The organism is Streptomyces sp. NPDC045695 (assembly GCF_056432025.1).
Map to the genome: position 1 here is coordinate 110,234 of NZ_JBWKJU010000005.1, position 56,967 is coordinate 167,200.

Genomic DNA, 56,967 nt, shown 5'->3' on the forward strand with positions numbered 1-56,967 from the left:
CGGCGTCGCGGAGCTCGGTGAGCAGCGCGTACACCTCCTCCACGACGCGCGGGGCCAGACCGAGCGAGGGCTCGTCGGCGATCAGCACGTCGGGCGGCCGCTGCAACAGCGGGGCCAGGGCCAGCATCTGCTGCTCCCCGCCGGACAGCGCCCCGGCGGCCACCGCGCGCCGCTCCGCCAGCCGGGGGAACCGCGCGTACACGGCGGCCCGGGCGTCGGCGTCCTTGAGGTACAGGGCCAGGTTCTCCTCGATCGTGAGCGCGGGGAAGATCCCGCGCCCCTCGGGGGCGAGCAGCACCCCGGCCCGCGCCCGCCGCACGGCGCCCTCCCGCGTCACGTCCCGCCCGTCGATGCGCACCGACCCGCCCACGACGGGCAGCAGCCCGGCGGCCACCCGGCAGGCGGTGCTCTTCCCGGCGCCGTTGGGCCCGAGCACGGCGAGGATCTCCCCGCGCCGCACGACCAGATCGACCCCGTGCAGCACGAGCCCCCCGTCGTACCCGGCGCTGACGCCGCGCAGCTCCAACGCCTCGATCGCCGGCGAGGCTGATCTTCCAGCCCCTCCGGCGTTTGAGGAGCGGGGTCTGGCGCGGAGCCCCAGTTCGGCAAGGGGCGGGGTGGGGGACGAGCCGCCCGCAGGGCACGCCGCGCGCCGCTTCGCCCACCGCACCGGCAGGGCCGCGCAGTACCCGTCCGGATCGTTGGCCAAGGCCAGCCCCGCCAGGCCGAAGAGGATCACCGGCAGGTGTGCGGACGAGGTCACGTAGTCGGCCAGCAGCCGCGGAGCCACCGCGAACACCAGCCCCGCCACCACCGCGTACTGCGGCCGCCGCACCCCAGCGGCCACCACCACCGCCAGCCACACCAGACCCGTCATCGCCGTGAAGTCCGTCGCGGTGATCCGGGTGTTGTACGAGGCGTACATCACGCCCCCGAAGCCGGCCAGCCCCGCCGACAACGTGAACAGCAGCAGCTTCGTCCGCAGCACCGACACCCCAGAGGCCACCGCCGCCGCGGGCGCCGACCGTACGGCCAGCATCGCCCGCCCCGAAGGGGAGCCGCGCAGCGCGCTGAGCCCGGCTGCCACCAGGGCGACCAGCACCACCAGGGCCACCCCCAGCGCCCGGTCGTCGGACAGGTCCACCGGCCCGAACACCGGCCGCGGGACCGGCCATCCGGAATCGCCGTTCCGCAGCCACCTCAGCTGGAACAGCACCTGGTCGGCGAGGAACGCCAGCGCGAGCGTGGCCAGCGCCAGCGACCTGCCGCCCAGCCGCAGCGCGGGCAGCGCCACCAGCGCTCCGAGCAGGGCCGCCACGCACGTGCCCACCGCCAGCGCCGCCACGAACGGCAAGCCCCGGCTCATGAGCAGCCCGGCCACCAGAGCGGCCCCGGTCACGAAGGTGCCCTGCGCCAGCGACACCATCGCCCCCAGCCCGGTCACCACGGTGAAGGACATGAACACCAGCGCGATGGCCAGCCCCTGTGCCAGCAGCCCGCTCCAGAACGGCGTGGTCACCGTGTAGAACGCCACGCACAACAGCCCGGCGCCCGCTGCCCACGCCCCCCACCGCCGCCCCCACGACGCGCCCGCCAGATGGTCCACCGGCGGCGGGTCCACGGCCGCGACACCCGCCGCGCGCGCCGTGCGGGTCAAGACCAGCAGTCCGCCGAACAGGATCAGGAACGGCACCGCCGTGCGGAAGCCGGTGATCCGCTCGGCGAAGGAGGCGTATCCGGCCACCAGGTTCTGCAGCACCCCGAGCCCCAGTCCGCCCGCGAAGGCGAGCGGCACGGACGCGAACCGCCCGATGACCGCCGCCGTCGCCGAGACGAACAGGAACAGCGTGAAGTCGTGCGCCGACAGCCCCAGGAGCGGAGTCGCCAGCACACCCGCCAGCCCGGCCAGCCCCGATGCGATCATCCACGCCACCGACGACAGCCGGTCGGCGCTGATCCCGCGCAGTTCGGTCAGCGAGCGGTTGTCGACGGCGGCCCGCAGCAGCAGCCCCAGCCGGGTGCGCCGCATCAGCACCCACAGGGCCACCGCCACGAGCGCGGTCACCACCCAGGTGATCAGCTGGTCGGAGTCGACGCCGACGCCGTCCGTGAGCTGCCAGGACTTCGCCGGGCTGGGCCCCACTCCCGGCAGCCCGAACTGGTTCTCGGCCGGCTTCACGGGCGCGCCCGCGTCGGCCAGGAGCTCCACCGCCCACAGTCCGCCGGCCGGCAGCGCCACCAGCAGCCCGATGGTCGCCACGATCTGCGCCGTCTCACCGACACGCGCCAGACGCCGGAACATCAGCCGGTCCAGCCCCCAGCCGAGCCCGGGGGCCAGGACGCACACCACCAGCAGCGCCGCCGGGACGGCCGGCCAGCCCAGCCCCGAGTGCACCTCGTAGAAGGTGAGCGCGCACAGGTAGGCGGTGGCCCCGTGCGCGAAGTTGAACAGTCCGGACGCCGAGTACGACAGCACAAGCCCGGTGGCGAGCAGTGCGTACAGGGCGCCGGAGACCAGACCGCTCAGCACGAAGACGAGCAGATCTCCCATGCCGCGGCCCTACGTGAAGGGGATGGGTTCGTAGCACTTGAACGGGACGGAGACCTCGTACGCGCCGCCCTTCAGCTGCACGAGGGCCCCGCAGCCGAAGCTCTCCTTCTGCCCCTTGGGCTCCGCCCGGTCACCGACGAGCGTGCCGGTGTCGGAGAAGCCCTGCGCGGCGGCCTGGAAGGATGCGACGCTCAGGTCCTTGCCCGCCTTCTGCGCGATGGACACGAACAGGTCGGCCGACATGTACCCGGTCAGCGTGTGCATGCTCAAAGGGACGTCCTGACCGCCCGCGGCCGCCTTGATGTCGGCCTTGAACTGCGCCATCTTCGGGTCCGCCGACTCGAAGGGCTGGAACTGCAGCAGGACGTGCACCCCGTCGAGCGCCTGCCGGGTGGCGTCCTTGGCGAGCAGCCCCGGGTCGTAGTCGGTCGGGTCGGAGAGCAGTCCCTTGTAGCCGCTGCGCTTGAGCGCGGTGAAGAGCCCGATGTTGTTGGGGGTCTGCATGACGGAGACGACGGCGTCCGGGGTCTTGCCCCCGTTGCTGGAGAGGATCTCCTTCACGTACGCGGACCAGTCGTTCGGCACGGCGGTGGCGGGGACGGAGGCCTTGGCGTAGGAGACCGCGAACCCGGCGCTGGCGAAGCCCTGTTGGAAGGTGCGGATGCCGAACTTGCCGGCGTCGCTGTCGTTGGCGATGATCGCGACGGACTTGCCGCGGGCGCCGCCGAGGAGCTGGCCGATGCCCTCGGGCCACGTCTGGTTGAGGGTGCCGCCGGGGCTGGGCACCAGGCAGCCGTTGAAGCCGTACATGTGCGCCGGCCCGCAGAAGGAGGGCAGCGTGCCCCAGCCGAAGGTGGGGACCTTCTCCTGCTCCAGGAAGTCGGCGCCGGAGAACGTCACCGAGCTCATGGGGGCGACGGCGAAGACCTCGTCCTGCTGGACGAGCTTGCGCGCGGCCGCGAGGTTCTTCGCCGGGTCCTGGCCGTCGTCCTGCGCGCCGAGGTAGTCGATCCTGCGGCCGTGGACGCCGCCCTCGGCGTTGGCGCGCAGGTAGCGCGCCTTGGCGCCGAGATCGGTGTCCTTCTTGCTGTAGCCGCTGGCGCTGGTCATCGACACGATGCCGCCGACCTTGATGGAGTCGGCGCTCACCCCGCGGGAGTTCGCGGAGGCATCGTCGGCCCCGCCCTTGGCGTCGCCGTTCGTGGAGGCGGAGTTGCAGGCGGAGACGAGCGCGAGGACGGCCGCGGCGGCGGCCAGGGTGCGGATCGGACGCAACATGTCTGAGATCCCCTCCGGTCTGAATCCCCGCATTCTGTGGGTGACCTGACGGATCGTCAATATCAATGACCAGCAGAAGTGACACCACGTCAGATGAGCTCGCCGGATCTCAGGACCGCGACTCGTAGAGTGCCGCGACCTCCGCCGCGTACGCCTTCTCGATCGCCCGTCGCTTGAGCTTCAGCGAGGGGGTCAGCAGCCCCCGCTCCTCCGTGAACTGGTCGGCCAGCACCCTGAAGGTGCGGATCGCCTCCGCCTGCGACACCAGGGTGTTTGCGGCCACCACCGCCCGGCGCACCTCGGCCGTGAGCTCGGGGTCGTTCACCAGGTCCGCCGCCGGCAGCTGCGGCCGGCCGCGCATCGACAGCCAGTGCGCTATCCCCTCCATGTCCAGGGTCAGCAGGGCCGCGATGTACGGCCGGTCGTTGCCCACGAGCACGCACTGCGACACCAGCGGATGCGAACGGACCCGCTCCTCCAGCGCGGCCGGCGCCACGCTCTTGCCGTTGGAGGTCACCAGGATGTCCTTCTTCCGCCCGGTGATGGTGAGGTAGCCGTCCTCGTCCAGCCGCCCCAGGTCCCCGGTCGCCAGCCAGCCGCCGTGCAGCACCGCCTCCGTGGCGCGCGGGTCGCCCAGGTACCCGGAGAAGATGTGGCCGCCGGACAACCAGACCTCTCCGTCGTCCGCGATGTGCACCGTGCTGCCCGGGATCGGCCGGCCCACCGTCCCGTACTTCGTCGCCCCCGGCGGGTTCGCGGTGGCCGCCGCACACGACTCCGTCAGGCCGTAGCCCTCGAACACGGTGATCCCGGCGCCGTCGAAGAACAGCCCGAGGCGGCGCGACATCGCGGACCCGCCCGACATGGCGTGCCGCACCCGGCCGCCCATCGCCTCGCGGACCTTCCCGTAGACGAGCTTCTCGAAGAACTGGTGCTCCATCCGCAGGGCCGCCGAAGGCCCCGGCCCGAGCCCGAAGGCCTTCTGCTCGCGCGCCTCCGCGTACCGCACTGCCGTCTCCACCGCCCGGTCGAAGGGACCCGTGCGCCCCTCGGCCTCCGCCTTGCGGCGCGCGCTCGCGAAGACCTTCTCGAAGACGTACGGCACCCCCAGCACGAACGTCGGGCGGAAAGCGGCGAGGTCCGGCAGCAACTCGGCCGCCGCCAGTACGGGCTGGTGCCCCAGCTTGACCCGCGCGCGGACGGCCGCCACCTCCACCATCCGTCCGAACACGTGCGCCAGTGGCAGGAAGAGCAGGGTGGAGGGCTGCTCACCCTGCCGTGCCTGGAACACGGACTCCCAGTGGGTCACGAGGGTGTCGGCCTCGTACATGAAGTTGCCGTGCGTGAGCACGCACCCCTTGGGGCGGCCGGTGGTCCCGGAGGTGTAGATGACGGTGGCGACCGCATCGGGCGTCACGGCCCGGCGATGGCGGTGCACGACGTCCTCGGCGACCCCGCGCCCGTCGGCGACGAGCGCGTCCACCGCGCCGGCGTCGAGCTGCCACAGCAGCCGCAGCGCGGGGAGGCGGTCGATGACCGAGCCCACCGTCATGGCCTGGTCCTCGTTCTCCACGACGCAGGCCGTGCAGCCGGTGTCGTACAGGATCCAGTGCACCTGTTCGGCCGCGGACGTCGGATAGACGGGGACGGGCTGCGCGCCGATCGCCCACAGGGCGAAGTCGAAGAGGGTCCACTCGTACCGCGTGCGGGACATGACGGCGACCCGGTCCCCGAAGCGCACCCCCTGGGCGAGCAGGCCCTTGGCGAGCGCGAGCACCTCGGCGGCCAGTTCCCCGGACGTCACGTCCTGCCAGACGCCGTCCGTCTTCCGGCCGAGCACCACCCGGTCCGGCTCCTGCCGGGCGTGCTGGAAGACGGTGTCGGCCAGCCCGCCGACCGGCGCCGCCGTGACCACGGGTGGGACGCTGAACTCGTACGGCATCCCGCTCCTCTCCGTGCTGGGGCCGTGACGCTACCCCACGGGCCCCCGGGCCCGGCACCCTTGAGGAAACCTCCACAAGATCCCCTCGGCCCCCAAGGCCTGCACGGCCCGCCCGCTGGGCAGGGGGCGACTCGTCGCCCTGCACTCGGTCCCTGGGTGGGCGCGGGGTTCGGGTGTGCCGGCTCGGGTACGGCGGCTCGGGTACGGCGGCTCAGGCGCGGCGGCTCGGGTACGGCGGCTCAGGCGCGGCGGCTCAGGCGGTCGCCGCCGGCGAGCACGGCGGCTGCCAGGGCCTCGGACGCCGGCGTCGGGCGACGGCCTTGGAGCAGGGCGAACTCCACCGGCCCCAGCTCGGGCAGCCCGCCCACGCGGACCAGGCCCGGCGGGATCAGCCCCCGGGTGTGCGCCATGACGCCCAGCCCGGCCCGGGCCGCCGCGATCAGGCCGCTCAGACTGCCGCTCGTGCAGGCGATCCGCCACGCCCGGCCGTCCCGCTCCAGCACCTCCAGCGCCCGGGCCCGGGTGATCCCCGGCGGCGGGAACACGATCAGCGGCACCGGGCGCTCCGGGTCCACCCGGAGCCCCTCCGCACCGATCCACACCATCCGGTCCCGCCACACCAGGCGCCCCCGTACGTCCCCGGGCCCGCGCCGCTTCGCGAGCACCAGGTCGAGGCGGCCCGCGTCCAGCCGCTCGTGCAGCGTGCCGGAGAGCTCCACCGACAGCTCCAGGTCCACCTCGGGATGCTCGTGCCGGAAGCCTTCGAGGATCTCCGGCAGCCGCGTCAGCACGAAGTCCTCCGACGCGCCGAACCGCAGCCGCCCCCGCAGCCGGGTCCCGGTGAAGAAGGCCGCCGCCCGCTCGTGCGCCTCCAGGATCGTCCGCGCGAAGCCGAGCAGCGCCTCGCCGTCCTCCGTGAGGTCCACGCTGTGCGTGTCCCGCACGAACAGGGGCCGTCCCGTCGCCTCCTCCAGCCGCCGCACGTGCTGGCTGACCGTGGACTGCCGCACGCCGAGCCGCCCCGCGGCCTGCGTGAAGCTCAGCGTCTGGGCCACCGTGAGGAACGTACGCAGCTGGACCGGGTCGTACACACCCTCCAGGCTAGCGCCGCCCATCGCGGATCGTGATGACAGTGAGTGCGGCGTGCGGGTTTCCCGATGACCACGCGACGGCGACGATGAGGGAAGCCCCACGGGCCCGCAGGCCCGCTAGCCCGCAAGCCCCGAGCGGGCCCCCTCCACCCCCCACCAAGTGAGCACCCGCACATGCGCCGCCCCCGCCTCCCCGCCCGCCCCGCCCGGCTGCCCCTGGACCCGTACGTCCTGGCCCTGCTCGGGACCGTCGGCCTGGCCGCCCTGCTGCCCGCCCGCGGCCCCGCCGCGACCCTCGCCGACGGCGCCTCCACCGCGGCCGTGGCGCTGCTCTTCTTCCTCTACGGAGCCCGGCTCTCCACCCGCGAGGCACTCGACGGCCTGCGCCACTGGCGGCTCCACCTCACCGTGCTCGCCAGCACCTTCCTCCTCTTCCCTCTCTTCGGCCTCGCCGCCCTCGGCCTCGTCCCCGGCCTCCTCACCCCCTCCCTCCACCAGGGCCTCCTCTTCCTCTGCCTGGTCCCCTCGACCGTCCAGTCCTCCATAGCCTTCACCTCGATCGCCCGCGGCAACGTCCCGGCCGCGATCTGCGCCGGTTCCTTCTCCAGCCTGGCCGGCATCGTGATCACCCCCCTCCTCGCCGCCGCCCTGCTCGGCAACGGCTCCGGCGGCTTCTCCCCGGACTCGCTCCTCAAGATCGCCTTTCAGCTCCTGCTGCCGTTCCTCCTCGGACAGGCCCTGCGCCGCTGGATCGGCGGCTTCCTCCTCCGCCACCGGCAGGCACTCGGCCGCGTCGACCGCGGCTCGATCCTGCTCGTCGTCTACACCGCCTTCAGCGCGGGCATGGTCGCGGGCATCTGGCACCAGGTGAGCGTCCCGCGTCTGGCCGCCCTGCTCCTGGTGGAGGCCGTACTCCTCGCCGTCATGCTCCTCGCCACCTGGTACGGCGCCCAGCGCCTCGGCTTCGGGCGGGCGGACCGCATCGCCATCCAGTTCGCGGGGTCGAAGAAGAGCCTGGCCGCCGGACTCCCCATGGCGAGCGTGCTGTTCGGGGCCCAGGCCGGCCTCGCCGTCCTCCCGCTGATGCTCTTCCACCAGATGCAGCTGATGGTCTGCGCCGTCATCGCCCGCCGCCGCGCCCGCGACCCGGAGCCCGAACGCGCCGCCGGACGTGTGGCGGAGGTCTCGCCGCCGCCCCAACAGCCCATGCGCCAGGCCCGATAACGTGCGGTGGTGACCTGGATACGCCCCCTCGCCGCCCACGCCGAACGTCCCTGCACCCTGGTGGTGTGCCGCGGTTGCTGCTGCGGCGACCCCCGCAAGAATCCCGGCTCCGACCACGCCGGACAGCTCGCCCGGCTGCGCGAGGCCGCCGCCGCGTCCGGCGGCCGCCTGGCCGTGCGTACGAGCGACTGCCTCGGCCCGTGCGCCCAGGCCAACGTCATCGTGGTCCAGCCCACCACCGAAGCCCGCCGCCGCGGTGCCCGCGCGGCCTGGTTCGGCTGGGCCCTGGACGACACCGCCACCGACGAGATCATCGCCTGGGCCGAGTCCGGGGGCCCGGGCGCCACCCCGGTCCCGCCCACCCTGGACCTCCACCGCATCGACCCGCCGGCACCGACGCCCAAGCCGGCCGGGAACGCCTCGCGCCGCGGCCGGCGGGGGCGCTGACGCGAGGCGGGGGGGTATCGGTGTACCGCTACCCCGTGATGACCCGCTCCTCGCCCGCGTAGATGTTCATGTCCGGCCCCCTCAGGAAGCCGACCAGCGTCATGCCCGACTCCAGCGCCAGGTCCACGGCCAGCGAGGACGGTGCGGAGACGGCCGCCAGCACCGGGACGCCCGCCATCACGGCCTTCTGCACGAGCTCGAAGGAGGCCCGGCCCGACACCAGCAGGACCGCGCCCGTCAGGGGGAGCCGGCCGGCCTGGAACGCCCGGCCGATGATCTTGTCCACCGCGTTGTGCCGGCCCACGTCCTCCCGCAGGTCGAGCAACTCGCCCGCGGCCGTGAACAGGCCCGCCGCGTGCAGGCCGCCCGTACGGTCGAAGACCTTCTGCGCCGCGCGCAGCCGGTCCGGGAGCTCGCTGAGGACCTCTACGGGAACCCGTACCGGATCTGCGGCGATCCCGGGGAAGCGGGTCGCCGTACGGACCGCGTCCAGGCTGGCCTTGCCGCACAGGCCGCAGGAGGAGGTGGTGTAGACGTTCCGTTCCAGCGTGATGTCCGGGACCGGCACTCCGGCGGCCAGCTGCACGTTGACCACGTTGTAGGTGTTCGAGCCGTCCTCGGTGGCGCCCTCGCAGTAGGTCACGGCCTGTACGTCGCCGGCCGAGCCCAGCACGCCCTCGCTCACCAGGAAACCCACCGCCAGCGCGAAATCGTCGCCCGGTGTGCGCATCGTGATGGCCAGCGGCTTGCCGTTCAGCCGGATCTCCAGTGGCTCCTCGGCCACCAGCGTGTCCGGGCGCACGCCCACCCCGCCGCTGCGGATCCGCACGACGCGACGGCGCTCGGTGACCCGTCCCATGGTGATCAGCCCATCCTTCTTCTCGTCCGTCCCGCCCGCATCCGACCTGCTCATTGTCCCGGTTGCGGCTCCGGCGGGGCTCCCGGCAGCCGGTCCCTCGGAAATCTCCAAATTCCGGACCCCGAATCCTGTCGGGTCACGCGCACACGTACCCACCGGTAGCAGGCAAAGCTGGGTGATCCTGACTTCCGTACGAGGGGGGACCCCGCCCATGACCGGTTCACGCGTGGTGGCGCTAGGGCACTACCAGCCCGCGAAAGTGCTCACCAACGAGGACCTCTCGGCCATGGTGGACACCACCGACGAGTGGATCCGGTCCCGGGTCGGCATCCGCACCCGCCACATCGCGGGCCCGGACGAGCCCGTGGACGAGCTGGCCTTCCAGGCGGCCGGCAAGGCACTGGCCGGCGCCGGCCTGACCCCGGACGACATCGACCTCGTCCTCGTCGCCACGTCCACCGCGATCGACCGTTCGCCCAACATGGCCGCGCGCGTCGCCGCGAAGCTCGGCATGGGCAGCGGCCCCGCGGTCATGGACCTCAACGTCGTCTGCTCGGGCTTCACCCACGCCCTGGCCACCGCCGACCACGCGATCCGGGCCGGCTCCGCCACCCGCGCCCTGGTCATCGGCGCCGACAAGATGACCGAGATCACCGACTGGAGCGACCGCACCACCTGCGTGCTCACCGGCGACGGGGCCGGCGCGGCCGTCGTCGAGGCCAGCGCGGAGCCGGGCATCGGCCCCGTGCTCTGGGGCTCGGTCCCGGAGATGGGCAACGCGGTCCGCATCGAGGGCTCGCCCCCGGTCTTCGCGCAGGAGGGCCAGTCCGTCTACCGCTGGACCACCAGCCAGCTCCCGCCGCTCGCACGCAAGGTGTGCGAGAAGGCCGGGATCACCCCCGAGGACCTGGCGGCGGTCGTCCTCCACCAGGCCAACCTGCGGATCATCGAGCCGCTGGCCGCCAAGATCGGCGCCGTCAACGCCGTCGTCGCCCGCGACGTCGTCGACTCGGGCAACACCTCGGCCGCCAGCATCCCGATGGCCCTGTCCAAGCTGATCGAGCGCGGCGAGATTCCCTCCGGCGCCCCGGTGCTCCTCTTCGGCTTCGGCGGCAACCTCTCCTACGCGGGCCAGGTCATCCGCTGCCCGTGACCCCGCCGTCCGCCGTTCCCCCCGCCGGCCCGGCGGGGGAAGGCGGCCCCGGGGCCGACCACCGACACCGACCACCCGACGAGACACCCCGTCTCGCCAGGTCCGCCGGTGCATGCGTGCAGGTCAGCCCGGCGTGGCGGCCGACCGCCGCCCGGATATGTGGTCGGACCCCCGCCGATCCTTTGCTATTGTTGTCCATGTCGCCGCGGGAAACCGGGGCCGACCACCTAGTCCGGGTGGCGGAATGGCAGACGCGCTAGCTTGAGGTGCTAGTGCCCTTTATCGGGCGTGGGGGTTCAAGTCCCCCCTCGGACACCAGCAGGAACCCCACCCAGGTGGGGTTCTTTTGCGTTTCCGGGCAGTTGACGTCCGAACAGGGTCGGTGATCCGAGGCCCCGGGCCCCTGATGGGGTCCGGGGTCGTTTCGTCACGTCTCCAGGACCACCAGGCCCGTCGGGGTGGTCAGGCTGCCCGGGGTCACCGACGTGAACGTCTGGGGGAGGGACAGGCGGGGGTGGCCGGTCGTCGGGGCGGCGTCGAAGAGGTACGCCGCCGCGGCCCTGGTGTCGCTGACCAGGTGGGGGCCGCCCGCGGCGGGTGTGACGCCGGTGAGCGGTGTGCGGAAGAGGCGGCGCAGGTGGCGCAGGGTCTCCGGGGTCACCGGGGCCCGCATCGGCCGTGGCTGCGCGGCCGGCAGCGAGGGCTCGGCCGTGGCGGAGTCCGCCGGGGAGCCGGCGGCCGGGGCGTCCGGCGGGATCGCGCCCGACAGCAGCAGGGCGAGGAGCACCGGGACGGCCTTGCGGCGCAGGGTCTCCGTGGCCGCGCGCAGGCGGTGGGCGTGGTGCGCGGGCAGGGAGAGCGCGAGGCTGCCGACGGCGTCGCCGGTGGCGATCGGCACCGCCGAGCAGACGACGCCGGGGGAGTATTCGAGCAGGTCGAAGACGGGTGCGCCCGGGGCCACCGCGTCCAGGGCGGTGAACAGCGCCCGGCTGTCGGTGATGGTCTGCGGGGTGAGCCGGGCGGGCCGGTGCCGGGCTACGTGGTCGGCGCGGCGGTCGTGGTCGAGCTGGGTCAGCAGGCACTTGCCGACCGCGCTGGCGTGGGCGGCGGCCCGGAAGTCGACCCACTCCCGTACCGGCGGAGTCGCGGGCCCGTCGGCCATCTGCGTGATCCGGACCTCGCCCTCGGCGTAGCGGCTCAGGTACACCGCCGCGCCCGCGCTGTCCCGGGCCAGGGCCAGGGTGCGCTGGAGCTGGCCCGCCAGACCGTGGCCGCCGGGGGCGGCGAGCCGGTCCAGCGCGGGACCGCTCGCATACACCCCCACGCCCGGGCGGTACGCGTACTCCTCCTCGCACAGCATCGACAGCAGCGGCCGCAGCTCCCCCTCGGCGAGGCCCGACTCCCGTGCGAGCTGGGAGGCCCGCACTCCCAGCGGGTGCCGCTCCAGGACCCGTACGACGGTCAGCGCGCGGCGGGCCTCCGCCAGGGCCTCGCCCGTCCCGTGCCGGACGACGCCCCCGCGGGCCGCCGCCGACACCGCGGGGTGGCGCAGCGGCCCGGCGGCGGCCGGGCAGCCGGACGCGGCCACCGGCGTCTCAACGGAGTCCGAGCCGGAGCCGGAGACCGGGCCGTCAGAGCCCGCGCCCGCGACCCAGGCCGTGACGGGCGGCGGCAGGAACGCGGCCAGCACCCCCGAAAGCCCGGCCCGCGGCAGCGGTACCGGGCCCAGATCGGGGTCGTCCAACTGGTCGACGTAGCGCAGCACGGCCGCCTGCGCGCACAGCCGGACCTCCCGCAGGTCCCGCCGCCCGCCCGGCCGGAAACCGCGGCGGCCGAGCTCGCGCGCCCAGTGCCGGGCGTCGTGGTGCTCGCCGCGCCGGGAGTGGTCGAGGAAGAGGCAGTAGGCGGCCGCCGCGGTGCGCGGGCTCCCGGAACCGGCGGCGAACTGCCACCAGAACCGGGCGCCTTCGCGCAGTCCGGCGAGGTACAGCAGACAGCCGAAGACGATGGCTCCGCCCAGGTCGGTGTGCCCGTCCGCGAGGAAGGCGTCGAGGTGTCCGGCGGCCTTCGGCGCGCACACGGAGGCCAGGCAGGTGGCCTTGAGGTCGCGCCGGGCCCGTTCGGCGTCGAGCGGGCAGTCCCGGGCGGGATCGCTCCAGCCGTAGGCCGGCCGTCGGCGGGCGCGGTGCCCTGCGGCAGGGGCGTGCGGTGTGGCGCGCAGCAGGCGGGCCTCGGCCGCGCCGAGGTCGTAGTGCCGGTAGCGGTCGCGGACGCCGGCCCGGGCGAGGAACTCGGCCAGGGAACGGGGGGTGACCTCGCCGTCCCGCTGCGGTCGGCGTTCGTGCCGGCTCATGACTCGGCCGATTCCGCCGAGTCGGCGGCCTCGGCTGCCGCTGCCTCGGCTGCCGCGGCCTCGGCTGCTTCAGCGGCCGTAGCTGTGTCGGCTCTGGCCGCTTCACCCGCTTCGTCCGCTTCCGCCGGCGTGTCGAGCAGACGGGCCAGCCGCCGGTGGGCCTGGCCGAGGTAGGAGCGGACCGTGGCCTCGTCGACGCCCATCACGGAGGCGGCCTCGCCGGGCGTGCACTGGAGCCCGTACCGCAGGAGCACGGCGTCCCGCTGCCGTTCCGCGAGCCGGGAGACGGCGGAGTAGAAGCGGATGGTGTCGGTCAGCACCTCGTACCGGTCGGCGTGCGCGTCCTTGAGGGCGGCCTCGAAGGCGCTGATGTCCATCGGCTCGGGCTGCTGCTCCCAGGGATGGCGCCGGCCCTGCCGCTCGGCCAGGCAGCGCTTGAGTATGGTCCACGCGTAGGCGTCCAGCCGGTCCATGGGCAGCATCCGCAGCCACTCGCCCATGATCGAGTCGAAGGTGGCGTCCACCGCTTCCTCCGCGGCGGGGTCGGAACCCAGCTGCAGGTACGCGAAGCGCATGTACGTGGGCCGCCGGTTGGCGTGGAAGGCCCAGTACGACAGGCGCGCCGCCGGATCCCACTGGCTCATGGGAGTCGGCCGGCGGCGCCGGCTCGGCAGCCCCACGGCCCCACCGGACTCCTCCGGTCCGCCATCGCTCACCGTTCCACCTCATCCCCTGTGCGCTGGAACAGGAAAGCAGCGCGGGCGCACTCGGGGGGCGCAGAGAGGAAACCTGGAGACAATCAGTCGGTGGTGATCGGCTCGTGATCGATGTCGATCACCCGAGGGCTCAGCCGGTACGTATGCATATGCCTGGTGCGGGTGCCCTCCGGTCTCCGTTCTGGAGCGCGGCCGTCCGGCTGTAGCATGGGCCCGATCGCGAGGGCCGTGACGGAGAGGTCACTGCCCTCGCTTTTGCGTTATCCACCCATGAACAAATGCGGCGCGTGGCCTTTCGGCGGTTCGATACGATGAACCGCATTCACAATCCGTCACGTCACGTCGCACCGCACAGAGGAAATGGAGCATCCGAGGATGGCTCGACACCTGATCACCAGCGCGCTTCCGTACATCAACGGGATCAAGCACCTGGGCAACATGGTCGGGTCGATGCTTCCGGCGGATGTGTACTCCCGGTACCTCCGCCAGCGCGGCCACGACGTCCTCTACATCTGCGCCACCGACGAGCACGGCACCCCGGCCGAGCTCGCCGCGAAGGAAGCCGGCCTGTCCGTCTCCGAGTTCTGCGCGCAGGCCCATGACGCCCAGAAGGCGGTCTACGACGGCTTCGAGCTGTCCTTCGACTACTTCGGCCGCAGCTCTTCCCAGCAGAACCGCGAGATCACCCAGCACTTCGCGCGCCAGCTCCAGAAGAACGGCTTCATCGAGGAGCGCGCGATCCGGCAGGTCTACTCGCCGGTCGACGAGCGCTTCCTGCCGGACCGCTACGTCGAGGGCACCTGTCCGCACTGCGGCTACGACAAGGCCCGCGGCGACCAGTGCGAGAACTGCACCCGCGTCCTGGATCCCACGGACCTGATCGAGCCCCGCTCGGCCATCTCCGGCTCCACCGACCTGGAAGTCCGCGAGACCAAGCACCTCTTCCTGCTGCAGTCCAAGCTCCAGCACGAGGTCGAGGCCTGGGTCAGCGAACACGAGGAGGAGTGGCCGCAGCTGGCCTCCTCCATCGCCCGCAAGTGGCTGACCGAGGGCCTGCACGACCGCGCCATCACCCGCGACCTCGACTGGGGCGTCCCGGTGCCGGCCGACACCTGGCCGGAGCTGGCCGCCGACGGCAAGGTCTTCTACGTCTGGTTCGACGCGCCGATCGAGTACATCGGATCGACGAAGGAATGGTCCGACCTGGACCCGGAGAACCGCGACTACAAGTCCTGGTGGTACGAGGCCGAGGACGTCCGCTACACGCAGTTCATGGCCAAGGACAACGTCCCGTTCCACACGGTGATGTTCCCCGCCACCGAGCTGGCCACGCGCGAGCCGTGGAAGAGGGTCGACTACGTCAAGGCCTTCAACTGGCTGACGTTCTACGGCGGCAAGTTCTCCACCTCGCAGAAGCGCGGCGTCTTCACCGACCAGGCGCTGGAGATCCTCCCGGCCGACTTCTGGCGCTACTTCCTCATCGCCAACGCGCCCGAGTCCGACGACTCGTCCTTCACTTGGGAGCACTTCGCCGCTACGGTCAACAAGGACCTCGGCGGCACCCTCGGCAACTTCGTCAACCGCGTGCTCACCTTCTCCCGCAAGAAGTTCGGCGACGAGGTCCCCGCGGGAAGCCCGGCGGGCGAGCCGGAGGCGAAGCTCGGAGAGCAGATCGCCGAGCTGCTGGCCGAGTACGAGGGCCACATGGAGACGCTCCAGTACCGCAAGGCCGCGGCCGCGCTGCGTGCCCTGTGGTCGGCGGGCAACGCCTACCTGGACGAGAAGGCCCCCTGGCTGGAGGTCAAGACCGACCTGGAGGCCGCCGCGCTCACCCTGCGCACCGCGATGAACCTCATCCACCTCTACTCGGTGGTCTCCGAGCCCTTCATCCCGGCCTCGGCGCGCGCCATGCGCTCCTCCTTCGCGCTGGCCGGCGACACCGCGACCTGGATCACCCCGGAGCAGGCCAAGGCCCTGGACGCCGTCCCGGCCGGAACACCGTTCACGGTGCCGCCGGTGCTCTTCGCCCGGGTCACCGAGGAGGACCTGGAGTCCTACCGCGAGCGCTTCGGCGGTTCCCCGGAGGCCTGAGCCTTCGAGTGACGACGCGGTGAGGGGCGCGACCGATCGAGGTCGCGCCCCTTTCGCGTTCCGGTTCGCGGTCGCGTTCGGGTGCCGCGGTCAGCCTTCGGTCCGTACGAAGGTCCGCACCGCGGTGTCGAAGTAGCCGCGGGCCTCCTCGGTCCGGACCACCGGTGCGGACACCCACACGTCGTACAGCCGCCCGCCCTCCTCCCAGCACAGGTCCCGGGTGTGCCGGGGGCCTTCGGCCGCCGAGAAGCCGTCCCAGGTGAACCGCCAGAGGGCCGCCTGCCGGTCGTCGTGGGTGACGGCCACGACCTCGGCGTCGCGGTAACCGGGGTTGCTCGCAGGTCCCTCTGCGTGGGCGCGCTGGTGGACGGCGAGCGGCCCGCCGGACTCGGGGGCCGACACCTTGATGCCGATGCGGAAGGTCTCACCGGGCGACATGTAGAAGATCCGCGGACCGTCGAGCGTGCGCGTGAAGCCGGTGGGGACGGCGAGCGAGAAGCCCGCCGGGTCGTTCACGATGCGGTAGCCGGCGGGCGCGGGCTTGTTGTCGGGGGAGGGGGCGGCCGCCGGCGTGACCGACGGGGACGTCGGCCCCGTCTTCTCCCGGGGCGCCGTGGCCGTCGGGGTGCGGGAGGAGTCGCCCACGCCTCCGCCCCCGTTCGCGGACGTCTTCGCCCCGCGCGCGTCGTCGTTCATGAGCAGCGTGGCGGCCGACAGGCCGGCCCCGGCGAGCGCGGCCACCAGCAGGCCGGCGATCAGCGCGGCCCGCGGCCCGCGCTTCCCGGGCGCCGGCGCGGACGCGGGCTCGGGCGCGACGGTGGGCGCGGATGTGGGCGGGAGCGGCGCCGTGGGGGCGGGAGCGGCGGCCGCAGCCGGCTCCTGCTCGGCGGCCGGCCTCGTCACGCTGCGCCGCGTCGGCGTGTACGACGGCACGCTGTCCGCCCGGTCCGCCCTGTCTGCAGGGTCCACGCCGTCCACGTCGTCCAGGCAGGCCCGCAGCAGGGTCTCCGCCTGCGCCGCACCCATCCGCTTGGCCGGATCGCGCTCCAGCAGGCCCCGCACCACGGGCAGCAGGGGACCGCACGCGGCGGGCGGCCGGACCTCGCCGAAGACCACCGCGTGCAGCACCCCGCCGAGGGAGTCCCGCCGGAAGGGGGACACCCCGCTGACGGCCGCGCACAGCAGCGCGCCCAGCGACCACAGGTCGGACTCGGGACCCACCGGCGCCTCGGGGGACATCCGTTCGGGCGCGGTGTATTCGGGGGACCCGACGAACGCCCCGGTCGACGTCAGCGTCGTCGCGCCCGCCACCTGCGCGATGCCGAAGTCCGTGAGGACGGCCCGGCTCCCGGGTGCCTCCAGCAGGACGTTCGCCGGCTTGAGGTCCCGGTGCAGCACCCCGGCCGCGTGCGCCGCGCGCAAGGCGCCGAGCAGCGCGATCCCGATCCGCGCGCCCTCGGCGGGGGTCATGGGCCCGGTGCGCGAGAGCCGGTCGGCGAGGGAGCCGCCCTCCACCAACTCCATGACGATGTACGGGCGTTGGTGATCCTCGACGATGTCGTGCACCACGATGATGTGAGGGTGCTTGAGCTGCGCGGCCGCCCGTGCCTCCCGGAGCGTGCGCTCACGTTGGAGCCGGGCCTCGTCCCCGGACAGCGTCGGGTCGAGCGCCACTTCCTTGACGGCGACGCTCCGGCCGAGCAACTGATCGGTCGCCCGCCACACGATGCCCATGCCGCCGCGGCCGAGCCTGGCGTCCAGCCGATAGCGCCCGGCGATCAGACGGGCGTTCTCCCCCTCGGTCCCCATGGCGACATCATGCCGCATCTCGTCCCGCCCACCGCGTGTCGAAGACCGGCCTTGATCGTTTCTTCAGCGGTAAGCCTTACAACTGCTCCGGACATGCGGGAGGACGCGGGTGACCGCTTGGCAGTACTTCGCCGGTGCGGGCCTGGTGGCGGCGCTCTGCCCGCTGTACGGGCACGTGGCGGTGGCGGGCGACGGCCACGGCCACGGCCACGGAGCGCGCCTCGACCTGTGCGTACCCCGCGGGCAGCCGCAGCGGCCCGCCGTACGGCCCTCCGGGCGGCCCTCGGTCCGGGCGGCCGCCCCCGGCGACGACCGGCCGACCGTGCACCACCCGGGGAGGTCCCCCGAGCCGCCCGCCGCCCCGCCGTACCCGGGCCGGCCCGGGCCGTCGCAGCCACCGGCGGAGCCGTCGGCGAAGGCCGGGGCCGGGCGGGCGCAGCCGCCGCCGGCCGCGCCGGGTCCCGGGGGCGAGGACGGTCCGGCCAGGGCCGAAGCGTGGGCTCCGCCCCCGCCCAGAGCCACCGCCGCGCACGTGAGCGCCTTTCACGTGCGTCCGTACCGCTCCGTCGCCCTGAAGCGGCGCGGCCCGGACGGGATGTCCACCGTGATGCTCATGGTCGTCGTCACCACCCCGGCCGTCCTGGCCGCAGCCTCCCTGCGCCCCCGTTCCAAGAGCCGCGGCCGCGGCTGACCGCAGCCCGCGCGTGCGCCCCGTACGGCCCGCACGGGCAGGGGCGTACGCGGGGCCGTGCACCGACCCGTCCACCGATCCACACCGGGAGAAACCACGTGTCCGAATGGCTGGTCCTGGCCATCGCCATGGCGCTCGTCTGCGCCGTCGTCCTCGCCATCACCACGATCCGGCACCGCCGGGCCGCAGATGACGAGGACACCAGCGAAACCCCCGATGTCATCGAGTACATGACGATGATGGTGGGCGTGGTCTACGCGATCGTGCTGGGTCTGGCCATCGCGGGCGTCTGGGAGGCGCGCGGCGCCGCCGAGGACAGCGTCCGCCGCGAGGCCCAGGCGCTGTACGAGGTCACCCAGCGCGCCGACGTCTACCCGGCCCCGGTCCGCGACCGCATCCGCGGTGAGGTGGACGCCTACGTCTCCCACACGGTCGCGGTGGACTGGCCGCGACTGACCTCCGGGGAGACCCCCTCGGCCGAGGGCGCCAAGCTGCTCGGCAAGCTGCGCACCGACGTCACCCACCAGAGCCCGGCCACCGAGCTCCAGGCGCAGGCCTACCAGCCGTTGCTGGACCACATCGCCGCCGCCGACGACGCCCGCCACTCGCGGACGCAGAGCTCCGGGTCCACGCTGCCGGCCGTGGTGTGGCTGGGGCTGGTCGTCGGCGGGGTGGTCACCGTCGGGCTGATCTTCACCCTGCAGATCCGCCGCTCCGGAAGGGAGCTGCTGCTGGCGGGGCTGTTCAGCGCGCTGATCGTGTTCCTGCTCTTCATGGTGTGGAGCTTCGACGCGCCGTACGGCAGGGCCGGGATCGACTCGGCGGCCCCGTTCCAGGACCTGTTCCCGGCGACGGCCATGGCCGCCGCGGGCTGAGCCTGGCCGGGCCCCCACGCCCCGCTTAGGCGGCCACCCGCTGCCGGACGGCCTGCACCACCGGCGAATGCCGCAGGGCGTGGGAGATCCGCAGGAGATCGCGCGGTCCGTCGGCGGTGTCGAGCAGGGTCTCCACCTCGTCCCCGATGGTCTTGCCCTCGGGGTCCGCGGAGCGGGCCCGCACGGCGGCCGCGACCATGGCGGCGTCGGCGACCGCCCGCGCGGTCTCCGGGTCGGCCCCCTCGGCGACGGCGCTCTCGTAGGCGCCGTCGCGCAGGGCCCTGTCGAAGTACGGGCCCAGGTGCAGGAAGCCGTCGTGGATGTCCGACTCCCGCTGGATCACCCGCAGCTCTCCCGCCGTCCACCAGGCCATCTGGACGGACGGCGTGCCGCTGGGCGCGGAGATCTGCACCTCCTGCCACAGGGTGCCGAGCCGGCGGTACGTCGCCCAGGTCTGCCAGTGGTCCGAGAGCCGCTGGCAGACGAGCGGGACCACGAAGCCCATCGCGCTGACCAGCGCGCCCACGGCGGCGAGCGGCGGGGCGACGTAGGTGCTCAGGTCGTCGAGGTTGTGGCCGAACCAGCGGGCGGTGACCGCGGACATCTTCGTCGCGTCGTAGGCGAGGTTGAAGATGTACCCGGCGACGATGATCATCAGGCCGATCCGCAGCCAGCCACGGACCTGCATGGACCAGCGCCAGCACAGGACGACCATCACCACGGCGGCCACGTGGTGCGCCAGCAGGTAGAGGGCGATCATCGCGCTGATGTACGGCGTGTTCGCGTAGTAGGTGTCGAAGTCGCGCAGCCGCTCGACCGGCGTCTCACCGAGCGCGAACAGCACGACCAGCGCCACGATCACGGCGAAGTAGCCGATGATCCAGCGCTGCGAGATGCGAAGGGTCCGCTCGGGCGGCCCGCCACGCCAGTTGACCATGAGGACCAGGCAGGAGGCGCTGAAGGCCGTGAGCAGGCAGTACACCAGCGGGGCGGAGAAGTTGACGACCCCCGTCCAGCGGTTGACCGCCGCGATGGTCGGGGGAGCGGCGAAGGTGAACACCGCTCCCGCCAGGGTCAGCAGGGTCACGACCGAACGCAGGAGCGGGTCGCGCCAGTTGTGCCGGAGCGCCGGCAGCTTGAAGGCGAGTGAGATCGCCATCGCGGCCGCCGGGATGTAGTAGTCCTCGCCGTTCAACGGTCGTTCCTGTGCCCCCGATAGCCCAGCGAGGCCTCGATCCGGCCCGCCAGTTGGTCGCGCTGGGCCGGAGGGCGATGGTTCGCCGATCCGGCCAGCCAGGTCCGGCACCGGCTGCCCAGCAGTAAGCCGAAGGTCTCGGCCTCGGTCTCCTCCTGGACGTCGGCGCGCGTGCGTGCCGCGACGCGGCGGACCGCCTCACCGATGTCGGCCTCGTCGGACAGCAGCCGCGCGGCGACGGCGGCGCCGTCGACGTGGTGGCTGCAGTGACCGGCCTTCATGTGCCACAGCTCGTGGCCCAGGATCACCAGTTGGTGGTCCGGCGCGGTGCGTTCCTCGATGACCACGAGATCGCGGTCCGCCATGTCGAGCCACAGCCCGCTCGCCGTACGCGGAGGGAACGAGGCCATCCGGAAATCCACCCGGCGGCCGCGGTGCCTGCTCATGCCCTCGCAGAGGGCAGCGTAGAGGTCCATGGGTTCCGCGGGTGCGGTCAGCCGGATGCCGGCCACCAGCTCCCCGCACAACCGCCGCTGCTCTCTGCCTATGCTCACCGTTCTCCCCGTCGGCGCGGATCCGGATCAGGACTCAAGGATCAGACCCAGACTTTCGACTGGGTCAGGATTCATTCGGTTTGACGCTTTCGAGGAGCATGTCCAGCCATTCGGTCACCTTGTCACGGTGCTTGTCGCTGGGCAGTTGTGCGGCGCGCCAGGCGATGCCCCGTACGCCGTGGTTCTGGAGGAGTCTTGCCAGCGGATCGCCGGCCGATGCGGCCGAAGCCGGTACGGTTTCCCGCGCGCGGCCCGCGAAGTCCTGGAGCAGCTGTTGCTCGGTCCGCTGGAGCGCGTCGGTGAGGGCGTCGGCGTCATGGGCCGTCAGGAACCCGGCGTGTACCCCGAAGAAGCGCTGGATCGCGTCGCAGTGCTCCATCGTAGGGCGGCGGTCGCCGTTGATCAGGGCTCCGGCCTGCTGCCGGGACATTCCCGCTCCGTCGGCGATCTCCTGCTGGGTGTAGCGGCGGCCGTTGGGTTTGACGCGGGTGCGCCGCAGCAGGTCGAGCCGTTGGAGGAACCGGGTCTGCAGATCGGGCTCGCCGGCCGGCCTGCCCTCCAGCAGGGTCCTGACCACATCCGTGGGCACGCCCGAGGCCTCCGAGAGCCGCCGCAGGTCGAAGACCTGGTTCGGGTCGCGGCCCATCTTGCCCGCGAGTTCGGCGACACGCGTGATGGTGGCTGCCAGGGGTGCGTTGGCTACCGCGACGGGAGCCGGGAAGCCGTCTGTCACCAGTGGTTCTCCTAGATCGCGCGAAGTCGTTACGGCACATGGTCGGCTTCTGGAATCTAGCCGCTCTCGCCGGGAAGGGCTAGAACGTGCCACAGCTGTGGCGGGAATGAGCTGTCAAGAGGCTGGAATTGCCACAATAGTTGACACTCGAATGAAGTCGGTAGCAGGATCGCCACACGGAAATGAAGATCCAGACCGGAGGAGGGGGAGCTCTCGGTGCTACATCTCGCAGCGGTGGGCCCGTCCGATGGCCTCGCCCGAGCCGGTGAGGAGCGCCTGGCGGGCGAGGAGTCCGCACGCGGCGCCGTGCGGTCGGAGCGACGCAAGGAGATTTTGCGCCAGCGCCGCGAGGAGCTGGGCCTGAGCCAGGAGGACCTCGCAGCACGCCTGCGCATCAGCGTGCGTGCGTACGGCAACTGGGAACGGGGCCTGGTCAAGGAGTGGACGGACCGCAAACTGCTCGCCCTGGCCGAGGCCCTGGAGATGAGCGAGCGGCAGTGCTTCTGGCTCTTCCGCGTCATGGTCGACCGTGACCCGCCGCCCACGTGGCGGGCCGCGGAGGAGGCCCGGCTTCCCGAAGACCCCGCGCAGCGCGACTACTTGTGCGACTACGCGGCCTTCATGGAGGCCGTGCCCTACCCCAGCTTCCTGGTGGACCACCGCTGGGACGTCGCGCTCACCAACTCGTCCTTCGACCAGCTCTTCCAGTCCGTACGGCCGCACCCGACGGCCCTGCCGGACGACAACTTCCTGCGCTTCGTGCTGTTCCACCCGGACGCCGCGGGCGTGCTGGAGGACCACGAACCGGGCTGGTGCGTACCGCTGCTGGCACAGTTCGCCACCGCGCTGGCCGCGGCCCCGGAGGACGAGGGGCTGCGCAGCATCCGCCAGGAGGTGGCCCGCGACCCGTTCATGGAGGCGGCCTACCGGTACGGGGTGCCGCACTGGCTGAGCATGCGCGGGACCGACGCCGCCGAGCAGGACGGTGCGGTGCGGGCCGTGCGCCACCCGGACCCGCAGTGGGGGCTGGTGCGCTGCCGGATGGTGGCCGAAAGCAGCCGGATGCTGGACGAGATGGGGCTGACCCGGATCACCCTGATCCTCTCCGCGCCGCTGGGCGGGCCGATCGGTCCTGTGCCGGGTCGCGGCGGAGCCGTGCACCAGCAGGGCGCCCGGCTGCGCGCCGTGCCGTCGCTGGGGGAGTGACCGGACGGGGGAGACTGGTGCCGGCAGGCGCGTGCCGCCGGCCCCGTGCCACCGATCGTGGCATCGATCGTGGCAGCGGGGCCCGCTGCGGCACCTCCGGGAACGGCACTGGCGAAGGGCGGTAAGGACGTGCGGCTGACGATCCTCGGCGGAGGCGGCTTCCGGGTACCGCTCGTCTACGGGGCCCTGCTCGGCGACCGGGCCGAGGGCCGGGTGTCGCACGTGACGCTGTACGACGAGGACCCGGCGCGGCTCGGCGCCATGGCCCGGGTGCTCCGGGACCAGGCCGCGGCCGCCCCGGCGGCGCACGCCCCGGCCGTCACGGCCACCGGGGACCTCGACGAAGCCCTGCGCGGGGCCGATTTCGTCTTCTCCGCCCTTCGCGTCGGCGGCCTCGAAGGGCGCGCCGCGGACGAGCGGATCGCCCTGGCCGAAGGGGTGCTGGGCCAGGAGACGGTGGGCGCGGGCGGGATCGCGTACGGCCTGCGGACCGTGCCGGTGGCCCGCGAGATCGCGCGCAGGATCGCCCGTACGGCGCCCGAGGCGTGGGTCATCAACTTCACCAATCCGGCGGGCCTGGTCACCGAGGCGATGGCCGAGGAGCTCGGCGCGCGGGTGATCGGCATCTGCGATTCCCCCGTCGGCCTCGGCCGCCGCATCGCCAGGCTGCTGGGGGCCCGGCCGGAGGAGGCCTGGATCGACTACGTCGGCCTCAACCACCTGGGCTGGGTGCGCGGGCTGCGCATCGGCGGCCGGGACGAGCTGCCCCGGCTGCTGGCCGACACCGGGGCACTGGAGTCCTTCGAGGAGGGCAGGCTCTTCGGGGCCGAGTGGCTGCGCTCGCTCGGCGCGGTCCCCAACGAGTACCTGCACTACTACTACTTCAACCGCGACACCGTGCGGGCCTACCAGGAGGCCCGGCAGACGCGCGGGGCCTTCCTTCGCGACCAGCAGCGCGGCTTCTACGCCGAGGCGGGCCGGACCGGGCAGCCGGCCGGGGCGGCGCTGGCCGCCTGGGAACGGACCCGGGCCGAGCGCGAGGCCACGTACATGGCCGAGAACCGCGAGGCGGCGGGCGTCGGGGAACGCGACGCGAGCGACCTGGAGTCCGGTGGCTACGAGAAGGTCGCGCTCGCGCTGATGCGGGCCATCGCGCGCGACGAGCGGGCCACGCTGATCCTGAACGTCCCCAACGGTTCGACGCTGTCCGTCCTCGACGCCGAGGCGGTCATCGAGGTGCCCTGCCTGGTCGACGCCAACGGCGCCCATCCGGTGGGCGTCGAGCCGCTGCCGCTGCACGCGGTGGGGCTGGTGACGGCGGTCAAGGCGGTGGAGCGGGAGGTGCTGGCGGCGGCCGCGAGCGGTGCGCGGGCCGACGCGGTGAAGGCCTTCGCGCTGCACCCGCTGGTGGACTCGGTGGGGGTGGCCCGGCGGCTGCTGGACGGGTACGCGGCGGCGCATCCGGGGCTGGCCTACCTGCGCTGATCAGGCGGTCGGGCGGGCGGCGGGCCGTTCGCCTCGCGGGCTCACCCCGCCCCGTTCGGCTCAACGTGGCATGCGGCCCGGCCGGGGCGCTGTGAGAGTGCGGGGTGTGACCACTGCCACCGTCATACCCGCGGCGCCCCCCGTGCTGGACCGGCGGCGGCGCAATGTCGTCTTCGGCACGATCATGCTGGGTGTGCTGCTGGCCGCACTCGACCAGACCATCGTCGGCACCGCCCTGCCCACGATCGTGGCGGATCTGGGCGGGGCCGCCCACATGTCGTGGGTGGTGACCTCGTACCTGCTCGCGGAAACCGTCGCGACGGTTCTGGTGGGCAAGTTCGGTGACCTCTTCGGGCGGAAGCTGATCTTCCAGATTTCCGCGGTCGTCTTCATCACCGGCTCGTTCCTGTGCGGTCTCGCGGGCAACATGACCCTGCTCATCCTGTGGCGGGGCGTGCAGGGGATCGGCGCGGGCGGCCTCATGGTCACGTCCATGGCCCTGATCGCCGATGTGGTCCCGCTGCGCGAACGCGGCAAGTACCAAGGCGCGATCGGTGCGGTCTTCGGCGTCGCGACGGTGATCGGGCCGCTGCTCGGCGGGCTCTTCACCGACCACCTGAGCTGGCGCTGGGCCTTCTACGTGAACGTCCCGATCGCGGTCCTGGTGGTGGTGGCGGCCGCCCGGACCATCCCGTCCGTCCGCGCGGCCGGCCGCCCGGTGATCGACTACCTGGGCATCGCGCTGGTCGCGATCGGATCGAGCGCGCTGATCCTGGCCACGAGCTGGGGCGGGAACGAGTACGCCTGGGGCTCGGTGGTGATCGTCGGGCTCTTCGCCGGCGGCGCCGTCGCCCTGGCCCTGTTCTGCGTGGCGCAGACGCGGGCGGCGCAACCGATGCTGCCGATGCGGCTGTTCCGCAATCCCGTCTTCACCGTCTGCTCGGTGCTCAGCTTCGTCGTCGGTTTCGCCATGCTGGGCGCGATGACGTTCCTGCCGTCGTACTTGCAGTACGTGGACGGGGATTCGGCCACGGTCTCCGGCGTCCGGACGCTGCCGCTGGTCATCGGCCTGCTGATCGCGTCCGTCTTCAGCGGGAACGTCACCAGCAAGACGGGCCGGTACCGGATCTTCCCCCTGGTGGGCTGCGCCGTGATGGGCGCCGGGCTCTACCTGCTCTCCCTCATGGGTCCGGGGACCAACGCCTGGCTGGAATCGCTCTACATGTTCGTCCTCGGCGCCGGCATCGGCCTGTGCATGCAGGTCCTGACCATCGCCGTGCAGAACACCGTCGACTACGCCGACCTCGGCACCGCCACCTCGGGCGTCACCTTCTTCCGTACGCTCGGCAGCTCGTTCGGGACCGCGGTCTTCGGCACGATCTACGCCAACAGCCTGCGGCCCGAGCTGGCCGAGGGCGTGGCGCGGGCAGCGCGGGCGACGGGGGCCGATCCCGCGGAGCTGGGCCGGGCCGCGCAGAGCCCGCAGGGGGTGCACGGGCTCGACCCGGCGGCGGCCGGACCGGTCATCGACGCGTACGCGCAGGCGCTGCAGACGGTGTTCCTGTGGACCGTCCCGGTGGCGGTGGTCGGCTTCGTCGTGGCGCTCTTCCTCAAGGAGGTGCACCTGCGCGACACCGCCCGGGCCGGGTCCACGGACATGGGGGACGGCTTCGCCTCACCGGCCACGACCTCGGGGGATTCGGCCAAGCTGCTGGAGCTGGCGGTCGGCAAGCTCGTACGGACCATGGGCCCCGAGACGGCGCGCAGGATCGTCGAGGCCTCGGACACCCGGCTGGACATCGCGGGCGCGTGGGCGGTGATGCAGGTGGAGCTGATGACCCGGACGGTCGGCTACGCCAGCCTCGGTCTGATCGCCGGGCGCCGCTCAGTGCCGCCGGAGGTCCTGCTCCCGGTCTTCGACCGGATGGAGGACGAGGGCTTCATCAGCCGCGAGGGCGGCTTCCTGGCCCTCACCCCGGCCGGGCAGCGGGAGGCCGAGGTCATCTCGCGGGCGTGGGCCGACTGGCTCGGCGACCAGTTGGAGAAGGACCGGGGCCGGCCGCGGAGCGCCGAACTGCGGGTGGCGGCGGACGCGATCGCGAAGCGGCTGCTGGCCGAGGACCTGAGCGAGGGCAATTTCGCGCCGAGGGTGGCGCTGCGGCGGTAGCGGCGCGGCGCCCACGGAACCTCCGACGGCTGCCCGGCGTCTTCGTGCAGGGGGAGACGAGGCGAGGCGCGGCCGGCCGTACGGACGACGGGGGAACGCTCAATGGGGATCACCCTGGCCGAGGAGATCATGCTGCTGTGCCTGGACGAGGAGTCCGGGGTGGCGCGGCAGCGCCAGGCGGCCGGCTGGGCCGCAGCGGGCGGGATACTGCTCGAACTCGTCATGGCGGAGCGGGTGTCGGTGTCGGGCATATACCTGGAGCTCGGGGACACCACCCCGACGGGAGAGCCGTTGCTCGACAGCCGGATCCTGCTGATAGGGGCCTGGCTGCGGGGCCGCAGCAAGGGCCGGGTGACGGACTGGCTGACGAAGGACCACGCGAAGGCGGTCGACGCCGCGCTGGAGGGCCTGACCGCGCGGGGGCTGGTGGTGGCGCAGGTGCGCGAGACGCTCGGGTTGTTCCCGCAGCGCCGCTACGCGCAGGCCGACGGAGCCGTCGAGCGCGCCCTGCGGCAGCGGCTGAGCGACGCCGTCCTCGACGACGCCGAGCCGGACGAGCGGACGGCGGGGCTCATCGCCCTGCTCCACTCGGCCGGGCTGCACCAGCTGGCCTTCCCCGGGCGGGCGCTCGGGTCGGTCGCGCCGAGGATGGCGGAGACGGCCGCCGGCCAGTGGGCCGCGGAAGGGCTCCGGGCCGCCGTCCGCGACGTCCAGGCCGCGATGGTCACGGTGACGGCGGCGACGGCCCTGCCCCTCGCTCCGCCGGCGGACTAGGTCGTCTGGTGGGTAGGCCGGGTTCGCGGCCCGTCAGGTGGTCGGGTTCGCCGTCGGATAGTCGTATGAGGGGACGGGCGGCAGCATCGTGAGCCCCGGGCGCCAGGAGCGCAGGACGGCCGCCGATGGCGGATACAGGGCCGAGGGGATCCCGTCCGGATCGAACCACTGCCAGCGGGCGATCTTGTGGGGCTCGGTGACCTTCGGGACACCCCGCGCCGTGGTGGTGACGGCGGCCCCCGTCAGCCGGGTCAGGCCCGACTCCGCTTCGATCTGGACGGCGAGGACGCGGATCCCGTCGGCGTCCGCCCGCAGATCCGTTTCCTCGGCGAGCTCCCGCGCGGCGGCCTGCTCGAAGCCCTCCCCGGGGTCGACCTTGCCGCCGGGCAGCTCCCAGCGGCCGTCGTGCGCCTGGCCGAGCAGCACCCGGCCGTCGGGGCCGACCACGACCAGCCCGACGCCGACGACGGCATTGGGCTGAGGCACCGCCCGCTCGGGGCGCTCGGGGCCCGCGGGGCCCTGGTCGGTGGTGGTCATGGACGTCCTTCCGGTGCGGTGGCGGGGCGGGCGCGGACATGGATCCGTTCGCCCTGGGGGCCGAAGAGGCTGAGGAATTCCGCTGGCTGCGGCCCCGCGTTGAAGAAGGCGTGCGGGGTGCGCGTGTCGAACTCGGCGGCCTCTCCGGCGCCGAGGACGAGATCGTGCTCGCCGAGGAGCAGCCGGACCCGCCCGGAGAGCACGTACAGCCACTCGTAGCCCTCGTGGACGTTGAGTTCGGGTTCGGGCGGCGGACCGTCCAGGGGCGGGAGGATCTGCTTGAAGGCGCGCAGGCCGCCGAGGTTGCGGGTCAGCGGTACGTAGGTGTGGCCGTGCCGCACGAAGGGGCGCGGCCGGATCCGGGGATCCCCGGTCTCCGGGGCGCCGACCAGCTCGTCGAGCGCCACCCGGTGCGCCTTGGCCAGCGGGAGCAGCAGCTCCAGCGTCGGCTTGCGCCGGCCCGACTCCAGCCGGGACAGCGTGGAGAGCGAGATGCCGGTGGTCTCGCTGAGCTGGGCCAGCGTGGTGCCGCGCTGCCGGCGCAGCGCACGCAGCCGCGGGCCCACGGCGGTGAGCACGCCGGCCAGTTCCTCGTCCTGTTCCTCAGGGGCCATGGATCCATTTGCCGCTTCGGCAAGAAGTTTTGTCAAATGAGAACCCCCGGAGCGACCCTCGCAGGCATGGACGACGACGCAATGGATGACATGTTCGACGTGGTGATCGTGGGCGGCGGCGCCGCCGGGCTCGCCGGGGCCCTCACCCTGGCCCGGGCCCGGCGCTCCGTGCTGGTGATCGACTCCGGCAGCCCCCGCAACGTCCCCGCGGCGCACATGCACGGATACCTCGGCCAGGACGGGGAGAGCCCGGCCGCCCTGCTGGCCAGGGGGCGCGCGGAGGTGGCCCGCTACGGCGGCGAGATCCGGCCCGGCACGGCGATCGCGGCGGACCGGCTGCCCGAGGGCGGGTTCCTGGTCCGCTGCGGGGACGGCTCGACGGTGCGGGCCGGGGCGCTGCTGGTCGCCACCGGCCTGGTGGACGGGCTGCCGGCCGTACCGGGCCTGGCGGCGCGCTGGGGGCGGGACGTGCTGCACTGCCCGTACTGCCACGGCTGGGAGGTCCGGGACCAGCCGATCGCCGTGCTGGCCGACGGTCCGGTCGCCGTGCACCAGGCCCAGCTGTGGCGGCAGTGGAGCGAGCGGACCACCCTGCTGGCCCACACCTGGCGGCTGACCGACGGGGACCGCGAACTGCTGGCCGCCCTGGGCGTGCGGGTCGTCGAGGGGGAGGTGACCGGCCTCGCGGTCCAGGACGACCGGCTGACCGGGGTGGCCCTGGCCGACGGCGCCGTGGAGCGGTGCCGGGCCCTGGTGGTGGCCCCGCGGTTCACCGCCCGCTCGGGCGTGCTGAGCAGCCTCGGCCTGCCTACGGCCGCGGTGGAGCGGGACGGCCATGTGATCGGCACCTGCGTCGAGTCCGACCCGGCCACCGGGGCCACCGCGCTCCCGGGCGTTTGGGTGGCCGGCAATGTGACCGCTCCGCTGGAGCAGGTCGCGGGCGCGGCCGCCCAGGGAGTGCGCGCGGCCGTCGCCGTCAACACGTACCTCATCGAGGCGGAAGCCCGCCGGGCGGTGGAGGCGGACCGGGCGGGCGGGGCGTAGGGCGACCTCGGACATTTGTGCGGGTTTCGCCCGGCCTTCGTCCGTGCAGGCTCTGGGCGGTGTGATCACCGTACGGCTCATCGGCTCATCGGCTCATCGGTTCAACGGCTCAAGGGGACGCTCAATGGCACATGTGCTGGTCATCGGCGGCGGCGTCGGAGGGCTGGCCACCGCGCTGCTCGCGGCGCGTCACGGGCACACCGCCGAGCTGTTCGAGCGTGATCCGCGCGCCCCGGGCACGGCGCTCGACCGGGACTTCTTCGGCTGGCGGAGGCCGGCCGTGCCGCAGGCCTCGCAGCCGCACGTGCTGCTGGGGGCGGCCCGCACCGTGCTGCGGGAGGAACTGCCGGACGTCCACGCGGAGATGCTCCGGCTCGGCGCGCGCGAGCGGCACGAGCTGGACTGGTTCGACGTGCGGCCCCCCGAACTCCCCGGCGACGAGGACCTCGTCGTGCTCCAGGCCCGGCGCATCGTGCTGGAGAGCGCCCTGGCCACGGCCCTGCGGGCCGAGCCCGGGGTCGTCGTCCGGTACGGGGAGACGGTCACCGCACTGACCACGGCTCCGGCACCGGCACCGGCACCGGCACCGGAATCGACACCGGCACCGGCACCGGAACCGACACCGGAACCGACACCGGAACCGGGGATCCACGTGACGGGAGTGACCACCGAGAGCGGGAGCTACGGGGCGGACCTCGTGGTGGACGCCGGCGGGCGGCGCGGGGGCCTGGAGCGCCGGCTGGCCGCGGCGGGCTGCCGGCCGCCCGTCGTGGAACGGCACCGCACGGGACTCGCGTACTTCTGCCGCTGGTACCGGCTTCCCGAGGGCATGGACGAGGGGCCGCGCCGGCCCTGGGCCGTGACCGGCGGGTCCTTCGCCGGGTGCGCCGTCTTCCCGGCCGACAACCGGCTGTTCGCCGTGACGCTGTTCGTGCACACCGCCGACACCACGCGCTCGGCGCTGCGCGACCCCGCCGTCTTCGAGCGCGCGGCGCGCGCCTTCCCGCCCGCCGCGGCCTGGCTGGCCCTGGGGGCCGAGCCGCAGTCGCAGGTGCTGGCCACCGCGAGCCTCGACAACCGGTGGAGTGCGCTGGTCGACGAGCGGGGCCCGGTGGTGAGCGGGCTGGTGCCGGTCGGGGATTCGATCACGCACACCAATCCGACCCTCGGGCAGGGCGCCTCGCTCGCCCTGTGGGCCGCGCGCCGGGTGGCCCGTACGGCGCACCGGGAGCCCGCATCGGCGCGGTTCGCCCTCGACCACCACGCCTGGGCGGTGGACACCCTGAAGCCGTGGTTCGACTTCCAGGTGGTCGCCGACGCGGCCATCGGGGAGCGCTTCGCGACGCGGGCGGGGCGTACGGGGACGGCGCGCGAGGTGGCCGCCCTGTTCGACTGTGCGCTGGAGGACCCGGAGGTGATGCGGGCGCGGGCGAGGGTGCGGCACCTGGTGGAACCACCGGGGCGGGCGTACGCGGATCCGCGGATCCGGGCCCGCGTGGCGCGCTGGCTGGCCGCCCGGCCGCACTACGTGCCGAACGCGGCGGGGCCGGGCCGGGCGGAATGGGAGGAGCTGACGGCGCCCACCGGCGCGCGGCCCGCTCAGCCGCCGTCGGCGTCCGCAGCGGTTGCGGAACCCGCGTCGGCGGGCGGGCCTAGGACCTCGGCCAGGTCGTAGGTGACGACCTCCTCCAGCTGGGCGTACGTACAGCTCTCCGGTACCCGGTCGGGGCGCCAGCGGCGGAACTGGGCGGTGTGCCGGAAGCGGTCGCCCTCCATGTGGTCGTAGGCGACCTCGACGACCCGTTCGGGCCGCAGCGGTACCCAGGACAGGTCCTTCTTGCCGGTCCACCTGCTCTGCGCGCCCGGCAGCCGTGCGCTCTCGTGCGCGGACTCCTCGGCCCAGGCGCCCCAGGGGTGCGCGGTCGTGTCCTCCATCCGCAGCGGTTCGAGCTCCTCCACCAGCTCGGCGCGGCGCTTCATGGGGAAGGCGGCGCACACGCCCACGTGCTGGAGGGCTCCGTGAGCGTCGTACAAGCCCAGGAGCAGCGATCCGACGATCGGACCGCTCTTGTGGAAACGGAAACCCGCGACGACGACGTCGGCGGTACGTTCGTGCTTGATCTTGAACATGAGACGGGCATCGGGCCGGTAGCGCAGATCGAGCGGTTTGGCGATCACGCCGTCGAGCCCGGCGCCCTCGAACTGCTCGAACCACTCCTGCGCGACCGCAGGATCGGTGGTCGCGGGCGCGAGATGGACGGGGGGCCGAGCAGTGGAGAGGGACCGGGTCAGAGCGGTACGGCGGTCGACGAGCGGCGTGTCGAGGAGCGACTCGTCGCCGAGCGCGAGCAGGTCGAAGGCGACGAAGCTGGCGGGCGTCGTCTCGGCGAGCAGTTTCACGCGGGAGGCGGCGGGATGGATGCGCTCGGTCAGCCGGTCGAAGTCCAGACGCCCGCCCTGAACGATCACGATCTCGCCGTCCACGACGCAGCGGGCGGGCAGATTCGCCTTCAGGGCCGCCACCAGCTCCGGAAAGTACCGGGTCAGCGGCTTTCCCGTCCGGCTGCCGATCTCGATCTCGTCACCGTCGCGGTGCACGATGGCCCGGAAGCCGTCCCACTTGGCCTCGTACTGCATCCCGGGCGGGATCTTCGTCACGGACTTGGCGAGCATCGGCTTGACGGGCGGCATCACGGGCAGATCCATGCCTTCGATTCTGCGGTCGTACGTCCGGCCCCGCCCGGTGTGCGCGTACGACCGGGCCCGCCTACCGTGGCCCACATGGGTGCTGCCGGTAATGCGATCGAGCTGGAGGCGGGCGGACGGACGGTACGGCTGTCCAGCCCGGACAAGGTGTACTTCCCGGAGCGCGGACTCACCAAGCGGCACGTCGCCGAGTACTACCTGGCGGTCGCGGACGGCATCACGCGCGCCCTGCGCAACCGGCCGACCACCCTGGAGCGCTACCCGGAGGGGGTCGAGGGCGAGTCCTTCTTCCAGAAGAGGGCGCCGAAGAACCTCCCGGACTGGATCCCGACCGCCCACATCGCCTTCCCGAGCGGTCGCTCGGCCGACGAGATCTGCCCCACCGAGCCGGCCGCCGTGCTGTGGGCCGCCAACCTCGGCTGCCTCACCTTCCACCCGTGGCCGGTGCGCCGCGAGGACACCGACCGGCCCGACGAACTGCGCATCGACCTGGATCCGCAGCCGGGCACCGACTACCACCACGCGGTGGCGGCCGCCCACGAGCTGCGCGCCCTGCTGGAGGAGCTGGGCCTGCGCGGCTGGCCCAAGACCTCCGGTGGCCGCGGCCTGCACGTCTTCGTGCCGATCAAACCGCAGTGGACCTTCACCGAGGTCCGCCGCTGCGCCATCGCGATCGGCCGGGAGCTGGAGCGCCGGATGCCGGGCAAGGTCACGACGGCCTGGTGGAAGGAGGAGCGCGGGGAGCGGATCTTCGTCGACTACAACCAGACGGCGCGCGACCGCACGATCGCCTCCGCCTACTCCGTCCGCCCGCGCCCGCACGCCCCGGTGTCCGCGCCGCTGCGCTGGGACGAGGTGGACGACGCGGAGCCGCGCGACTTCGACATCGTGACGATGCCGGCCCGCTTCGCCGAACTGGGCGACCTGCACGCGGACATGGACGACCACGCCTTCACCCTGGACGCCGTACTGGAACTGGCGGCCCGCCACGAACACGACCACGGCCTGGGCGACATGCCCTACCCGCCGGATTACCCGAAGATGCCGGGCGAACCCAAACGCGTCCAGCCCAGCCGGGCCAAGCACGAGGACTGAGCCGGCTCCGGAGGGCCGCTGTCAGTGGGGGGTGTCATGCTCGAAGAGGACAGCAGAGTGATGCCGCAGGAGGCCGGAAGGAGCGCGGACCATGCTCACGACGGACTACGAGGACGGCTCCCCGAACTGGGTGGACCTCGCCACCCCCGACGTCGACGGCGCCGCCGCGTTCTATGCGGGCCTGTTCGGCTGGGACTTCCAGCCGGGAGGCGAGGAGGTCGGCGGGTACGGCATGTTCCACCTCGGCGGCAAGACGGTCGCGGGCGCCATGACCGTGCCGCCGGAGCAGGGCCCGTCTGCCTGGCAGGTGTACTTCCAGACCTCCGACGCGGACGCGACGGCGGCGGCCGTGACCGGGGCGGGCGGCACGGTCCTGTTCGAACCGATGGACGTCATGGACTTCGGCCGGATGGCGATCTTCGCCGACCCGGCGGGCGTGGGCTTCGGGGTGTGGCAGCCGAGGAGGAACACGGGTCTGGGCGCGGTGACGGACGTGGGCACCCTGTGCTGGACGGAGCTCTACACCGGCGACGTGGGCGCGGCGGGCACGTTCTACCGCACGGTCCTCGGCTGGGAGATCAGCGAGATGCCGTTCGAGGGCGGGACGTACACGATGGTCAAGCCGGCCGGGACGTCGGACGAAGCCGCCTTCGGCGGTCTCGTCCCGATCTCCATGGATCCGGTGGAGGATGCCGAACGGCCCTACTGGACGCCGTACTTCGAGGTCGCCGACTGCGACGTGACGGCGGCGAAGGCGGAGGAGTCGGGCGGCAAGGTCCGCCTCACCCCGGTGTTCATGGAAGGAGTCGGCCGTTTCGCCAAGCTGGCGGACCCCTTCGGCGCGCGGTTGGCGGTCATAGCCAGCGCGCCGGCGCCCGGGCCGTGACGGGCTGTTGATCAGGCGTTGATCGGACGTCCATCGGCGCCGGTCAGTATCTGCGGCATGTCGATGAACACCACCACCGCAGCCACTGACACCGCCTGGTACGACCTCGCCCTGTGCGCCCAGACGGGCCCGGGCTTCTTCTTCCCGGAGCCCGGCTCTTCGCTGCGCGACGCGAAGCGGCTGTGCGGGGCGTGCGAGGGACGGGTGGCGTGCCTGGAGTACGCCCTGGCCAACGACGAGCGCTTCGGAGTCTGGGGCGGCCTCTCGGAGTCCGAACGCCTCGCCCTGCGCACTCGCCGCTGATCACGTGCGCGTCCGCGTCCCCAGCGCGACGCGAAACCCTGGCAGAGCGTGGCTCTGCCAGGGCGATGCGTCACGTGCGCGAGGGAGCGCAAACCGGTCAGGCCTGAAACCGGTCACGCCTGAGGTCAGGCGGCCTGACCTCAGCCCTTGCGGGCCGCGATGCGCGCCGCGCGGGCGGCCAGGCGCTCGTCGAACTTGCGTGCCTCGCTGTCCAGGCCGTTCATGAAGAGGCCGAGCTCCTCCTGGGCCTTCTGGCCCTCGGGGCCGAGGCCGTCGATGTCCATGATCTTCAGGAAGCGGATCACGGGGCTCAGCACGTCGTCGTGGTGGATCCGCAGGTTGTAGACCCCGCCGATGGCCATCTGCGCGGCCATCCGCTCGAAGCCGGGCATGCCGTGTCCGGGCATCCGGAAGTTGACCACGACGTCCCGTACGGCCTGCATGGTCTGGTCGGGGGCCAGCTCGAAGGCCGCGCCGAGCAGGTTGCGGTAGAAGACCATGTGCAGGTTCTCGTCCTGCGCGATGCGCGCCAGCATCCGGTCGCACACCGGGTCGCCGGACTGGTGGCCGGTGTTGCGGTGCGAGATGCGGGTGGCGAGCTCCTGGAAGGCCACGTACGCCACCGAGTGCAGCATGGAGTGGCGGTTGTCGGACTCGAAGCCCTCCGACATGTGCTGCATGCGGAACGCTTCCAGCTTGTCCGGGTCCACGGCGCGCGAGGCCAGCAGGTAGTCGCGCATCACGATGCCGTGGCGGCCCTCCTCGGCGGTCCAGCGGTGCACCCACGTGCCCCAGGCGCCGTTACGGCCGAAGAGCGTGGCGATCTCGTGGTGGTAGCTGGGGAGGTTGTCCTCGGTCAGCAGGTTCACGACCAGCGCGATCTTGCCGATCTCGGTGACCTTGGACTGCTCCGGGTCCCAGGCCTCGCCGTCCTCGAAGAAGCCCGGGAAGTTCCGGCCGTCGCTCCACGGGACGTACTCGTGGGGCATCCAGTCCTTGGTGACCTTCAAATGGCGGTTGAGCTCCTGCTCGACCACCTCTTCCAGCGCGTACAGCAGCTTGGCGTCGGTCCACGCCTCCGAGCTGCCGAGGTGGGGAGAGGTGATCGTCATACGGGTACTCCTGGGTGCAAAGCGATGTACTTACGGTTCCGTAGCCTACGGAGTCGTAGGTTAAGCGCGACATCAAGGCGAGGCCAAGCCCCGCCTAGGTGTATGTCCAGTTACATCCAGTTATCTATGCAGTGCAGCAAGCGGTTCGAGCGGGAAGCGGAGGGCGAAAATAACGCCCGGAGGTGGTCCGCCGCCCCCCACTTGACGGCCGGGACCGGCGTGCGGAGGGGCGGACCGGGCCTCCCGACGCACGCCTACCCCCGGCCTCGGGGGCCAAGCGGAACGGGGCCGGGGCCCGCTAACCGCGCCCCAGCGCCTCCCGGACCTCCTCCGGCGTCGTCGGCCTCAGCTCACCGTCCAGCAGCAGCCAGCGGGTGACGCCGAGGGACTCCAGGAACGGCACGTCATGGCTCGCCACCACGAGCGCGCCCTCGTACGCGTCCAGCGCCCCGGTCAGCTGCCGCACGCTCGCCAGGTCCAGATTGTTCGTCGGCTCGTCCAGCATGAGCAGCTGGGGAGCGGGCTCCGCCAGCAGCAGCGCCGCCAGTGCCGCCCTGAACCGCTCCCCGCCGGACAGGGTGCCGGCCGGCCGGTCCGCCCGGGCGCCGCGGAAGAGGAAGTGCGCGAGCCGCGCCCGGATCAGGTTGTTCGTGGCCTGCGGGGCGAACCGCACCACGTTCTCCACGACCGAGCGGCTCTCGTCCAGCACGTCGAGCCGCTGCGGCAGGAACCGCGTGCTCACATGCGCGACCGCCTCCCCGGACACCGGCGCGAGCTCTCCGGCGATCGTGCGCAGCAAGGTCGTCTTCCCCGACCCGTTGCGGCCCACCAGAGCGATCCGCTCCGGGCCCCGCAGTTCCCACTCACCGCGTACCGCGGCCCCGTGGGCGAGGCGCAGGTCGCTCAGGGTCAGGACGCGCCGCCCCGGTGGGACGTGGGTGGAGGGCAGCTCGATCCGGATCTCGTCGTCGTCACGCACCGCCTCCACGGCCTGGTCCAGCCGGTCCTTGGCCTGCGCCAGCTTCTCGGTGTGCATGATCCGGTGCTTGCCGGCCGACTCCTGCGCGGCGCGCTTGCGCGCACCCATCACGATCTTCGGCTCGCGCTTGTTGTCGTTCATCTTCTGGCCGTACCGCTTGCGCCGCGCCAACTTCACGTGCGCGTCGGCCAGTTCGCGCTTCTGCCGCTGTACGTCGGCCTCAGCGACCCGCACCATCCGCTCGGCCGCGTCCTGCTCGGCCGCGAGCATCTCCTCGTAGTCCGTGAAGTTCCCTCCGTACCAGCGGACTTCGCCGTCACGCAGATCGGCGATCTGATCGACCCGCTCCAGCAGCTCCCGGTCGTGGCTGACCAGGAGCATCACCCCGGACCAGGACTCGACCGCCGCGTACAGGCGGCCCCGGGCCCGCAGGTCCAGGTTGTTGGTGGGTTCGTCCAGCAGCAGGACGTCGGGTCGTGCGAGCAGCAGGGCGGCCAGCCGCAGCAGGACGGACTCTCCGCCCGACAGCTCCCCGACGGTGCGGTCCAGGCCGATCCGGGCGAGCCCGAGCGCGTCGAGCGTGGCCAGGGCCCGCTCCTCCACGTCCCAGTCGTCGCCGACCGCGGCGAAGTTCGCCTCGGTGGCCTCGCCCGCCTCGATGGCGTGCAGTGCGGCGCGCGTGGTGTGGATGCCGAGCGCCTCGTCCACGCGCAGTGCGGTGTCGAGGGTGATGTTCTGCGGGAGGTAGCCCACCGAGCCGGCGACGGACGACTGGCCCCCGGTCGGGGTCAGTTCACCGGCGATCAGCTTCAACAGGGTTGACTTCCCGGAGCCGTTGAGGCCGATCAAGCCGGTGCGGCCGGGGCCGACGGCGAGTTGGAACCCGTCGAAGACGGGGGTGCCGTCGGGCCAGTCGAAGGACAGGGCGGAGCAGGTGACGAAAGCAGGGGCGTGACTCATGGAGGCCTCCAGGTTGCGTGAATGGTGCGTGCAACGCGGGGAGACAGCCGACGCTCAGAAGGTCACGGCGAAGGTGACAGGGACGGCGATCGGTGTCTCGAACCTCAGACGAGCAATGTCCTGCTCCGTTTCGACGGCAGTGGGGCGTCTACGAAGCTACGGCCGGCCGCGGCCGCCCGCAAACGAATAAACCGAGCGGGCGGCGGCGGGTCAGCAGGTGTCGCGCAGCAGTTCGGCCAGGCTGTGGTCCATGTCGAGATAGAGGTGTTCCAGGCCGGGCGGGACCACACCCGCCGCCCGCTCCAGGAACCGGTGCAGCTCGGCCGTCAGCATCAGCACGATCGCGACGCCCTCCGCCGCGTGGAACTCGATCGTGGTCCGGTCGACGTCGTACGGGCGCACGCGCACGTCCCCCTGGCCCGAGGGGCGGTCCAGTCCGGACTCCAGCAGCTCGCGCGAGAAGGTCCAGGAGACCTCGACGCCCTCCAGCGTCGCCGGCGCGGGGAAGGCCATCCGTACGGCGAAAGGATCCGCGCGGTCGTAGCAGAGGGTGACGGGAACGGTCTCGACCTTCGGGGCGGTGGCGACCAGACGGGCCTGCGCGGCCTGCTCGATGACAGTGATCAAGGCTCACTCCCTTGCGGCGGATCTGCTGCCGGACCCTGGCGTGGAGCCCGGCAACCCGATAGACGCCGGAATCGGCACATCCGTGCATGGGCCTGCACGTGAGCTGTGTCACCGACTGGCTGGAACCCACCTGTGTGATCGCACGGAGTGACCGCGTGCGCGGAGACGTCCGAAGGAAGCTCCCTGAGCCCGGCGGACGCAGGAGGGTCACAGAAGGGCTGGTTACCGATCACTCCACAGGCGCAAAGGGCGGCCGGGAGGCCCTCTGGACGGCCCTTCCGGGGTGCGTTAGCTTCCGGCGCCATGAGACTTCTGCAAGTGGGAACGGGCATGGGCGCGGCCGCTCTGCTGGTGGGGCTGCTGGCCGCCCCCGCCCAGGCCGGTGCGGCCGGTGCCGAAGAGCCGCAGGACCCGGCTCCGGACGTGGCGCAGACCACGGAACGGGACCTGGCGCAGGACTTACGAGGCGCCGGCTGGTCCTTGAAGGAGACCGGGAAGGCGGTCCGCTTCCGCGGCCTGGCGGCGGTCAGCCGCAGCACGGCCTGGGTGGCCGGCTCCAAGGGGACCGTCCTGCGCACGGTCGACGGCGGCCGCAGCTGGCAGGACGTCTCGCCGCCCGGCGCCGTCGCCGAGGGGCTGGAACTGCGCGACGTCGAGGCCTTCGACGAGCGGCGAGCGGTGGCCCTGTCCATCGGGGAGGGCGAGGCCTCCAGGGTGCTGCGCACCGAGGACGGCGGCGCCTCCTGGACCGAGACCTTCCGCAACCCCGACCCGCGCGCCTTCTACGACTGCCTCACCTTCTTCGACGCGCGCCGCGGCCTGGCGATGAGCGATCCGGTGGACGGGAAGTTCCGCATCCTGTCCACGGACGACGGCGGCCGCACCTGGCGGGTTCTGCCGAACGAGGGCATGCCCGAGGCGCTGCCCGGCGAGGCGGGCTTCGCGGCGAGCGGCCAGTGCCTGGTCAGCGCGGGCCCGCGCGACGTCTGGCTCGCCACGGGCGGCGGGGCGAGCGCGCGCGTCCTGCATTCCACGGACCGGGGCCTGACCTGGCGGGTCGCCGAGTCCACCGTCCCGGCGGGCGACCCGGCGCGAGGCGTCTTCGCCCTGGCCTTCCGGGACCGTACGCAGGGGCTCGCGGTCGGCGGTGACTACCGCACGGGCCAGGCCTCCCCGCAGGCCGCGGCCGTCTCCGCGGACGGAGGCCGCACCTGGAGCCAGGCGTCGTCCCCGCCGCCGGCCTACCGCTCGGGCGCGGCCTGGTACCCGTACGGCCGGGGCACGGCCCTCGCGGTCGGACCGACGGGCACGGACGTGACCACGGACGGCGGCCACAGCTGGCGCCCCCTGGAAACGGGCTCCTTCGACACGGTCGACTGCGCGCCGGCCAGCGGCTGCTGGGCGGCCGGGGAGAAGGGCCGGGTGGCGCGGCTGGAGCAAAGGTGAGGGTGAGGGCGCGCCACCCTCACGCTCGCGTGGCCGGGTTCTCGCGGACCGTCGCCAGGTCCGCCGAGGTCTTCGTCGCCATGAACTCCGTGATGCGGTAGGTGCAGACGCCCGCCACGGTGAAGGGGTCCTCGGCCGCGATCCTCTCGATCTCCGGCCGGGAGACCCCGCCGGCCAGGATCACGCCGCCGTCGCGCGGGACCTTGCGCCCCGACGCGAGGAAGACGCCCGAGGCGTAGTAGCCGTCCAGCCAGGCGATGTGCGCGTCCAGCAGGTCTTCGACGTCTTCGATGGGCGCGATGTAGGTGAGCTCCATGACGAACATGATCGCCAGGCTACTCTCGCTCCATCATGACCGATGTGAAGACCCCCGCCGACGAGGCCGAGGCCCGGGCGATACAAGACGAACTGCGTGATTCCGTCGTCCTCGACGAGGTCGGTCCACCGCCCGGCCGCGGCCTGATCGCCGGGGTCGACGTCGCCTACGACGACGAGCGCGACCTCGTCGCCGCCGCGGCCGTGGTCCTCGACGCCGCCACCCTGGAGGTCGTCGAGGAGGCCACCGCCGTCGGGCACGTCAGCTTCCCCTACGTGCCCGGGCTGCTCGCCTTCCGCGAGCTGCCGACGGTACTGGCCGCCCTCGACGCCCTGACCACCGAGCCCGGCCTCGTCGTCTGCGACGGCTACGGCCTCGCCCACCCCCGTGGGTTCGGCCTCGCCTGCCACCTCGGCGTGGTCACCGGGCTCCCGGCCATCGGCGTCGCGAAGAATCCGTTCACCTTCACCTACGAGGAGCCGGGCCCCCGGCGCGGCGACGCCGCGGCGCTGCTCGCCGCGGACGGGGCCGAGGTCGGGCGGGCGCTGCGGACGCAGGACGGGATCAAGCCGGTCTACGTCTCCGTCGGCCACCGCGTCTCGCTGGACAACGCCTGCGCGCACGCCCTGGCGTTGAGCCCCCGCTTCCGGATCCCCGAGAGCACCCGGCACGCCGACTCCCTGTGCCGGAAGGCGCTGCGGGAGGCGACCGGACCCTGAGCGGGCCCGTCCGCCAGCGCGGCCCCGTCCCTCAGCACGGCGCCGTCCCGTCAGCGGGCGTGCGCCACCCGGAAGGTGATCCCCGCCTTCCGGAGCCGGTCCAGCAGGGCGTCACCCATCGCCACCGCCGTCGTCAGCTGCCCGGCGCGGTCCGGCAGGGCGTCGTGGGCCAGGCACAGGGCCGACTCCGCGAGCATCTTCGCGGTCTCCCCGTAGCCCGGGTCGCCGCCCGACACCTCGGTGAGCACGCGCCGGCCGCCGCCCTCGCCGACGAACCGTACGGTGAACCAGCTGCGTGCGCGGCGTTCCGCGTCGGGCCCCTGGCCCGGCTCCCAGCGGCTCATGAGCCACCGCCGGGCCGGCGGCACCTGGGCCAGCGCCGCGACCGCGCCCAGCGCCGCCGTACCGCCCACGGCGACGGGCAGGTGCTGGACGGAGGCGTAGTGCCGGTAGCGGAAGTCCGGTCCGTACCGCTCCAGCGCGGCCGCCGACCGGGTCACGATCCGCGGGTCGAGCGAGGGCAGCGGCAGCGCCCAGGTGCCGGTCTCCCGGCTGAACCGCGGTACCCCCAGCGGGCCCCGGGCGCGCCGCCCCAGCAGCCGGGGCTCGTGCAGCCGGCGGGCGTGCGCGGCGGCCAGGGTCTGGGGGCCGCGGCCCAGTGCGGTCAGGGCGGAGGCCAGGGTCCCGCCGGAGAAGAGGGCGTTGGAGCGCATGAAACCGTCGACCCGCAGCGGGACGCCCTGCGGCAGTTGAGCGACCGTGAAGTACGCACCGAGGTCCGCCGGGATCGAGTCGAAGCCGCAGGCGTGGACGATCCGCGCACCGGTCTCCCGGGCGCGTGCGTCGTGCTCGACGTACATCCGGTCCACGAACTCCGGCTCGCCGGTGAGGTCCACGTAGTCCGTGCCCGCCGCGGCGCAGGCGGCCACGAGCTGCGATCCGTACCAGATGTACGGTCCCACGGTCGTGGCCAGCACCCGCGTGGACGCGGCCAGGGCGCGCACGGCGCCGGCGTCCCCGGCGTCGGCCCGCAGCAGCGGGAGGTCCGCGCACGCGGGATCGATCGTGGCCAGCCGCTCGCGCAGCCGTTCCAGCTTGGCGAGGTCCCGGCCCGCGAGGGCCCACCGGCAGCCGGCCGGTGCGTGCGCGGCGAGGTACTCGGCGGTCAGCGCCCCCACGAACCCGGTGGCGCCGAACAGTACGACGTCGTAGGTCCGGTCCTGTCCGTGCTGCCGGTCCGGCCCGTCTTCCCGGACCTGTGCGTCGTTCATGAGGGCTCCCCCCGAAGGGTGTGCAGGGTGTGCGGGTGGCTGTAGGTGGCCGAGGCTAGCGCCCGGCCCGTGAGGAGAGAACAGCGCCCCGGGAACGGCCTGTCGGCCGCGCCCGGGGCGCTGTCCTGACCACCGGCAGGTGGCGGACCACCTGTGGGTGGATCAGCCCTGCTGGTAGAGCCCGAAGAGGTCGACGACGAGGTCGATGTCGTCCCAGCCCTGGTTCCAGAAGTCGATGATGCCGTTCTTCCCGGTGCTCGCCTGCACCAGGTTCGGGACGGTGTCGCCCTTCGTCCAGTTCAGGTTCGACGAGTTCGGGGGCGTCGGCCGGACCTCGACGCCGTTGTCGTAGTCGTCGATCGAGTTCGGGTCCGGGGCGACCGTGAGGAACCCGTTGCCGTTCGTGTTCGTGACCGTCGAGTTCATCACGAAGCCCGTGATGCTGGGCTCGCCGTAGGAGAGCGGCATGTAGATGTAGTTACGGCCGTCCAGCGGGCCCGAGCCCCAGGTCGCGCTGTCGCGGGTGTCGAGCAGGCGCTCCGGCGTGAGCGGCAGGAAGGCGCTCTTGCTGTCGGTGCTGTAGTAGCCCACGACGTCGACGACGACGTCGGTGGCCGACCAGGCGCCGTTGAAGACGCTGATCTTGCCGTCCGAACCGACGGGGACGATCACCGAGTTGGCGACGGTCTGGCCGGCCGTGAAGTTCAGGTTCGACGCGGTCGGGATCGGGCCCCCGCCCGGGAAGACCGACAGGTGGCCGGCCTGCTTCGGGTTGGTGACCGTCACGTTCAGCGCCACGGCCTTGATGCCCTGGGGCACGCCGCGCAGGCCGCTGATCTGGGTGGAGAAGGTGCCGCGCCCGGGCAACTGGCCCTGGGCGGTGCCCAGACCCTCGCGGGTGTCGACGAAGCGCGCCGGGGTGATCGGGGTGTAGCCGCTGGAGGCGGTGTGGCTGAAGTAGCCCGTGACGTCGGCGATCAGGTCGACCGACTGCGAGCCGCGGTTGGCCAGCTCGACGTATCCGTTCTTGCCGACGGGCACGATGACCAGGTTGGGGACGGTCTGACCGGCCTTGAAGTTCACGTTCGACGTGGTCGGACGCTCGGTGCCCTCGGGGAAGGCCGTGATGTGCCCGCCGCTGGTCGTGTTGGTGACCGTGATGTTGAGGGCGACGGCGGTGACCCCGGCCGGGATCCCGCCGTTGCCGCCGACCTTCACGCGGGTCGAGCTGTACGGGGCGACCTTGCCCTGCACCGCGCCGGTGCCGTCCCGGGTGTCCAGGAGACGGGTGGGGGCGTACGGGGTGAAGTCCGAGCCCGGCGTGACGACCGCGAGCTCGTTGACGGCCGAGGCGTTGTTCGCGGCGTCCGTCACGGTGACCTTGACCGTGTAGGCACCGACCTCGGCGTAGGTGTGCGCCGTGGTCAGGGTGGTGGATCCGAAGGCGTCGACCACGTCGGTCTGGCCGTCGCCCCAGGCGATCGTGACCTTGAGCGCGGTGTCCGCGCTCGTCGTGGTCGTGTTCAGCTCGATGCCGTGGGCCGAGGTGCCGTAGCCCTCCAGGGCGACCGCGAGGTCCGGGTTGCCCGCGACGGACTGCACCGACGGGGCGGCGGAGGCGCCCGTCTTGGCGGCGGGCAGGGTCTTGCGGACCGAGCGCTCAGCCGGGCTCGTGAAGGTGTTGCCCTTGGACTTGGCGTCCTTGCCCAGGCCGAGGTCCAGGTCCGGGACGGTCGCACCGTGCGCGTCCGGCTGGGCCGGCGCGGCCTGCGCCACACCCGGGACGAGACCCACGCCGGCCGCGATGGCAGCCACGGAAATTACAAGTCGGCGACGGTTGCGCACCGGCCCCCCATTATCTGTTGAATGCTTGATCGGCATCGAAAGCGTGTTCAGGGTACAGAGTCCTGCGGCGCCCGATGACGGGGGTGGCCGTACGGTCCGGCGGCGCTTTCGCGGACCCGAACACTCCGGCGCCGGCCGATCCCGCGCGACCCGCGCCCGGGGGCTTGTGCTGGGTGGAACACGTTCCTAGCATCACTGGTGTTACATCGGTTGTGTCACACAGTCGCACACCATGCACAGCAGAGACGCTGGGGGCTCGATGGCAGTGACAGGGAACGGCGAAGACGGCGACGGCGAGGGCGACGGCGGCGGCCTCGGGAAGGCGGGCGCGAGCGCCGGCCGCAGCGGCCCGCTCGCCGGAGTCCGCGTGGTGGAACTGGCCGGCATCGGCCCGGGGCCGTTCGCCGCCATGCTCCTCGCCGACCTGGGGGCGGACGTCGTACGGGTCGACCGGCCCGGCGGCGGCGGGCTCGCGGTCGACCCCGCCTACGACGTCACCAACCGCAACAAGCGGTCCGTCCTGGTCGACCTCAAGTCCGCCGACGGCCCCGCCCGCGTCCTCGATCTGGTCGAGCGCGCCGACGTCCTCCTGGAGGGCTTCCGCCCCGGGGTCGCCGAGCGGCTCGGGGTCGGCCCCGCCGACTGCCACGCCCGCAATCCGCGACTGGTCTACGGGCGGATGACCGGCTGGGGCCAGGAGGGGCCGCTCGCGCAGAGCGCCGGGCACGACATCGCGTACATCGCCGTCACCGGCGCCCTCGGCATGATCGGTGACCCGGACGGGCCCCCGGCCGTCCCCGCCAACCTCGTCGGGGACTACGCGGGCGGCTCGCTCTACCTGGTGATCGGGGTCCTGGCCGCGCTCCAGCACGCCCGTACCACCGGGACCGGCCAGGTCGTCGACGCGGCCATCGTCGACGGCGCCGCCCACCTCACCGCCATGATCCACGGAATGATGGCGGCGGGCGGCTGGCAGGACCGCCGCGGGGCCAACCTCCTCGACGGCGGCTGCCCCTTCTACGGCACCTACGAGACCTCCGACGGCCAGTACATGGCGGTCGGCGCCCTGGAGCAGCAGTTCTACGACACCTTCGTGGAGCTCCTCGGCATCGGGGACCAGGCCCCGGCCCGCAAGGACGTCGCCCGCTGGGGCGAGCTGCGGGACGCGGTCGCCGCACGCTTCAAGACCCGTACGCGGGCCCAGTGGACGGCGGTATTCGAGGGCACCGACGCCTGCGTGGCGCCCGTACTGTCCCTGCGCGAGGCCCCGGACCACCCGCACCTCGCCGCCCGCGGGACCTTCACCGACTTCGCCGGGATCGTGCAGCCCGCCCCCGCACCGCGGTTCTCGGTGACGCCGGGGGTCGTCGGCAGCGGGCCGGCCCGGCCGGGTGCGCACGCCCGGGCGGTGGCCGCGGACTGGGACGTACCGTCCCTCCTGAAGGAGGAGGGCTGATGGAACTGTCCATGATGCTCGACTACGCCGGGGATCCGCGCCGGGCGGCCGACGGCGCGGCGGCTCTGGAGTCGGCGGGGCTCGACGCCGTGTGGGTGGCCGAGGCGTGGGGCTTCGACGCCCCGACGATCATGGGCTACCTCGCCGCGCGCACCGAGCGGCTCAAGATCGGCTCGGCGATCCTCAACGTCTACTCGCGCACCCCCGGCCTCATCGCCCAGACCGCCGCCGGACTGGACGCGCTCTCGGGCGGCCGGGCGCTGCTCGGCCTCGGCGCCTCCGGCCCGCAGGTCGTCGAGGGCTGGCACGGGAAGCCGTACGACAAGCCGCTCGGCCGGACCCGCGAGACGGTGGAGCTGTGCCGCCGCATCTGGCGTCGCGAGACGATCGACCATCACGGCATCACCGACATGCCGTTGCCGCCGGAGAAGGGCGGCTCGCACGGCAAGCCGCTGAAGATCCTCACCCGGCCGGTCCGCCCCCGGATCCCCGTCTACATCGCCTCGCTCGGCCCGGCCAACGTGCGCATGACCGCCGAGATCGCGGACGGCTGGCTCCCCACGCTCTTCATCCCCGAGAAGGCCGCCGCGGTGTGGGGCGGCCCCCTCGCGCAGGGCGCGGCGAAGAGGCCGCCGGAGCTCGGCCCGCTCCAGACCGTCGCGGGCGGCCTGCTCGCCATCGGCGAGGACGCGGCCGCCGTACGGGATCGCGCGCGCCCGCAGATCGCGCTGTACGTCGGGGGCATGGGCGCGGTCGGCAAGAACTTCTACAACGACCTCGCCGTGGCCTACGGCTACGGGGAAGAGGCCCGCAGGATCCAGGAGCTCTACCTGGCGGGCCGCAAGCGGGACGCGGCGGCCGCCGTCCCGGACGAGTTCTGCGAGCTGATGACCCTGTGCGGGCCCGCGGGCTACGTACGCGAGCGGATCGAGGCCTTCCGCGCGGCGGGCGTCACCATGCTCAACGTCACCCCCGTCGGCGACGACCCCGCCCGCCTGATCGAGACCGTCAAGAACTGGCTGTAGGGGGCGTCTTGTGGATCACCGACGTCCCCGGACACCGCGCTCACCGATCCGGCCCGACCGGCTAGACACCCCCTTTGGGAGCCCCCCGATGCAACGCCAGATCTTCGACGCCGACCACGAGGCGTTCCGCGAGACCGTACGCACCTTCCTCACCAAGGAGGTGCTGCCGCACTACGAGCAGTGGGAGAAGGACGGCATCGTCAGCCGTGAGGCCTGGCGGGCCGCGGGCCGGCAGGGGCTGCTGGGCCTGGCCGTCCCCGAGGAGTACGGGGGCGGCGGGAACCCGGACTTCCGCTACGCCGCCGTGATCGCCGAGGAGTTCACCCGGGCGGGCGCCCCGGGCCTGGCCATCGGCCTGCACAACGACATCATCGGGCCCTACCTGACCTCGCTGGCCACCGAGGAGCAGAAGCGCCGCTGGCTGCCCGGGTTCTGTTCCGGGGAGACCATCACCGCCATCGCGATGACCGAGCCCGGCGCGGGCTCGGACCTCCAGGGCATCCGGACGACCGCCGAGGACCGGGGCGACCACTGGGTGCTCAACGGCTCCAAGACCTTCATCTCCAACGGCATCCTTGCGGACCTGGTGATCGTGGTCGCCAGGACCACGCCGGAGGGCGGCGCCCACGGCCTGTCGCTGCTGGTCGTCGAGCGCGGGGCGGAGGGCTTCGAGCGCGGCCGCAACCTCGACAAGATCGGCCAGAAGGCGCAGGACACCGCCGAGCTGTTCTTCCACGACGTGCGCGTCCCGAAGGAGAACCTGCTCGGTGAACCGAACGGCGCCTTCGTCCACCTGATGACCAATCTCGCTCAGGAGCGGATGGGCATCGCGATGGCCGGCATCGCCGCCGCCGAGTACCTCCTGGAGATCACCACGCAGTACGTGAAGGAGCGCGAGGCCTTCGGGCGTCCGCTGTCCAAGCTCCAGCACATCCGCTTCGAGATCGCGGAGATGGCCACCGAGGTCGCCGTCACCCGGACCTTCCTCGACCGGTGCATCACCGACCACGCGACCGGCGAACTGGACCACGTGCACGCCTCCATGGCCAAGTGGTGGGCCACCGAACTGCAAAAGCGCGTCGCCGACCGCTGCCTGCAACTGCACGGCGGATACGGATACATGACCGAATACCGGGTCGCTCGGGCCTTCACCGACGGCCGCATCCAGACCATCTACGGCGGCACGACCGAGATCATGAAAGAGATCATCGGGCGTTCCCTGCTCGGCTGACCCCTCCCCCTTGAACACCTCCTTGGACACCTCCGAAAGGCTTGACCAGTGAGCACCGAAGCTTACGTATACGACGCGATCCGCACCCCGCGCGGCCGCGGCAAGGCCAGTGGCGCCCTGCACGGCACCAAGCCGATCGACCTGGTCGTCGGACTCATCCACGCCCTGCGCGAGCGCAACCCCGGCCTGGACCCCGCCGCCATCGACGACATCGTGCTCGGCGTCGTCGGCCCGGTCGGTGACCAGGGCTCCGACATCGCCCGTATCGCGGCCATCGCCGCAGGGCTCCCGGACACGGTGGCCGGCGTACAGGAGAACCGCTTCTGCGCCTCGGGCCTGGAAGCCGTCAACCTCGCCGCCGCCAAGGTCCGTTCCGGCTGGGAGGACCTGGTCCTGGCGGGTGGCGTGGAGTCCATGTCCCGCGTCCCGATGGCCTCCGACGGCGGTGCCTGGTTCAACGACCCGATGACGAACTGGGACGTCAACTTCGTCCCGCAGGGCATCGGCGCCGACCTGATCGCCACCATCGGCGGATTCTCCCGGCGCGATGTGGACGAGTACGCCGCCCTCTCCCAGGAGCGCGCCGCCGCGGCCATCAAGGAGGGCCGCTTCGCCAAGTCGGTCGTCCCCGTGACCGACCGCAACGGCCTGGTCGTCCTCGACCTCGACGAGTTCGTCCGCCCGGGCACCACCGCCGACACCCTCGCCAAGCTCAAGCCGTCCTTCGCGGACATCGGCGACCTCGGCGGCTTCGACGCCGTCGCGCTGCAGAAGTACCACTGGGTCGAGAAGATCGACCACGTCCACCACGCGGGCAACTCCTCCGGAATCGTCGACGGCGCCTCGCTCGTCGCCATCGGCTCCCGCGAGGCGGGCGAGCGGGCCGGCCTGACCCCGCGCGCCCGGATCGTCTCGGCGGCCGTCTCCGGCTCCGAGCCGACCATCATGCTCACCGGCCCCGCCCCCGCCACCCGCAAGGCCCTCGCCAAGGCCGGGCTGACCATCGACGACATCGACCTCGTCGAGATCAACGAGGCCTTCGCCGGCGTCGTCCTGCGCTTCGTCGCGGACATGGGCCTGTCCCTGGACAAGGTCAACGTCAACGGCGGCGCCATCGCGCTCGGCCACCCCCTCGGCGCCACCGGCGCGATGATCCTCGGCACCGTCATCGACGAGCTGGAGCGCCAGGACAAGCGCTACGGGCTCGTCACCCTCTGCGTCGGCGGCGGCATGGGCGTCGCCACCATCGTCGAGCGGCTCTGAACCGTCCTGTATCCCCCCGACCCCTCCGACACGGAAGTAGCGAACATGAGCGAGTCCACCACGATCCGCTGGGAACAGGACGAGACCGGCGTCGTCACCCTGACCCTCGACGACCCGGGCCAGTCCGCCAACACGATGAACCAGGCCTTCAAGGACTCCATCGCCGCGGTCGCCGACCGCGCCGAGGCCGAGAAGGACTCCATCCGCGGCATCATCTACACCTCCGCGAAGAAGACCTTCTTCGCCGGCGGCGACCTCAAGGACATGATCCGGCTGCGCCCCGAGCACGCGCAGCTCGCCTTCGACACCGGCACCGAGATCAAGCGGTCCCTGCGCCGCATCGAGACCCTCGGCAAGCCCGTCGTCGCCGCCATCAACGGCGCCGCCCTGGGCGGCGGTTACGAGATCTGCCTGGCGTCCCACCACCGCGTCGCCCTCGACGCGCCCGGCTCCAAGATCGGCCTGCCCGAGGTCACCCTCGGCCTGCTCCCGGCCGGCGGCGGCGTCACGCGGACCGTGCGCCTGATGGGCATCGCCGACGCCCTGCTCAAGGTGCTGCTCCAGGGGACCCAGTACAGCCCCCAGCGTGCCCTGGAGAACGGCCTGGTCCACGAACTGGCCGCGACCCCCGAGGAGATGCTCGCCAAGGCCCGCGCCTTCATCGACGCGAACCCCGAGTCGAAGCAGCCCTGGGACGTACCGGGCTACAAGATCCCGGGCGGTACGCCGTCCAACCCGCGGTTCGCCGCCAACCTCCCGGCCTTCCCCGCCAACTTGAAGAAGCAGCTGAACGGGGCCCCGTACCCCGCGCCGCGCAACATCCTGGCCTGCGCCGTCGAGGGCTCCCAGGTGGACTTCGAGACCGCGCTGACCATCGAGGCCCGCTACTTCACCGAGCTGGTCACCGGGCAGACCGCCAAGAACATGATCCAGGCGTTCTTCTTCGACCTCCAGGCCGTCAACGCGGGCCGTAGCCGCCCCCAGGGCGTGGAGCCGCGCACGGTCCGCAAGGTCGCCGTCCTCGGCGCCGGCATGATGGGCGCGGGCATCGCCTACTCCTGCGCCCGCGCGGGCATCGAGGTGGTGCTCAAGGACGTCACCGCCGAGGCCGCCGCCAAGGGCAAGGCGTACTCCGAGAAGCTGCTCGACAAGGCCCTGACCCGCGGCCGCACCACCGAGGCCGAGCGCGCCGAGCTGCTCGCCCGGATCACCCCGACCGCCGAGGCAACCGACCTGGCGGGCTGCGACGCCGTCATCGAGGCCGTCTTCGAGGACACCGCCCTCAAGCACAAGGTGTTCCAGGAGATCCAGGACGTCGTCACACCGGACGCGCTGCTCTGCTCCAACACCTCCACGCTTCCCATCACGGGCCTCGCGGAAGGGGTTTCGCGGCCCGCCGACTTCATCGGCCTGCACTTCTTCTCGCCGGTGGACAAGATGCCGCTGGTCGAGATCATCAAGGGGGAGCAGACCGGCGACGAGGCCGTCGCCCGCGCCTTCGACCTGGTCCGCCAGATCAACAAGACCCCGATCGTGGTCAACGACTCGCGCGGCTTCTTCACCTCGCGCGTCATCGGCCAGTTCATCAATGAGGGCGTGGCGATGGTCGGCGAGGGCATCGAGCCCGCGTCGATCGAGCAGGCCGCCGCCCAGGCCGGTTACCCGGCCAAGGTGCTCTCGCTGATGGACGAGCTCACCCTCACCCTGCCGCGCAAGATCCGCAACGAGACCCGCAAGGCCTTCGAGGCCGAGGGCCGGACGTGGGCCGAGCACCCCGCCGACACCGTCATCGACCGCATGGTGGACGAGTTCGGCCGCCCCGGCCGCAGCGGCGGGGCCGGCTTCTACGAGTACGACGAGACGGGCAAGCGCTCCCGCATCTGGCCGGGCCTGCGCGAGCACTTCGCCAAGCCGGACGCCGAGATCCCGTTCGAGGACATGAAGGAGCGGATGCTCTTCTCCGAGGCCTTGGACACCGTCCGCTGCCTCGACGAGGGCGTGCTCACCTCCATCGCCGACGCCAACATCGGCTCCATCATGGGCATCGGCTTCCCGGCCTGGACCGGCGGCGTGATCCAGTACATCAACGGCTACGAGGGCGGCCCGTCCGGCTTCGTCGCCCGCGCCCGCGAGCTCGCCGAGAAGTACGGCGAGCGCTTCACCCCGCCCGCCTCCCTGGTGGCGAAGGCCGAGCGGGGCGAGACGTACACGGACTGACACCTGGTCCGCGACGTGGAACGCAGGGGCCGCCCCGGGGACTTCCCCGGGGCGGCCCCTGCCGCACGCGCAGGCTCCGAGATGCGCCGCCGCCGGATGCGGCGCACGATGAACAGGGTCTGTGTCCCCCTCTGGGGGCGTGGCGTGGGGAGCGCCTGTTCACGGCCCCGGGATCACCCGTCCACGTGCGCAGAACGGGGAAACCATGAAGAAATCCCTGGTCGCCGCAGTCGCCAGCTCCGCCCTGGCGGTCTTGCTGGCCGCTCCGGCGACGCCCGCGACCGCAGCTTCGCAGTACTGCGACGACACCACCCCGAACACCTCGATCCTCTTCTACAACAAGGACACGGGCGCGGCGGGAACCGCCACCTTGTCGGCGGGGAGCTACCACTACACGGGTGCGCTGACCCTCCCCACCCACTACACGCACGCCGCCGCCAGCCGCGACTCACTGCTGCTGTACAACGCGGACACCGGGGCCGGGGAGACCGGCACGTTCACGGCGGGGCGGTACACCCGTGTCCAGAGCTTCACCGACTTCTCGACGAAGTGGAGCCTCGTCGAGGCGTCGGGTGACTCGGTGCTCTTCTACAACTCCGGCACCGGGCGCGGCATCACCGGCACGCTGAAGAACGGCAGGTACCAGCAGGTACGCCAGTACGACGACTTCAGCACGGGCTGGGCGTTCATCGCGGCCTCGTGCGACACGGCGGTCGCCACGACGGCCAGGAGGGGATCGGTCGAGTTCCCCGAGAGCAACCTCGGGTACGGGACCCTCACGGGCGGCGTCTACACCAACGTGGGCAACCGTGACAGGGAGGCCTTCCTGGGCACGCTGGTCGCGACCGAGGACTCGGTGCTGGCCCTGTCGAGGAACGGTTCCGAACTGCGGTACCGACTGGCCTCGGCGACGAACGGCAAGGTCGGCGAGTTCCGTGAGATCGGCACGTCGGGCGTGTGGGACACCGTGGGCCGCACCGCGGACAGCCTGTTCTTCTACAAGAACGACGGGACCGCCTGGATCTCGAAGCTCAGCGGCGGCGACTACGCCAACGTGGGCCCGCTCAAGGACGTCTCCTCGGGCTGGTCGATCATCGAAGGCGGCGTCTGAGCCCGGCGGCGCCGGCCCGGCAGCCACCGCGCAGGCAACCACCGCGCAGGCAACAACCGCGCAGGCAACCACCGCGCAGGCAACCACCTTGCCCGCGGGCGGCGTTCACTCGGACTCCGAGGTGAACGCCGCCCGCAGTTCCTCCCTCAGGGACCGCTGGAAGGCCGTCACCAGCGCCTGCACCACCATCGGCTGCATGTGCGCCGACAGCGCCTTCATCGACTCGACCCGCTCCGGATCGCTCTCGCCGCGCGTGAACGGCCCCCACACCTCGTCCCGGAAGAGCGCCGTCAGCTCGTGCGCCGCCGACCTGGTGTGCTCCAGCAGCACGGTGCGCGCCGCGAGGATCGTCTCGTGCGCGATCGGCACGTCGAGCAGCGCGACCCCCAGCCGCAGCAGCCCCACGTCGACGCGGAAGCCGTCCCCCGAGGCCGTGAGCACGTTCATCGCCGCCAGCCGCCGCACATCGGTGTCCGACAGGCTCCGGCCCGCCCGTTTGTCCAGGTCCTCGCGGGAGAACTCCTGTGCCGCGTCCGGAGCCCAGGAGGCCACCATCGCCCGGTGGATCGCCAGATCGTGCGCGCTCAGGTCGTCGGGCAGCGCGTCCAGATAGCGCTCGATCGCGGACAAGGTCATGCCCTGGTGCTGCAACTCCTCGATCAGGGCCAGCCGGGACAGGTGCTCCGGCCCGTAGCGGCCCACCCGACGCGGGCCGATCACGGGGGGAGGCAAAAGCCCGCGCGTGCTGTAGAACCGTACGGTGCGCACGGTGACGCCCGCCCTCGTCGCCAGCTCATCGACGGTGAGCATCGGCTCGGGTGCCTGGTCGGCCATCGTCTGCGCCTCGCTCTCTGCTCCACAGCTTGGGTTCAACAGTATTGCTGTCGCACCAACGATGTGAAACGGCCAGGAGCTGCCCATGACCACGAACCTGCGACTGCCCGGACGACCCGAGGAGATCACCCTCCCCGCCCTGCTGGCCCGCAACGCCGCCGAGCACGGTGACCTCCCCGCCCTCTCGTGGCGGGCCGGCCCCCATGCGGCCGAATGGACGACCCTGACCTGGAGCGAGGTCCGCCGCCAGGTCGCCGTCCTCGCCTCCGGTTACACCGCCCTCGGCGTCGAGCGCGGCGAGCACGTCCTGATGATGATGGGCAACCGGCCCGAACACTGGCTCAGCGACCTCGCCCTCGTCCACCTCGGCGCCGTCCCCGTCACCGTGTACGGGACCTCCGCGCCCGAGCAGATCGCCCACATAGCCCGCCACAGCCGGGCCAGGGTCGCCGTCATCGAGGGCGCCCGCGAACTGGCCCGGTGGGAACCGCTGCTGGCCGACGCCGACGTACCCCTGGAGCGCCTCGTCGTGGCCGAGGCCGCCGACGCGGGCGCGCACCGCACGTACGGCTCCCTGTACGCAAGCGGCGCCCGCACCCACCGCGCCGACGCCTTCGAGAAGGCCTGGCAGGAGACGCGGCCCGCGGACCCGCTGACCGTCGTCTACACCTCCGGCACCACCGGCGACCCCAAGGGCGTCCGGCTCACCCACCGCAACCTGATGCTCCAGGCGGTCCGGCTCGACCGGCACGTGGACCTGCCCGAGCACGCCGAGCACATCTGCTACCTGCCCTTCGCGCACATCGCCGAGCGGGTCCTCGGCATCTACCTGCCGCTGCTGCGGGCCGCGCACGTGCGGCTGTGCGCCGACCCCACCGCCGTGTCCGGGGCGGTCCGCGAACTGCACCCCGTGCAGTTCTTCGGCGTGCCCCGGGTGTGGGAGAAGCTCGCCGCCACGGTACGCGCGGTCCTCGCGCAGCTCCCCGAGGCGCAGCGCGCGGCCATCGAGGCCGCCAACGACCTGGCCCGCGCCCGGGCCGGGCACCGCGAGCGCGGAGAGGAGGTGCCGGCCGCGCTCGAAGCCTCGTACGCGACGGCGAAGGAGCAGGCGCTCGACCCGCTGCTGAGGCTGGCGGGACTGGACCGGCTGGCCTGGACGGCCAGCGCCACCGCGCCGATGCCGATCGACGTGGTGCGCTTCTGGGCGGGCTGGGGCATCACCATCATGGACGCCTGGGGGCTCACCGAGACCGCCGGCGTGTGCACGGTCAACAGCCCCGACGCCTTCCGGCTCGGCTCGGTGGGGCGCCCCATCGAGGGAGTGGAGCTGAGGCTCGCCGAGGACGGGGAGATCCTCACCCGCGGGGAGACCGTCTTCGCGGGCTACCTGCGCCCCGACGGCTCGGTGGAGAGCGCGTCCGACGCGCAGGGCTGGTTCCCGACGGGGGACATCGGCCGGCTCGACGAGGACGGGTTCCTCTGGCTGACCGACCGCAAGAAGGAACTGATCATCACCTCGAACGGCAAGAACGTCTCCCCGGCGCTGGTGGAGAACACCGTCAAGGAGCACCCCCTGATCGGCCAGGCCATGGTCCACGGCGACGGCCGTTCCTACCTCGTCGCCCTGCTGGTCCTGGACGCCGAGCTGGCCCCCGCGTGGGCCGCCGCCCGGGGCATCGAGGCGCCCACCCTCGCCGCGCTCGCCGAACACCCCACCGTCCGGGAGGAGGTGGCGCGCGCGGTCGAGGCGGCCAACGCCCGCCTCAACCGGACCGAGCAGATCAAGCGGTACCGGGTGCTGACCGAGGAATGGGGCCCCGAAACCGGCGAGCTCACCCCCTCGCTGAAACTCCGCCGCCGCGTGATCCACGACAAGTACGGCGCCCTGCTCGACGCCCTCTACGAGACCGCCCCCGACACCCCGTAACCCGCCGCGCCCGCCCGACCCGGCCCCCACGGCCGGGTCGCACGGCGTCGCCGACTAGCGCCCGATCAGCGGGTAGTGGTCGGAGAGGTTGGTGTACGTGTAGGAGGTGCCCCAGCTGGAGACCGTCCACGGCGCCGACTGCTCCAGGACCACGTTGTTCTCCCAGCCCGCCGGGCGGGTGTTGCCCTTGCGGTACAGGACGTAGTCCAGGTCCTCGCGCGGGTCGGTCGGGTAGCGGTACTTCGCGATCGAGTTCAGCGCGGTGTCGAAGGAGTACGTGTGACCCGTGCGGGTGTCGGAGTCCACCAGGTCGGCGTTGGCGAGCATGGAGGCCAGCTCCGGCGTGCGCGAGTCGACGTTCATGTCGCCCGCGACGATGACCTGTTCGGCCGCCGGGATGTTCTTCCCGTCCAGGAACGCGTCTATGGAGCGGAACTGCCGGGCGCGCATCTCCGCGGCCTCGCCCGCGGCGCAGCCCGAGTCGGTGGACTGCGCGTGCGTGCCGACCACGTGCACCTTGGTGCCGTTGACGTCCAGCACCACATACGCGAAGCCCTTGTTGGACCACCAGTCGGCGCCGCACGCGTCCTTGTAGACGACCTGCTCCTTGCGGACGATCGGCCACTTGCTGAGGATCGTGACGCCGCCGTCCTCCGGGGTGGTGGAGGAGTAGGCGCCGCCCGTGGCGTCCCAGCCGGTCTTACTGCGGCCGACGACCGGGGTCTGGTACGGGTACTGCGCGGCCGAGTTGGCCTTGAGCGCGTCCGAGGCGGCGTTGTCGAAGGCCTCCTGGAGCACGACCACGTCGTGGCCCTGGTAGAAGGAGGCCTTGGGGATCTGCGCCGCCCGGTGGTCCTGGCCCCAGTTCGGGTAGAGGTTCTTGCTCATCAGGAACACGTTGTACGACAGCACGCTGAGCCGCGGGGCGGTGGCGGCGGCAGCCTGGCCGGAGGGGGCGGCACTGGCCGTGGGCGCCGCGGTGGCGGCGAGCGCGCCGGCGGCGAGCGCCGCGAGGGCCGCGGCGGCGGCGCGGTGACGGCGGGGGGTGGCGTGGGTCATGGGGGTCTCCAGCATTCCTGCGGGGAAGATCGGCTCCGCCATCCAAGCAGCCACGGTTACCTCTGGGTAACACCCGTGCAGCGACTTTCTGTCCGGCTCGGGGCCATCCGGCGCTCGCATACTTGTCCTATGGAGAGAACGGCAGACCACGCATCCGGATCCCGCCCCGAGCGACCGCGCACCGACCCCGAGCCGCCGCCTCCCGGCGGGGTCCTGTGGACCATCTCGGGGGACATCCGGTCCCTGCTGTCGCTGCCCGCCGCCTTCACCCTTCAGGTCGCCCACCCCGCCGTCGGGGCCGGGGTCGACCAGTACTCGGTCTTCCGCACGGACCCCTGGGGCCGCGGCGAGCGCTCGCTGCGCTCCGTCCAGCTGTGGGTGTACGGCGGAGAGGCCGCGGCCGAGGAGGGCCGCCGGGTCCGCCGCGTGCACAAGGAGATCCAGGGCACCGACACCCGGGGGCGGCGCTACCACTCCCTGGACCCGGACTGCTACGCCTGGGTGCACGCCACCGGCTTCCCGGTCATGCTGTACTCGGGCCGCTACCTCTTCCGCCGCCTCACCCCCGCCCAGGAACGCCAGCTCTACCGGGAGTGGCTCCAGGTGGGGCGGATCCTCGGGCTCCACGACCGGGACATGCCCCAGACCATCGAGGAGTACTGGGTCTACTGGGGCCGGATGCTGGCCGAGGAGATCGAGCCCACCCGGGTCGCCCGCGAGCTGGTCGCCACCGACGTGCCCCTGCCCCGGCCCGAGGGCGGCTCCCTCGCCGTGCGACTGCTGCTGCGGCTCACCTGGCCGGTGCTGCGCGCGGCGTTCCTGCGCCTGCGGGCCTTCGTCACGGTCGGGTACATGCCGCCCGAGGCGCGCGCCGCGATCGGGCTGGAGTGGAGCCCGGCCCAGGAGCGCAGGCTCCGGTGGCTCAGCACGGCCCTGCGGCTCCTCGTACCGCTGCTGCCGGAGCGGCTGCGCTACCTGCCCATCGCGCGGGCGGCGCGCGCCCGATGGCGCGCCGCCGCCCGCTGAGGGATGTCCGGGGACTCAGTGCCCGCCGTGCTCCGCGTGCTCGTGGATCGTGTTCGTCTCCGCGATCTTCTTCCAGGACTTCGGCTCGGTCCGCGTCGCCGGGGCCGCCTGCAGTGAGCGGGCCTCGGGGCTCGACGCCGCGGGGTTGAGCGCTGCGGCGTCCG

Annotated in this window: 47 protein-coding genes, 1 tRNA gene and 1 pseudogene (2 of these 49 only partly in view); 26 read left to right on the top strand and 23 right to left on the bottom strand. The window is 72.6% G+C overall.

All coding sequences use genetic code 11. The features are described from left to right. From AC07DU_RS11550 to AC07DU_RS11565, 4 genes are all read right to left on the bottom strand, one after another. A protein-coding gene (locus AC07DU_RS11550) for an ABC transporter permease subunit (protein WP_479110861.1) crosses the window boundary here: on the bottom strand, positions 1-2,551 show its 5' portion. It extends 182 nt beyond the left edge of the window; only the first 2,551 of its 2,733 coding nucleotides appear in the window; it begins with the start codon at positions 2,549-2,551; its stop codon lies off the left edge, out of view. A gap of 9 nt (positions 2,552-2,560) precedes the next feature. Beyond that, a complete protein-coding gene (locus AC07DU_RS11555) occupies positions 2,561-3,829 on the bottom strand; it encodes an ABC transporter substrate-binding protein (protein ID WP_479110863.1) in 1,269 nt (422 codons plus the stop codon). Positions 3,830-3,938: 109 nt separating this feature from the next. Continuing rightward, positions 3,939-5,771: an AMP-dependent synthetase/ligase gene (locus tag AC07DU_RS11560; RefSeq protein ID WP_360889135.1), complete on the bottom strand. Its 1,833-nt coding sequence runs from the start codon at positions 5,769-5,771 to the stop codon at positions 3,939-3,941. 239 nt (positions 5,772-6,010) lie between these two features. Further along, on the bottom strand, positions 6,011-6,862 hold the full coding sequence (locus AC07DU_RS11565) for a LysR substrate-binding domain-containing protein (protein WP_360889132.1): 852 nt from the start codon (positions 6,860-6,862) through the stop codon (positions 6,011-6,013). Between the two features lie 174 nt (positions 6,863-7,036). Between AC07DU_RS11565 and AC07DU_RS11570 the strand changes: the two genes are divergently transcribed. Then, entirely contained in the window at positions 7,037-8,086 is a 1,050-nt protein-coding gene (locus AC07DU_RS11570) for a bile acid:sodium symporter family protein (protein ID WP_479027709.1), read from the top strand. Positions 8,087-8,095: 9 nt separating this feature from the next. Continuing rightward, on the top strand, positions 8,096-8,533 hold the full coding sequence (locus AC07DU_RS11575) for a (2Fe-2S) ferredoxin domain-containing protein (RefSeq protein ID WP_360889126.1): 438 nt from the start codon (positions 8,096-8,098) through the stop codon (positions 8,531-8,533). A gap of 28 nt (positions 8,534-8,561) precedes the next feature. Here AC07DU_RS11575 and fdhD read toward each other — a convergent pair whose 3' ends face one another. Then, on the bottom strand, positions 8,562-9,392 hold the full coding sequence (gene fdhD / locus AC07DU_RS11580; protein WP_360889124.1) for a formate dehydrogenase accessory sulfurtransferase FdhD: 831 nt from the start codon (positions 9,390-9,392) through the stop codon (positions 8,562-8,564). A gap of 211 nt (positions 9,393-9,603) precedes the next feature. On the opposite strand from fdhD, the gene AC07DU_RS11585 reads away from it, so the two are divergent. Next, entirely contained in the window at positions 9,604-10,545 is a 942-nt protein-coding gene (locus AC07DU_RS11585) for a beta-ketoacyl-ACP synthase III (RefSeq protein WP_360889121.1), read from the top strand. Positions 10,546-10,775: 230 nt separating this feature from the next. After that, positions 10,776-10,863, top strand: a tRNA-Leu gene (locus tag AC07DU_RS11590). A 448-nt stretch (positions 10,864-11,311) separates the two neighbouring features. Here AC07DU_RS11590 and AC07DU_RS11595 read toward each other — a convergent pair. Beyond that, positions 11,312-12,031 (bottom strand): annotated as a pseudogene (locus AC07DU_RS11595) (IclR family transcriptional regulator domain-containing protein); the annotation flags it as partial. Between the two features lie 863 nt (positions 12,032-12,894). Then, positions 12,895-13,614 (bottom strand): sigma factor-like helix-turn-helix DNA-binding protein, encoded by a 720-nt coding sequence (locus tag AC07DU_RS11600; RefSeq protein WP_479110865.1) that lies wholly within the window; start codon positions 13,612-13,614, stop codon positions 12,895-12,897. Positions 13,615-13,989: 375 nt separating this feature from the next. Here AC07DU_RS11600 and metG point away from each other — a divergent pair, with 375 nt between their 5' ends. Further along, positions 13,990-15,705 carry a methionine--tRNA ligase gene (gene metG / locus AC07DU_RS11605; protein WP_479027699.1) on the top strand — a complete coding sequence of 572 codons (1,716 nt, stop codon included), beginning with the start codon at positions 13,990-13,992 and terminating at the stop codon, positions 15,703-15,705. A 90-nt stretch (positions 15,706-15,795) separates the two neighbouring features. On the opposite strand, the gene AC07DU_RS11610 is transcribed toward metG, so the two are convergent. After that, positions 15,796-17,514 (bottom strand): serine/threonine-protein kinase, encoded by a 1,719-nt coding sequence (locus AC07DU_RS11610; RefSeq protein ID WP_479110867.1) that lies wholly within the window; start codon positions 17,512-17,514, stop codon positions 15,796-15,798. Positions 17,515-17,623: 109 nt separating this feature from the next. Here AC07DU_RS11610 and AC07DU_RS11615 point away from each other — a divergent pair, with 109 nt between their 5' ends. Together AC07DU_RS11615 and AC07DU_RS11620 are read left to right on the top strand one after the other, a co-directional pair. Further along, positions 17,624-18,205, top strand: coding sequence for a hypothetical protein (locus AC07DU_RS11615; RefSeq protein ID WP_479110869.1), 582 nt, complete (start codon positions 17,624-17,626; stop codon positions 18,203-18,205). Positions 18,206-18,303: 98 nt separating this feature from the next. After that, positions 18,304-19,080 (top strand): bestrophin-like domain, encoded by a 777-nt coding sequence (locus tag AC07DU_RS11620; protein WP_453373175.1) that lies wholly within the window; start codon positions 18,304-18,306, stop codon positions 19,078-19,080. A gap of 25 nt (positions 19,081-19,105) precedes the next feature. On the opposite strand, the gene AC07DU_RS11625 is transcribed toward AC07DU_RS11620, so the two are convergent. From AC07DU_RS11625 to AC07DU_RS11635, 3 genes are all read right to left on the bottom strand, one after another. Next, a complete protein-coding gene (locus tag AC07DU_RS11625; RefSeq protein ID WP_479027691.1) occupies positions 19,106-20,275 on the bottom strand; it encodes an MAB_1171c family putative transporter in 1,170 nt (389 codons plus the stop codon). Next, positions 20,272-20,751, bottom strand: a complete 480-nt coding sequence (locus AC07DU_RS11630) for a toxin-antitoxin system, toxin component (protein ID WP_392056609.1) — start codon at positions 20,749-20,751, stop codon at positions 20,272-20,274. The genes AC07DU_RS11625 and AC07DU_RS11630 overlap by 4 nt, the downstream gene beginning before the upstream one ends. Positions 20,752-20,893: 142 nt before the next feature. Continuing rightward, positions 20,894-21,562 (bottom strand): helix-turn-helix domain-containing protein, encoded by a 669-nt coding sequence (locus AC07DU_RS11635; protein WP_360889083.1) that lies wholly within the window; start codon positions 21,560-21,562, stop codon positions 20,894-20,896. A 216-nt stretch (positions 21,563-21,778) separates the two neighbouring features. Between AC07DU_RS11635 and AC07DU_RS11640 the strand changes: the two genes are divergently transcribed. The 4 genes from AC07DU_RS11640 to AC07DU_RS11655 all read left to right on the top strand — a co-directional run bounded on the left by AC07DU_RS11640 (position 21,779) and on the right by AC07DU_RS11655 (position 27,194). Further along, complete coding sequence (locus tag AC07DU_RS11640; protein ID WP_360889080.1) at positions 21,779-22,768, top strand: helix-turn-helix domain-containing protein; 990 nt, start codon at positions 21,779-21,781, stop codon at positions 22,766-22,768. 129 nt (positions 22,769-22,897) lie between these two features. Continuing rightward, entirely contained in the window at positions 22,898-24,253 is a 1,356-nt protein-coding gene (locus AC07DU_RS11645; RefSeq protein ID WP_479110871.1) for a 6-phospho-beta-glucosidase, read from the top strand. Positions 24,254-24,323: 70 nt separating this feature from the next. Next, positions 24,324-26,420, top strand: a complete 2,097-nt coding sequence (locus AC07DU_RS11650; RefSeq protein WP_479027684.1) for a DHA2 family efflux MFS transporter permease subunit — start codon at positions 24,324-24,326, stop codon at positions 26,418-26,420. A 102-nt stretch (positions 26,421-26,522) separates the two neighbouring features. Continuing rightward, positions 26,523-27,194, top strand: a complete 672-nt coding sequence (locus AC07DU_RS11655) for a GOLPH3/VPS74 family protein (RefSeq protein WP_479110873.1) — start codon at positions 26,523-26,525, stop codon at positions 27,192-27,194. A 33-nt stretch (positions 27,195-27,227) separates the two neighbouring features. Here the strand turns inward: AC07DU_RS11655 and AC07DU_RS11660 are convergent, their stop codons facing one another. Both AC07DU_RS11660 and AC07DU_RS11665 read right to left on the bottom strand, forming a co-directional pair. Next, positions 27,228-27,731 carry a nucleotide triphosphate diphosphatase NUDT15 gene (locus tag AC07DU_RS11660; protein ID WP_479110875.1) on the bottom strand — a complete coding sequence of 168 codons (504 nt, stop codon included), beginning with the start codon at positions 27,729-27,731 and terminating at the stop codon, positions 27,228-27,230. Beyond that, complete coding sequence (locus tag AC07DU_RS11665; protein WP_479110877.1) at positions 27,728-28,345, bottom strand: helix-turn-helix domain-containing protein; 618 nt, start codon at positions 28,343-28,345, stop codon at positions 27,728-27,730. The genes AC07DU_RS11660 and AC07DU_RS11665 overlap by 4 nt, the downstream gene beginning before the upstream one ends. 66 nt (positions 28,346-28,411) lie before the next feature. Between AC07DU_RS11665 and AC07DU_RS11670 the strand changes: the two genes are divergently transcribed. Beyond that, positions 28,412-29,389, top strand: coding sequence for an NAD(P)/FAD-dependent oxidoreductase (locus AC07DU_RS11670; RefSeq protein ID WP_479110879.1), 978 nt, complete (start codon positions 28,412-28,414; stop codon positions 29,387-29,389). 124 nt (positions 29,390-29,513) lie between these two features. Then, on the top strand, positions 29,514-31,064 hold the full coding sequence (locus AC07DU_RS11675; RefSeq protein ID WP_479110881.1) for an NAD(P)-binding protein: 1,551 nt from the start codon (positions 29,514-29,516) through the stop codon (positions 31,062-31,064). Here the strand turns inward: AC07DU_RS11675 and AC07DU_RS11680 are convergent. Further along, positions 30,989-32,095 (bottom strand): ATP-dependent DNA ligase, encoded by a 1,107-nt coding sequence (locus tag AC07DU_RS11680; protein ID WP_479110883.1) that lies wholly within the window; start codon positions 32,093-32,095, stop codon positions 30,989-30,991. The genes AC07DU_RS11675 and AC07DU_RS11680 overlap by 76 nt on opposite strands. A 75-nt stretch (positions 32,096-32,170) precedes the next feature. On the opposite strand from AC07DU_RS11680, the gene ligD reads away from it, so the two are divergent. The 3 genes from ligD (at position 32,171) to AC07DU_RS11695 (ending at position 34,379) form a co-directional block, all read left to right on the top strand. Further along, positions 32,171-33,190, top strand: a complete 1,020-nt coding sequence (ligD, locus tag AC07DU_RS11685; protein WP_360889056.1) for a non-homologous end-joining DNA ligase — start codon at positions 32,171-32,173, stop codon at positions 33,188-33,190. 91 nt (positions 33,191-33,281) lie between these two features. Beyond that, positions 33,282-34,076, top strand: coding sequence for a VOC family protein (locus AC07DU_RS11690; protein ID WP_479027665.1), 795 nt, complete (start codon positions 33,282-33,284; stop codon positions 34,074-34,076). Positions 34,077-34,133: 57 nt separating this feature from the next. After that, positions 34,134-34,379, top strand: coding sequence for a WhiB family transcriptional regulator (locus AC07DU_RS11695; protein WP_360889051.1), 246 nt, complete (start codon positions 34,134-34,136; stop codon positions 34,377-34,379). Positions 34,380-34,519: 140 nt separating this feature from the next. Here AC07DU_RS11695 and AC07DU_RS11700 read toward each other — a convergent pair whose 3' ends face one another. The 3 genes from AC07DU_RS11700 to ssgD all read right to left on the bottom strand — a co-directional run bounded on the left by AC07DU_RS11700 (position 34,520) and on the right by ssgD (position 38,057). Then, entirely contained in the window at positions 34,520-35,491 is a 972-nt protein-coding gene (locus AC07DU_RS11700; protein ID WP_360889048.1) for an acyl-ACP desaturase, read from the bottom strand. A gap of 298 nt (positions 35,492-35,789) precedes the next feature. After that, a complete protein-coding gene (locus AC07DU_RS11705; protein ID WP_479110885.1) occupies positions 35,790-37,430 on the bottom strand; it encodes an ABC-F family ATP-binding cassette domain-containing protein in 1,641 nt (546 codons plus the stop codon). Between the two features lie 210 nt (positions 37,431-37,640). Next, positions 37,641-38,057 (bottom strand): spore wall synthesis regulator SsgD, encoded by a 417-nt coding sequence (ssgD, locus tag AC07DU_RS11710; RefSeq protein ID WP_366864005.1) that lies wholly within the window; start codon positions 38,055-38,057, stop codon positions 37,641-37,643. A gap of 330 nt (positions 38,058-38,387) precedes the next feature. Between ssgD and AC07DU_RS11715 the strand changes: the two genes are divergently transcribed. Then, positions 38,388-39,503 (top strand): WD40/YVTN/BNR-like repeat-containing protein, encoded by a 1,116-nt coding sequence (locus tag AC07DU_RS11715; RefSeq protein WP_479111148.1) that lies wholly within the window; start codon positions 38,388-38,390, stop codon positions 39,501-39,503. A gap of 19 nt (positions 39,504-39,522) precedes the next feature. On the opposite strand, the gene AC07DU_RS11720 is transcribed toward AC07DU_RS11715, so the two are convergent. After that, positions 39,523-39,828: a YciI family protein gene (locus tag AC07DU_RS11720; RefSeq protein ID WP_453373190.1), complete on the bottom strand. Its 306-nt coding sequence runs from the start codon at positions 39,826-39,828 to the stop codon at positions 39,523-39,525. Between the two features lie 26 nt (positions 39,829-39,854). On the opposite strand from AC07DU_RS11720, the gene AC07DU_RS11725 reads away from it, so the two are divergent. Next, complete coding sequence (locus tag AC07DU_RS11725; RefSeq protein WP_360889036.1) at positions 39,855-40,538, top strand: endonuclease V; 684 nt, start codon at positions 39,855-39,857, stop codon at positions 40,536-40,538. 50 nt (positions 40,539-40,588) lie between these two features. Here AC07DU_RS11725 and AC07DU_RS11730 read toward each other — a convergent pair whose 3' ends face one another. Further along, the gene (locus AC07DU_RS11730) at positions 40,589-41,809 is read right to left on the bottom strand and encodes a saccharopine dehydrogenase family protein (RefSeq protein ID WP_360889033.1); all 1,221 of its coding nucleotides are present in this window, start codon (positions 41,807-41,809) and stop codon (positions 40,589-40,591) included. A gap of 162 nt (positions 41,810-41,971) precedes the next feature. Continuing rightward, entirely contained in the window at positions 41,972-43,624 is a 1,653-nt protein-coding gene (locus tag AC07DU_RS11735; RefSeq protein ID WP_479110887.1) for a PKD domain-containing protein, read from the bottom strand. Positions 43,625-43,913: 289 nt separating this feature from the next. Between AC07DU_RS11735 and AC07DU_RS11740 the strand changes: the two genes are divergently transcribed. From AC07DU_RS11740 to AC07DU_RS11765, 6 genes are all read left to right on the top strand, one after another. Further along, positions 43,914-45,110, top strand: coding sequence for a CaiB/BaiF CoA transferase family protein (locus AC07DU_RS11740; protein ID WP_479110889.1), 1,197 nt, complete (start codon positions 43,914-43,916; stop codon positions 45,108-45,110). After that, positions 45,110-46,135 carry an LLM class F420-dependent oxidoreductase gene (locus AC07DU_RS11745; RefSeq protein ID WP_479110891.1) on the top strand — a complete coding sequence of 342 codons (1,026 nt, stop codon included), beginning with the start codon at positions 45,110-45,112 and terminating at the stop codon, positions 46,133-46,135. Before AC07DU_RS11740 ends, AC07DU_RS11745 begins: the two co-directional genes overlap by 1 nt. 88 nt (positions 46,136-46,223) lie before the next feature. After that, the gene (locus AC07DU_RS11750) at positions 46,224-47,366 is read left to right on the top strand and encodes an acyl-CoA dehydrogenase family protein (RefSeq protein ID WP_479110893.1); all 1,143 of its coding nucleotides are present in this window, start codon (positions 46,224-46,226) and stop codon (positions 47,364-47,366) included. Between the two features lie 48 nt (positions 47,367-47,414). Next, on the top strand, positions 47,415-48,629 hold the full coding sequence (locus AC07DU_RS11755; protein WP_479110895.1) for an acetyl-CoA C-acetyltransferase: 1,215 nt from the start codon (positions 47,415-47,417) through the stop codon (positions 48,627-48,629). A 45-nt stretch (positions 48,630-48,674) separates the two neighbouring features. Beyond that, on the top strand, positions 48,675-50,846 hold the full coding sequence (locus tag AC07DU_RS11760) for a 3-hydroxyacyl-CoA dehydrogenase NAD-binding domain-containing protein (RefSeq protein ID WP_479110897.1): 2,172 nt from the start codon (positions 48,675-48,677) through the stop codon (positions 50,844-50,846). 205 nt (positions 50,847-51,051) lie between these two features. After that, positions 51,052-51,957 (top strand): hypothetical protein, encoded by a 906-nt coding sequence (locus tag AC07DU_RS11765; protein WP_479110899.1) that lies wholly within the window; start codon positions 51,052-51,054, stop codon positions 51,955-51,957. 105 nt (positions 51,958-52,062) lie between these two features. Here AC07DU_RS11765 and AC07DU_RS11770 read toward each other — a convergent pair whose 3' ends face one another. Beyond that, positions 52,063-52,791, bottom strand: a complete 729-nt coding sequence (locus tag AC07DU_RS11770) for a MerR family transcriptional regulator (RefSeq protein WP_479110901.1) — start codon at positions 52,789-52,791, stop codon at positions 52,063-52,065. An 85-nt stretch (positions 52,792-52,876) separates the two neighbouring features. Here AC07DU_RS11770 and AC07DU_RS11775 point away from each other — a divergent pair, with 85 nt between their 5' ends. Then, on the top strand, positions 52,877-54,718 hold the full coding sequence (locus AC07DU_RS11775; protein ID WP_479110904.1) for an AMP-dependent synthetase/ligase: 1,842 nt from the start codon (positions 52,877-52,879) through the stop codon (positions 54,716-54,718). A 54-nt stretch (positions 54,719-54,772) separates the two neighbouring features. On the opposite strand, the gene sph is transcribed toward AC07DU_RS11775, so the two are convergent. Further along, a complete protein-coding gene (sph, locus tag AC07DU_RS11780; RefSeq protein ID WP_479110906.1) occupies positions 54,773-55,777 on the bottom strand; it encodes a sphingomyelin phosphodiesterase in 1,005 nt (334 codons plus the stop codon). A 129-nt stretch (positions 55,778-55,906) separates the two neighbouring features. Here sph and AC07DU_RS11785 point away from each other — a divergent pair, with 129 nt between their 5' ends. Continuing rightward, entirely contained in the window at positions 55,907-56,803 is an 897-nt protein-coding gene (locus AC07DU_RS11785; RefSeq protein WP_479110908.1) for an oxygenase MpaB family protein, read from the top strand. Positions 56,804-56,818: 15 nt separating this feature from the next. Here the strand turns inward: AC07DU_RS11785 and AC07DU_RS11790 are convergent, their stop codons facing one another. Next, a protein-coding gene (locus tag AC07DU_RS11790) for a M1 family metallopeptidase (RefSeq protein WP_479110910.1) crosses the window boundary here: on the bottom strand, positions 56,819-56,967 show its end. 1,381 nt of this gene lie beyond the right edge of the window; the window shows 149 of its 1,530 coding nt (coding positions 1,382-1,530); its start codon lies beyond the right edge, outside the window; the stop codon is at positions 56,819-56,821.

Excerpts from the sequence above, each read along its gene's own strand:
- AC07DU_RS11690 (WP_479027665.1), top strand. The coding sequence starts at position 33,282 with ATGCTCACGACGGACTACGAGGACGGCTCCCCGAACTGGGTGGACCTC.
- AC07DU_RS11700 (WP_360889048.1), bottom strand. The coding sequence starts at position 35,491 with ATGACGATCACCTCTCCCCACCTCGGCAGCTCGGAGGCGTGGACCGAC.
- AC07DU_RS11675 (WP_479110881.1), top strand. The coding sequence starts at position 29,514 with ATGGCACATGTGCTGGTCATCGGCGGCGGCGTCGGAGGGCTGGCCACC.
- AC07DU_RS11725 (WP_360889036.1), top strand. The coding sequence starts at position 39,855 with ATGACCGATGTGAAGACCCCCGCCGACGAGGCCGAGGCCCGGGCGATA.
- AC07DU_RS11715 (WP_479111148.1), top strand. The coding sequence starts at position 38,388 with ATGGGCGCGGCCGCTCTGCTGGTGGGGCTGCTGGCCGCCCCCGCCCAG.
- AC07DU_RS11665 (WP_479110877.1), bottom strand. The coding sequence starts at position 28,345 with ATGGCCCCTGAGGAACAGGACGAGGAACTGGCCGGCGTGCTCACCGCC.
- AC07DU_RS11775 (WP_479110904.1), top strand. The coding sequence starts at position 52,877 with ATGACCACGAACCTGCGACTGCCCGGACGACCCGAGGAGATCACCCTC.
- AC07DU_RS11705 (WP_479110885.1), bottom strand. The coding sequence starts at position 37,430 with ATGAGTCACGCCCCTGCTTTCGTCACCTGCTCCGCCCTGTCCTTCGAC.
- AC07DU_RS11585 (WP_360889121.1), top strand. The coding sequence starts at position 9,604 with ATGACCGGTTCACGCGTGGTGGCGCTAGGGCACTACCAGCCCGCGAAA.
- AC07DU_RS11630 (WP_392056609.1), bottom strand. The coding sequence starts at position 20,751 with ATGGACCTCTACGCTGCCCTCTGCGAGGGCATGAGCAGGCACCGCGGC.
- AC07DU_RS11745 (WP_479110891.1), top strand. The coding sequence starts at position 45,110 with ATGGAACTGTCCATGATGCTCGACTACGCCGGGGATCCGCGCCGGGCG.
- AC07DU_RS11740 (WP_479110889.1), top strand. The coding sequence starts at position 43,914 with ATGGCAGTGACAGGGAACGGCGAAGACGGCGACGGCGAGGGCGACGGC.
- AC07DU_RS11570 (WP_479027709.1), top strand. The coding sequence starts at position 7,037 with ATGCGCCGCCCCCGCCTCCCCGCCCGCCCCGCCCGGCTGCCCCTGGAC.
- AC07DU_RS11660 (WP_479110875.1), bottom strand. The coding sequence starts at position 27,731 with ATGACCACCACCGACCAGGGCCCCGCGGGCCCCGAGCGCCCCGAGCGG.
- AC07DU_RS11650 (WP_479027684.1), top strand. The coding sequence starts at position 24,324 with ATGCGGCCCGGCCGGGGCGCTGTGAGAGTGCGGGGTGTGACCACTGCC.
- AC07DU_RS11785 (WP_479110908.1), top strand. The coding sequence starts at position 55,907 with ATGGAGAGAACGGCAGACCACGCATCCGGATCCCGCCCCGAGCGACCG.
- AC07DU_RS11555 (WP_479110863.1), bottom strand. The coding sequence starts at position 3,829 with ATGTTGCGTCCGATCCGCACCCTGGCCGCCGCCGCGGCCGTCCTCGCG.
- AC07DU_RS11560 (WP_360889135.1), bottom strand. The coding sequence starts at position 5,771 with ATGCCGTACGAGTTCAGCGTCCCACCCGTGGTCACGGCGGCGCCGGTC.
- metG (WP_479027699.1), top strand. The coding sequence starts at position 13,990 with ATGGCTCGACACCTGATCACCAGCGCGCTTCCGTACATCAACGGGATC.
- AC07DU_RS11730 (WP_360889033.1), bottom strand. The coding sequence starts at position 41,809 with ATGAACGACGCACAGGTCCGGGAAGACGGGCCGGACCGGCAGCACGGA.
- AC07DU_RS11680 (WP_479110883.1), bottom strand. The coding sequence starts at position 32,095 with ATGGATCTGCCCGTGATGCCGCCCGTCAAGCCGATGCTCGCCAAGTCC.
- AC07DU_RS11720 (WP_453373190.1), bottom strand. The coding sequence starts at position 39,828 with ATGTTCGTCATGGAGCTCACCTACATCGCGCCCATCGAAGACGTCGAA.
- fdhD (WP_360889124.1), bottom strand. The coding sequence starts at position 9,392 with ATGGGACGGGTCACCGAGCGCCGTCGCGTCGTGCGGATCCGCAGCGGC.
- AC07DU_RS11760 (WP_479110897.1), top strand. The coding sequence starts at position 48,675 with ATGAGCGAGTCCACCACGATCCGCTGGGAACAGGACGAGACCGGCGTC.
- AC07DU_RS11765 (WP_479110899.1), top strand. The coding sequence starts at position 51,052 with ATGAAGAAATCCCTGGTCGCCGCAGTCGCCAGCTCCGCCCTGGCGGTC.
- AC07DU_RS11770 (WP_479110901.1), bottom strand. The coding sequence starts at position 52,791 with ATGGCCGACCAGGCACCCGAGCCGATGCTCACCGTCGATGAGCTGGCG.
- ligD (WP_360889056.1), top strand. The coding sequence starts at position 32,171 with ATGGGTGCTGCCGGTAATGCGATCGAGCTGGAGGCGGGCGGACGGACG.
- sph (WP_479110906.1), bottom strand. The coding sequence starts at position 55,777 with ATGACCCACGCCACCCCCCGCCGTCACCGCGCCGCCGCCGCGGCCCTC.
- AC07DU_RS11655 (WP_479110873.1), top strand. The coding sequence starts at position 26,523 with ATGGGGATCACCCTGGCCGAGGAGATCATGCTGCTGTGCCTGGACGAG.
- AC07DU_RS11670 (WP_479110879.1), top strand. The coding sequence starts at position 28,412 with ATGGACGACGACGCAATGGATGACATGTTCGACGTGGTGATCGTGGGC.
- AC07DU_RS11750 (WP_479110893.1), top strand. The coding sequence starts at position 46,224 with ATGCAACGCCAGATCTTCGACGCCGACCACGAGGCGTTCCGCGAGACC.
- AC07DU_RS11695 (WP_360889051.1), top strand. The coding sequence starts at position 34,134 with ATGTCGATGAACACCACCACCGCAGCCACTGACACCGCCTGGTACGAC.
- AC07DU_RS11610 (WP_479110867.1), bottom strand. The coding sequence starts at position 17,514 with ATGGGGACCGAGGGGGAGAACGCCCGTCTGATCGCCGGGCGCTATCGG.